The sequence below is a fragment of the Bdellovibrio sp. ArHS genome, assembly GCF_000786105.1.
In the GTDB taxonomy this organism is placed as follows: Bacteria; Bdellovibrionota; Bdellovibrionia; order Bdellovibrionales; family Bdellovibrionaceae; genus Bdellovibrio.
Genome location: NZ_JTEV01000006.1, coordinates 1 through 57,671, shown reverse-complemented (window position 1 = coordinate 57,671; position 57,671 = coordinate 1). Strand labels below are relative to the sequence as shown.

Genomic DNA, 57,671 nt, shown 5'->3' with positions numbered 1-57,671 from the left:
GCTTTGGGACGCAAGGTGTGGTTTGCCGAGCTTGAGTTGGATTTTGCGACAGCTCTGGCGGCCGCAGAACAAATGCAGTTCAGTTCTTTGTCTCAGGAAGAAAAGGTTCTTAAGTTAGCTCTATATTCTGAGCTGGCGGATAAGAGCCCAGCGACTTACTACACTCAATACCTGAAGCAATCTAAAGACGACGAAAAGAAGGCTTTAATTGCAACACAGTTGATTCGTTTGTCGAAAACGCCGGCGAAAGACTTCGACACCTACAAACCTTACTTCAAAAACAATGCGGGCCTTTACGCACGCGCCGCTTTGGAAGTTTATGGTCTGACAAAAGACCGCAAGGTTTTGGAAAAGGCTTTGAAAGACAAAGGCGGCTCAAAACAAGATGCCTTTGTGATGATCGAAAAAATCTTGGTTTTGGCTGATCTTAAAGATTTGGGCAAACAGGCGGCAGCCCACAATATCGATACGAAAAACCAGAACACGATCGCGATGGGACTTAAAGCCCGCGTGAAGCTTCTGGAAAAAATCGACAGCGTGGCCAACCGTGCAATTGCAACCGGTGACTGGTCATCTCAGTTGTTGGCTTTGGATCTAGTGGCCAAGGAAAACTCACGCTTCTATAACGAGGCGTTGGCTTTGCCAATGCCTGCGGGTCTGACGCCGGAACAAGAAAACGAATATCTGACGATTCTTTCTCAGCAAGTGGCGCCGAATCAGAACACGGCGATGATGGCGGAAACAAAAGTAAAAGAATTCTGGAGCCAAAAAACCGCTTTGGATTCTTACAAAACTTTCGCCAACCAAAACTACAATTGGGCCAACTATATTGTTGAAGAAGTTGAGGCCGTAGCGGCGATTGCTCCAGAGGATCAAAAGATCGCTTGGACCGGGACCGTCACCGAGATCAAGGCCTCCGTCACAGCTCAACAAAAGCCTTCTTTGGCAGAGATGGAAAAGGCACGTACGAATTTGAAACAAAATCCATTTGCAGCAAGCGCGATCGAAGAAGCGATTGCTGTGGAAAAGAAAGCCCAACGTAAAAGCATGGTCGAGTATCTGCAGGGACGTTTGGCGACACTGGCTAAAAAAGACGGTGAAGTGAAAGGGGATAAACAATGATGAAATACGCATTGATGATGGTATTAGCTTTAACAGCGACAGTGGCTTTTGCCGCTCCAGAAGCGAAACCGGCAAAAAAAACTGACATGAACTTTGAAGACCTTTTGGTCAGCGGTCAGTATCACTTTTCCGATGAGGCCGTGACGACTGTTGAAGAAGACAAAGTACTAAATAGTTTGATTGGCGTTAGAGCAGACTTCAAAGATCGCATGAAGCAATCAGCGACTTTGGGTGAGGTGAAGGGCAAATGAATCTTAGACTCATTTTAGAAGACAATGCAGGAAATGTGACTCGTCAGATTCCGGTAACGGAAAAGAAGGCGCAGTTGATTCAGCGTTTTGATACAAAACGTCTGGAAGTTGTAACTGACACTGCGGCTTTGACGAAAGATAAAATCAAGTTCTCTAAGCTTGCGGACCTGGATTTCGATGAAATGAAGGATCGAAAATTCCCGCTGGGTAATTTCGGTTCTTTGCGCCTGGTGCAAGCAATTAAAAACGTCCCCGTTGATGGTTCCGTTCGCACGGATTCAAAGAAGGATCTGAAAGCATCCATGCTTTTCGCCTTTGCGGTGTTCCTTCTTTTGCTTTCGATCTATCAGTTTGCTCCTCGTGAAAACGCGAAAGTCACTGAAGAATTGAAGCAACAGGTCGTGAAGATCGTTCAGACTAAAGAGATGAAGCGTAAGACGGTGGAGCCAACGACCAATATGGCGGCAGATCCTACTGCGACAAAAATGCCAACGAAGCGCGCGGAACTGGTTAAACGTTCGGGTGCTCTTTCCGCTTTGGGAAGTCTGCGTTCTGGTAAACAACGCGGGGGCTTGAATCTGGGCGCCGTGAACACCACAGCCGGTATCGGTTTGGGTGGTACGGGTGGCAGTGGCGGTGTGCAAACATCACTTTATGGTAAAGGCATCACTTCGGCTCCTTTGGGAACGGGTGGAAATATTCAGGGTGGCGGTGGCTACGGAACTAAAGGCAAAGGCGGTGGCCAAGCTGGTTACGGAAGTCTTTCTTTAGTGGGTTCTGCCGGTGGAGCACCAGTTCCACTGGGTGCGGAAGCCGAAGTTGCGCAAGGTTTGGATCGTTCCGCTATCGACGAAGTCATTCGTCGTAACTTGGGCCAAGTCCGATTCTGTTACGAGCAGGCATTGCAAGGCACTCCGAACTTAAGCGGACGTGTGGCGATGGGTTTCACCATCGGCGGCAATGGTCTAGTGAAATCAGCTTCAGTTGAAAGTTCTTCGATGGCGAACAAGGGTGTCGAAGATTGTATTACAATGCGTTTGAAAACGTGGAAGTTCCCCGTGCCTCAAGGAGGCGTGGACGTGAAAGTAACTTATCCGTTTGTATTGCGCAGACAAGGGCAGGGGTAGACAATGAAATTAGTATTGGCTTTATTAACAGGCTTGATGTTTTTAACTGCCTGCGAAATGCAGCAGGATCCTTTGAAAGATGCTCCCGAAGCGGTTCGTGAAGGACGTGCTCCCGAAGCGGAAAAACCCGTTCAAGAAAAACCTTTCTCTAAGGATGCGATGTTCATTGACGCTCCGATGGTCGTCAACGGCCGCGTGGGCAGCCCGGTTGAGTTTAAAATCAACGGTCGGGTCATGGTTGAAGGTGTCACTTTCAAACTGAGCATTGATAACATGGCAGATTTCGAAGGAGCCACCTTCGATGAAGCAACGGGTGCTTTTAAATGGATTCCAAAGAAAGCGGTCGTGGCCGGTCTGCCAAGTATCGAACTTCCTTTGCGCATCACATTGGCTACGGATTCTTCACCGAAGTATCCACTCATTTCAGTGGAAAAGAAAACCATCTCGTTGATGGTGGTGAATGTTTATTCCAAGCCGATTGTGCAAACGATCACTGGCAACAGCACTTTGGTCACGGGAACGACTCACACCATGGAATACACATTGGAAGATATCGACGCTTTAAGCGAAGGTGATGTGTCTTTGGATGTTCGTGACTGTGCCATCAACAGTTACCGTGACTCTATTGCTCACCTGGTCAGTGTTCGCAATATCTCTAAATCGGCTTCGACTCCGAACAAGTATGAAGGACGTCTGGAAATCGATCTGAGAAATGCCGACAACCTTTCTGGTTCTTATTACTGCTTTGCTTTGCAGGCTATTTCCAAGCATGGCGTGAAATCTGAGTTGTATAAGCGGGACGTAACGATCCAAGCTCGCCCGAAAACAACCCGCATCACGATGGAGTCCGTTCCGGCTTTGAAGATCGGCGAGACCGCGCAAATCGCGTTCACAATCTATGATTCTTCAGCAAGCGGAGTTCTAAGAATGGTGTCAATGGACAACGTCGGCGCCATTCTTCCCGGAAGTTCTTTGACGTGTAAATCAAACTACACAGCGAAATTCCAATTGGATTGTTCAGGTGTGATCACCACGGCAGGTTTGACGGCACCAACTGCAGATGCAGTTTACGATATTAAAATGGAAGTGGAAAACACCTTGGGCTCTCAGTCCGTTAAAACAACGCACACTCTTCGTATTAATGTAAAGGCGGCGACTCCATGAAATCTTTAAGCTTTATTTTTGCTCTTTTTGTTTCTTCTATGGCTTTCGCTCAATCGGTTGAGCAAGAAGTGGATTCTTTCGGTGGCAACGAAGCTCTATATTTGAAAGCGAAAGCCTTGAATCCGGAAGTGGAAAACGAAGTCGTTCAGAATCGCTTTACGCCAAGAACCAATCGCTTTGAAGTGGCTCCCGAGTTTTCAGGTGTTTTCAATGGCGATTCATACAATCGCACAACCAACGCCGGTTTGAACGTTCACTATCACATCAATCCAAGTTGGAGTGTGGGCGTGAAGTACAACTATTCTTTCAACTCGTTGACGCCAGAAGGTAAGTCCGCAGTTGATAAAGCCAGCCAAAATGCGGCGCAAAATCCCAAAGAGCCGAGTTACCTATTCCCTCAGGTGATTTATCCAAAATCTGAGACTTTAGGTTTGGTGAACTGGTATCCAATCGTGGGCAAGTTGAGCTTCGGTAAATACGGGGTTGCGCACTTCGACACTTATTTGACAGCGGGTTATGGCCAGATGGAACTTTCTAATGGAACCAGCCCTGCGGCGACGTTGGGAATTGGTTTTGGTTTCTGGGTGAATTCAAACCTGACAACTCGCTTGGAATACCGTGCGCAACAATACAAAGCTGAATACTACAACAAAACTGAGAACATGTTGACCAACGTGGCCTCTGTACAAATGGGTTGGATGCTATGATGTTTGTTAAATCCTTAACTGTTGCCTCTTTAGTTCTGGGAGCTCAGACGGTTGCCTTCGCGGAAGACGACTTGATGAGCATCCTTGAAGGGAAGACCAGCCAAGCCGCAGCGCAATTCGTGGAAAGCGAAGAAGTTGCAAAGCTAAAAAAGGCGGTGAACCCTTCTACGGCCGAACAAAATATCTTCTTCCAGTTCCTGGTTGAAAAGAACTACGAAAAAGCATTGTTCCAATGGGCGACCGCTTTCAATGGTTCTTCATTCCAGCAAACCGAGACGGGGAAAGCTTTGGAAGCTTTCTTGAACTATAAAAACGGTTTGAAGCTGACAGGTGTGGAAGCGCTTTTGAATATCGCGCAGCCTGAAAAAATTGATAGCACGGTGATCAGTCTGTGGAAGGAAAACTTAAACGATAAAGATCCTGTCTGGGGCATGGCGCAAGTCACCTGGAATCCTTACTGGACACAAGTGTTCGGTGTCGGGGCCGAGATGGCTGTGCTTCTGCAAAAAAGCTATGTGAATGAAGACATCGCGGCTTTGACAGAACTTATCAAGAAGACACCTGTTGATTCCGTTGAAAGAAATCTTTTGCAATGGCAATTGGTTTTGAATCTCGGTATCCGCGGGGATGCAGGCAAAGCGGCTCAGGTATTAGCGCATTTGATGAAGGCGAAAAACAATCCGATCGATAAAGATCTGATGACGATCACCGCAGGTCGTTTGCTTTATCAAAATGGTTTCCTGGACGCGGCAATTCAGTACTACAAAAAGATCGGCAAAAAATCCGACTACTGGTTCCAGTCACAAGAAGAGATGGCTTGGGCCTATATGAGAAAAGGCGAGCCGCAGAATGCGATCGCGATCACCAAAACTTTGACTTACCCGCACTTTAAGGGCTGGGTGGGTATTGAGTCTTATCTTCTAAGCTCGTTCAGCAGCTTGAAGGTGTGTGATTATCCTCACGTGTTGGAAACGATGAAAGCAATCAAGCCTCAGTTCGGAGAGCACCTGGTCGCTCTGGAAAAATTGACGGTCGATCCAAATCAACCGGCCGTTGCAAATCTGATGAAGACTTTGTCTGTGGGGCCTGTCAGCTTGGAAAAATTGGGCAAAGATGCGCACTTGATTCCAGCCCATGCTTCCAAAGATGAAGTGCTGACGTTATTGGTGAAAAGACATGCTTATCTGATGAAGGAATCTGAATTGGCCGAGCAGCTTTATGCGCGCTCTTTGACATTCGGAAACTTGCAGGGGCAGTTTGAGACTTTGAAAAATCAGGTGCAAACTCGCGCGCAAATGACTCAAGGTGCGGGTCTGCAACGTGTTCAGGAGCTTGCGAAATCTGAACTTGAGGACTCGAAACAAGTGATGCAACGTCTGCGCATCGTCGAAGTAGAAATGATCCAGCAAGTGGATGCCGCTTCCAAATTCATCAAGAACGTTGGAACGACCGAGGCGAAACTGGGCTCTACAGGTTCTACGAATAAATATGCGATGAGCTTTGCAAACGATAAAGAAATCTGGTTCGACGAGCTTTCTAACTTCAAAGTGGACGTTAAGAAAGGCTGCGCGAAAGCCAGCGTGAAGGAGTAAAGACATGAAACTTCTATCTAAAGTTCTTTGTTTTGCAGCGGCCTTCGGAGCTTTGTCAGGTTGCGGAAGTGATTCTCCGGACTTGATCGGCAAGGCGATCTTCAAGAATGAAGAATTTCAGGAAAAGCCTAAAGACTTTACGGTTTTTAATCCCAAAGTGGATATCTTATTTGTGATTGATGACTCGGGAAGTATGGCGGATGCACAGAACAATTTAAGCCGCAATGCTTTCGCCTTTGCAGATGCGATTTCCAAGGTGTCTATCCTGGATTATCACATTGGTGTTGTCACGACGGATATGGATGAATGTCGTAGTCGTTGTGGCAAACTTGTCGGAAGCCCGGTTTACGTTGAAAAGACGACTCCGGACTTGGTTGCGAATCTGGCTCGTCGGATGCTTGTGGGCACAAACGGAAGTCCGACGGAAGAAATGTTCGGTCCCGTCGTGGAAGCGCTTTCCCCTTCATTGGAGCTAGGGGCGAACCTTGGATTCTATCGCCAGGACGCTTTTTTGGCGGTGATTTTTATCACGGATGCCAAGGATCAATCGCAACTGGCGCCCCAAGACTTTCTGAAAGTTTTGGCGACGAAAAAAGGCGATGCCGCACGCGTATTGGGCTATGGAGTTATCCGAACATTGGCCGAGGAAAAATCCTGCGACGGTTCGGAAGACCTGGATAATAAATTGGAAGTGTTCTTGGAGTCTGTCGTGAACGGCGATAAGGCGCAAAAAAACATCTTAAGCCTTTGCTCTCCAGACTACGGTGTGAAACTGGCAGAGTTTGCGAAAGACATTGTGAAAAGAACCGCGGGAACTGTGAAACTCAGCCGTACTCCTGATGTGAAAACTATCAAAGTTTCTTACGGGACGCAGGTGATTCCGAACAGTTTGACCGAGGGTTGGGTTTATGAGCCCTCCACGAACTCTATTCTGCTATCAGAGGGTATTGTGTGGAATGTTCAAGGACCGGGAGTTGGTTTGACGATCGACTTTGAAGCTATTGACATGGAATAGCTGCAACCACAAATGACATAACGAAATGAAAAGGGCTTCTGCGGAAGCCCTTTTTTATTTGCGAACACCGCTCCCAACGGGGGCTTGCCGATAGGTCACAGACAGTTCTATTTACGATCGCGTCACGATGAGAGGGCGCGATAAAACACCTAAGTCCTTTATTTTTAAAGTGAATTTCTAAATCTTTTCTCGGCTTTTGTGATTGAGCACGGGCTCTATAACTCAATGCGAAGACTTATTAATATATTTCATTGATATTAAGCACTTAGAAGTGTTTTATACCTCTATATAGCAAACATCATTTTACTTTTCTGGAGGGAGACTTATGCACCAGAATGTAAACACGGCTGAAAAAGCTTCTTCAACATCTACGATTCCGCAGAAGTTCGTGTACTTCTTTGCTGCCGGCGAAGCCGAAGGCAATGCGGGAATGAAAAACATCCTGGGCGGTAAAGGGGCCAATCTGGCAGAGATGACCTCTCTGGGGATTCCTGTTCCTCCGGGCTTCACAATCTCGACAGAGATCTGTGCACACTTCTATGAAGCCGGTGGCAAGCTTCCCGAGTGGGTTCGTCCCGCTGTGACAGCCGCGATGGCGAAAGTTGAAACCAAGATCGGTAAAAAATTTGGTGATGTGAACAATCCACTTCTTGTCTCTGTACGCTCTGGGGCTCGCGCTTCTATGCCAGGCATGATGGATACGATTTTGAACTTGGGTTTGAATGATCAGACCGTCGAGGGTTTGGCAAAGTCTTCAAATAACGCGCGTTTTGCGTGGGACTCTTATCGTCGCTTCATTCAAATGTACTCTGATGTTGTGATGGGTATGAACTCGTCACTTCTGGAAGTGACGCTGGAAGACCTGAAGGAAGAAAAGCACTACAAGCTGGATACAGAGCTGACAGTGGATGATTGGAAAGTTCTTGTAAAAAAATTCAAAGAGCTTGTTCATCAGATGACTGGACAGTCCTTCCCAACAGATCCTTGGGAGCAGTTGTGGGGCGCGGTTTCCGCGGTTTTCCGTTCTTGGAATACGCCTCGCGCGATCACTTACCGTGAACTGCACAGCATTCCTGCTGCATGGGGAACGGCTGTCAATGTTCAATCCATGGTGTTCGGAAACATGGGCGACGACTCTGCGACGGGTGTGGCGTTTACGCGCAATCCTTCGACAGGTGAAAAAGCTTTCTATGGTGAGTTCCTGATTAATGCTCAGGGTGAGGACGTTGTGGCAGGTATCCGTACGCCACAACCGATTACCAAAATTGCCGCGGAAGGCTCGGGCATGAAGTCTTTGGAAGAAGCTCTGCCAGAGGCTTATAAGCAGCTTGTAGATATTTATAAAAAATTGGAAGCGCACTATCGCGATATGCAGGACATCGAGTTCACAATTGAACGTGGTGTTTTGTGGATGCTGCAAACGCGTAACGGAAAACGTACCGCGGCGGCGGCTTTGAAAATTGCTTGTGACATGATCGACGAAAAGCTGATCACGCAAGATGAAGCCTTGTTGCGCCTCGATCCAGGAGCTTTGGATCAGCTTCTGCATCCTACTTTGGATCCTAAAGCGCAAAAAACTCTTCTTGCGAAAGGTTTGCCGGCGTCACCAGGTGGTGTGAACGGTCAAATCGTATTCACCTCTGAAGAAGCGGTCGAGTGGAAAGAGCAAGGTAAGAAAGTCATCCTAGTTCGCGTCGAAACGTCTCCGGAAGACATCGCGGGCATGGTGGCGGCGCAAGGGATCTTCACAACTCGCGGAGGTATGACGTCCCACGCGGCGGTTGTGGCTCGCGGTATGGGTAAGTGCTGCGTTGCTGGTTGTGGTGAAGTAGAAGTCGACTATCGCACAGAAACCATGAAAGTGAAGGGCTACGTTCTGAAGAAGGGCGATGTGATCACTTTGGATGGTTCAACCGGTGAAGTGTATTTGGGCGAAGTAAAAACGATCGAGCCTAAACTTGATGGCAACTTTGAGCGCATCATGAAGATCGCCGATCAAGTTCGTAAATTAAAAGTTCGCACCAATGCGGACACGCCGAAAGATGCACAAACCGCGCGTAACTTTGGCGCTGAAGGGATCGGTCTTTGCCGTACTGAGCATATGTTCTTCGGCGCAGATCGTATCGATGCGGTTCGCGAAATGATTATTGCTGACAATAAGTCCGATCGCGAAAAAGCCTTGGTGAAATTGTTGCCAATGCAACGTGATGACTTCTATCAATTGTTCAAGATTATGGACGGCTTGCCAGTAACGATTCGTTTGTTGGATCCACCTTTACATGAGTTCGTTCCGCACACAGATGAAGAGACGAAAGATCTGGCCAAGCGTTTGGGCACAGACTATGAGCGTCTGCGCGCGAAAGTGAAGTCCTTGCATGAGTTCAATCCGATGCTGGGTCATCGTGGCTGCCGTTTGGCAATCACTTTCCCAGAGATCTATCAAATGCAAGTGCGCGCGATCGCGGAAGCGGCTTGTATGATGATTGCCGAAGGTAAAAAGCTTGTTCCGGAAATCATGATTCCGCTGGTGGCGACGGATAAGGAATTAGACATCCTTCGCATCTTGGCGATCAATGAAATGAAAAAGGTGCAGCAAGAAAAAGGGGCGAAGTTTGATTATCTTGTAGGAACGATGATTGAGCTTCCGCGCGCGGCGATCACAGCTGACGCCATTGCTGAGCATGCGGACTTCTTCAGCTTCGGGACCAATGACTTAACTCAGACGACGTTGGGTCTTTCTCGTGATGACTCGGGTCGCTTCTTAGGTTCGTATGTGTCTTCGGGCATCTTGCCTAAAGATCCTTTTATGTCCATCGATCAAACTGGTGTTGGTTCGTTGGTGAAAATGGGTACGGAGCTAGGTCGTCGTACTAAGCCTGATCTTAAAGTCGGCGTCTGCGGTGAGCACGGTGGTGATCCTGAATCGATCGAGTTCTTCCATAAGGTCGGACTGGATTATGTGTCTTGTTCTCCTTTCCGTGTACCTATTGCCCGCTTGGCAGCAGCTCGTGCGGCACTTTTAGGTAAGAAGCTTCATTAGAGAGCTCGGCTCGATAGGGTCGGAATAGCAGTTATATCAAATAAGACAAAGCCACTTATAAGAAGTGGCTTTGTCTTTTAAAGCAATGGCCTGTGCCCGGTTACTTCACCTACGTATCTCTATTAATCTTAGATAAAATCCATGTCTCACTTCGACACACCCTTCAGGATAGTGACGCTTTCGGGAATGCCCATTGTCGGCACTGTCGATAGAACAGACAGTTTTGGCGTGTCTCACATTGATTCCACACTTAGATAACATGTCGGAATCATATGGAAAGTTTCCGTGCCAGCGTTCTTGGCAGACCCCTTGCTCTAAGGATTAGTCATCAAGGAAAAAAATATATGAAAACAACAAATATCTTTTCGAAAATTTTTAAAGCCCTGGCTCTTGTTTCTTTGTCAGTATTCCTAGTGAACTGTAGCAAGGACAACAAAAGCTCCACAGTCAATACTGGTTACGTTATGCAAAACGGTCTTTGCTATCAAAACGTGAACGGTCAGTTGATTCAACAGGCGAACACATCGCTTTGTTACAACAACGGCGGTTCTTACGTCATGCAAAACGGTCTGTGTTATCAAAATATCAATGGCCAGTTGATTCAGCAGGCGAATACTTCACTGTGCTCCACAAATACAGGTAGCTATGTGTATCAAAACGGACTTTGTTATCAATACGTGAACGGACAGATGATTCAGCAAGCGAACACTTCGCTTTGTTCAAGCTACAACACGGGCGGTTATACCAGCCAGGTTTGTAGCGGCTACATGACCGACGGCTATCAATGGACTAACTGCGGTGTGCAAATGAACTGTGCAGGTTACACATTGATGAACCAATCAGGCCAAATCATCCGCTGCCAATAAAACCTTGAATTTCCGAAAAGATATGCGGCGCACCACTCATGGTGCGCCATTGTCTATTTTGATATGCGTAAGAGCTGAGCAGATATCTTCCTCGCCAATATTGCGACGCGAAAAATACCCTCCTAACTCTGCCTAAGTTTTCAGCTTCCCTTCCTCTTTTGTAAGCCTGTTGTTGACATAGTTTCTAACTCTCGCGAGATTGAAATGGTCTTTGGTCTAGCTGGGCCAAAGGCGGTATGAGGGGAATGTTTCGTGAGAATCAAAAAAATTGAACTGATTGGTTTTAAGTCCTTTAAAGATCGCACCGTCATTCACTTTGACGCTGGTATCACTGGTATCGTGGGTCCGAATGGTTGCGGTAAATCCAATATCGTCGATGCCCTCATGTGGGTTATGGGTGAAATGTCTGCAAAGGACCTTCGTGGTTCCCAAATGACGGACGTCATCTTTGGCGGCGCAGAAGGCTATGCTCCACTAGGTATGTGTGAAGTGTCTTTGACGCTTGAAAACGACGGTGGCGCTTTCCCAGCAAAATACATCAAACACTCCGAAATCATGGTGACTCGTCGCCTTCACCGTAATGGCGAAGGGGAGTACTTCATCAATAAAGAACCAGCACGTTTGAAAGACGTGCAAGAGATCTTTATGGATACCGGTGCGGGTTCTAAAGGTTTCTCGATCATCGCTCAAGGTATGATCGGTAAGATCATCACGGCGAAACCGGAAGACCGTCGCATGCTGATTGAAGAAGCGGCCGGTATCACGAAGTTCAAAGCTCGTAAGAAAGAATCTCAACGTAAACTGCAGGCCACAGATCAAAACTTGGTTCGTTTGCAGGACATCATCGGCGAGTTGAAACGCCAGATTGATTCCTTGCAAAGACAAGCTCAGCGTGCCGAGCGTTACCGCAATATTAAAAACCAAATCGAAGATTTGGATCTTTGGTTGTCTTCGGCTCAATATATCGAGTTGAAGCGTGCCGCGGATGAAGCACAAGCCATCTTCAATGAGGCCCAAAGCATGGAAGTGGAAGGGGAAACCAACCTTTCGACTTTGCAAGGTCAGTTGGAGGTTCTAAAACTGCAAATTCTTGAAAAAGAAAAAGCGGTGGAAGAACAACAAAATGAATTCTATTTAAAACAATCTTCTGTTCAGAAAAAAGAGATGGAGATCCAAGAGCTTCGTTTCGAAATCGAGCAGGCTCGCCGTAACGAACAAATGACCGGCACGATCTTGCAAGAACAGCAAGCTCGTCAGGAACTTTTGGCTCGTGATAAAGCGCAACTTGAAGCGCAAGTGGCGGAACTTAAAGAAGAGTCCGAGTCTTTGACTGCGGCCTTCACAGAAAAAAACGACATCTATCAGAACTTCAATTCGCGCATTGCGGAAGTGGATGAAGAGTTAACGACGAAACGTCGCGAATTGTTCGCCATGGGACAGTCCGAGTCTTCTTTGGATGCCCGGGTGAATTCTTTGTCTGCGCAAATCGCGGATCTGACCGAGCGTCAAGACAACGAACAGCAAGTCGTTAACGAACTTCGCGAAAAACAAGTCGAGTTCGAAGCGCGTCGTAAGAAGGTCTTCGGTGAGCTTGAAAAAGAACGCCAAATGCAGTTGGACCTGGCTTCGGATGTCGATTCTTTTGAAGCGAATAAAAAAATCCTTACAGAATCTGTCGCCGAGAAAAGAGCTGAAGTTGAATCATTCAAGGATTCTTTGAATGAGGTGGCTTCACGTTTGTACGGTCTTGAGAATCTGCAAAACAACTTCGAAGGTTTCCAAGAGGGTGTGAAGCAGGTCATGCTATGGCAGAAGACCCGCACGCAAGAGTTGATGGCCGATGGTTCGGTGGTGACTCACTTCCAACCGGTTTCAGAGGTTGTTGAAGTTCCGGCAGAATACGAAGTGGCGATGGAAGCGGCTTTGGGCTCACGCCTGCAAATGCTTCTTTCTTCAGATGCGAATATCGCGGTCGATGCGGTCACTCATCTGAAAGAACAAAAATCAGGTCGTTCCAGCTTCCTTTCAGCTAACGACAAAGGTTTGACGTTCCAACGTTCCGAAGCCCCTGTGGGCGAGGACGGTGTTCAGGCGATTCTTAAAGATGTGGTTCAGGCGGCTGATAAGTTTAAAAACACAGTCACTTATATGCTGGATGGAGTGGCGATCGTTGACTCTATCCGTACGGCTTTGAACTTGCGGGCGAAATACGAAGGCTGGACATTCGTGACTCTTGACGGTGACACGTTGACTGCCGACGGAGTTTTGACGGGTGGTTCTTCTGAATCTGCGGATTCAGGGGTTTTGAAGCGTCGTCGTGAAATCAAAGAATTGTCCGAGAAAAAAGACGAATTTGCCGGAAAATTGCAATTGGCACAAATGTCTTTGAAAAAGACGGAAGAGCAATTGGCAAATGTTCTCAATGACTTCGAAGGCGCGCAAAAACGCAAGATCGATCAAGAGATCAAAGTAACGGAACTAAGAAAAGATCTTGAGCGTGCTGAAAACGAATTGGTGAACGCGCAAACGGCGGTAGAACGCCAAGAGCGCGAGTTGAAAAAAATCACTGAGCAAGTGGAACTTCAGGAACAAAAACTTGAAGAGTTGAACGAAGCTTTAGTGGCCGCTCGTGAAAAGAAAGTTCTTCTTGAAGGTGAAGTCGAGTCTTTGAATACCGAGTTGAATTCGACTCGTACGGGCTTCGATGGCTTGCAAGCGGAAGTGACGGATCTTCAGGTGAAATCGGCTTCTAAAACGCAGGAATACACCGGCGTTCTTAGACAGCTTGAAATGGTTTCAAAATCATTGAGCGACTTGGACACCCAACTAGCTCGTATGAGTGAAGAGGCCGAAGGTTACAACTCTCAGATGACTGAGAGCCAAGTGACTTTGGAAGAAAAGAAAATCGAATTTGAACGTCTTTTGACAGAAGTAGAGACTTTGAAACTTCAAGTGGCTCGAACCAAAGACGAATACGAAGTGATGTCTGAATCCGCGCGTACGATTGAAGAAGAAGCGATGTCTTCGCAACGTGCTCGCAATGAACGACAGCACAAAATGAACGACTCTCAATTGAAGCTTGAGCAGGCGAAGATGAAAGAGCAGTACCTCATCGATTCTATTCGTGAGCGTTATATGCTGAATCTTCCAGACGTTGTTGAAAAATACGCAGATCGTGAAGGTGACTTCTCGACGGCGGATTCAGAACTTAAAGAACTTCGTGAAAAACTGGCTAAGATCGGGGAAGTGAATCTTTCCGCGATCGAAGAGTACGAAGAAACGGCGCAACGTTATGAGTTCTTGACGAAACAACACGCCGACCTGACGGAAGCCAAAGAACAGCTTCGTAAGGTGATCGATCGTATCAACAGAATTTGTTCTAAACGTTTCAAAGAGACTTTCGATCTTGTGAACGACAGATTCACGCGCGTATTCCCAGTGCTTTTCGGCGGTGGGGAAGCGAAGTTGGAGTTGATCGAAAACGAAGAAAAAGGCGAAATGGGTATCGAGATCATCGCTCGTCCTCCGGGCAAAAAGATGCAAAACGTGTCTTTGATGTCAGGTGGAGAAAAAGCGTTAACAGCGGTGGCGCTGGTCTTCTCGATCTTCCTGGTAAAACCTTCTCCATACTGTTTGCTGGATGAGGTTGACGCTCCACTTGATGATGCGAACGTCTTCCGTTTCAACGACTTGGTTCGTGAGATGGCAAAACGCTCTCAGATCATCGTAGTAACGCATAATAAACACACGATGGAAGTGGCTAAGAAACTTTACGGTGTGACGATGCAAGAGCGCGGTGTTTCGACGATGGTTTCAGTTTCTCTTCAAGACATCACATAGAAGATGGAATCTTTGAGCAAAAGATAAGCTTTAAAAACCCCAGAGGAAACTTTGGGGTTTTCTTTTTTTGGAGGCATTTTGTTTCGTCAGTATTTTATTCGAGTGTTGATCCTTCTAGTTGTGATGGCGGGCCTTTGGTATTTTAAGAAAAATGAAGGCTTCCCTCTCACCACCAAGCCCTCGGCGACAGAAGAGCAGACTGATAGTCAGCAAGGGAAGGCTCCAGAAGCGACTTCTTCCCCGGGAGAGAACTTTGCCCATCCACAGGATGTGCAAACGGCTTCCGCGGTCAGCGATGAGTTTCTTCGCTGGCTGAGTGCCGGCGCCCAGGACATCGAAAAATCCTCAGTCTCTCCCGATCAACTTGAGGCCAGCCTTCGTCTTAAATCTTCGCAACTCAACCTTGAGGAGTCTCTTTTTCTGGCAACGACAGTCTTGCGTCAGGAGGGTCCCGCTAGGGAAAGTATTTTTGCGGCGTACGTCCTGGGCTTGAGTGTGCCCCACAATTACCAAGCTCTCGAAAAAGTTCTTGAGGCTCCTTTAAGTCATCAGGAAAAACCCCGTATTCATTCGCCAGAAGAAACCTTGAGTATGCAGGAAAAGTCGCTGCGTCGGATGGTTATCGAAGACCTGGTAAAGAGTTATCAACGGGGGGAGGTCACTCAGGAACAGATCGCGGCTTCTTTTGAAAAGATTTCCGACGCGCAGTTGAAAAAGTATGCCCTAAAACGTTTAAAAGAAGTAGCTCGGTAAGTGACGACACATGTTCGATAAAGAATATATGTTTTTTGTAATAGGCCGCATTATTTGGATGTTTTTTAGTGCTATTGTTTGCGAGGAGACTACACTCTGCGCGAAGTTCATCAAATGGAGGGGATTTTATGAACAAATTCATGATAGCGTTGATCTTCACGCTTTTCGGTTCCGTTAGTTTTGCTGCGGATTGTATTTCTAAAAGTGAAATGCAAACGATTGCTTCACACTTTTCTCAGTTCAGACAACTTGCGAATAAGGATTATTGCTTCGACGGTTCGCAGACGGCGAATCTTCTGCAAACTATCATGTTCATGCGTAAGACAGGTTTTGAGCCTAATATGCAGAAGAGCAAGGATGAGTTGTTCTCGGGCCGTTTTGCTTCTAGCTGGTATGACTACTTCATTGGTCGTATCGATGATATCAACGTTCAAGCAAGCTGCCCTAAAGGTGTCGGAGCTTATGTTTACGGTTTCGGCAACACCATGTACGTGTGTCCGATGATGTTGACAGAAAGTTTTTCGGCTTTGGATCGCGCCAGCGTTTTCATGCATGAAGCTCGACATATCGATGGCTATCCTCACACAACTTGTTCTAAAGGTGCCCGTAAAGGCTTAAGCGGTGCATGTGATACAAGAATTTCTGATGGTGGATCTTATGCCGTGACGGTTGAAACTTATGCTCAGCTAGCGAAGTATGCGACTGACATTCATCCCGCTTTAAAGGCTTATGCGATTGCATCTGCCGTGACTTATGCGGACGAGGCTTTCGAAGTTCCGGTGAAAATCGATCGCCAAGAAAAACTTTTGTTGATGGCTGAATCAACACAGCTTTACACGCTGGAACCTTCTGCGAACAACAAGATCACCGCGCAAGGGAACGCGCCATTTGTGGGTAAGATTGTTCCCCGCGCTCAGCACATGATTTTGATTCCTACGGATCGCACACAGACAGCTCGTTATCTATTCGCGAATAATGAAGGCGAAATCGTTCAGTCCGCGGGTGACGCCATTGTTGAATACAACGGTCAAACACCAGGGCAACGTGCTCAGCTTGCCGACTTGCACTTGGGGGCGCAATGGTCTGCAAAGGTTTACTCTCAGTCGATTCAGTTTGCTTGTGATCCTCGTTCTGCTGCCACCAAAGATATGAAGATTCCGCAAGGAGAGGCTGTGAGCATTCTTTATGTGAATGGCTATTCGCGCTCGATTCTTTCAGTTCATCTTTTGACATCCAATGGGAAGATTTATGAAATTGGTTGCACCAGCGGTGCACCTTTTATCACATTGGCGATGTCGCCAATGGCGACGGGTATTGTCAGAGCTTACAAGATCAACGGACAGTTGATTGGTTTAACGGAGGCGGGCTCTTTGGTGTCTATCAACGGCACGCAAACGACGCCTCTGCATACGGGTCTAGAGGGACAGATCTACGAGATGGCTCCTCGACAATCTTTCAGCTTTATGGATGCACAATAATAAATCTCAAAAACCCCGAGAGAAATCTCGGGGTTTTTTCTTTGTCCTGTTTGAATTGTGTAAAGGATCTATTGAATCTGGGGAAGTCCGGCGGAATTAAACTTCTGAATACGCTGGCGGTGGGAATCAACAATATAAAGATCCCCATTGGTGGGATCGACCGTAATATTTCTGGGATATATAAATTGTCCCACCTGATAGCCGTAGTTTCCGAATTTAGATTTAAATGCACCGGTACTATCTAGAACCTGAACCCGAGGCTGGTTATCAAGAGCTATGATGTCTCCGTTCGGAGCGATCGTCACATCCATTAAATTAAAGAATTGCCCGTCGTCTAAGCCTTTGCTGCCGATGGTTCCCAAATAAACATTGGCCGAAGAAAATTTGTGAATAATACTTTTTACTTCCTCAGCGACATAGATATTTCCACTTGTATCAATAGCTATTCCCGAGACGGTTTCGAGGGTGCCAGCTCCATAGGTATCCAGAATGTTTCCGCTGGTATCAAATTTGATGGCGTCCACGGTCGACGATCGTGTGGCGTAAAGTATGTCAGAGGGGCTTATAATCATGTCAGCAATTTGACCAATAGGAAATTGGGACACATAACTGCCACTAGGATCGAATTTTTGCACGCGAAGATTTAAAGAGTCAGCCACGTAAATAGATCCATCCGAGGCGACGACAACGGCCGTAGGTTGCAGGAGCTGTCCGTTGGCGCTTCCGCAACTTCCAAAAGACAGAAGCCAGGTTCCTGCAGAGGAAAACTTCTGAACACGGCAGCTGCCATTGTCGACGACCCAAAGATTTCCCGAGGAATCACGATGGATATTGCGAGGGTAGTAGAAGCTGCCATTGTCTGTCGCCGTACTGCCAAGAGAAAACTGGAAGTTCAAACTGGCGTTAAATTTTGAAACCAGGCTTCGCGCACTTTCAACTGCGTAGATACTGCCATCGGGAGCTATCGACATCCCCCCGGCATACTCGACACTAAAAGTCCCCGAGCTTAGAGTTGAAGAGGATTGAAATACACCAGCACTGTTAAACTGCTGCAGGCGACTTCTGTCCATGACATAGATCGTGCCGGAAGCATCAACATGCAAACCTGCTAAACCATCGAATAAACCATTTGTGGTGCCGGGGCCACCGTACGTGGCGAGCCATGAGCCCGTCGGGTTAAACTTCTGAATTCGCGAATTCCCATAGTCTAAGACATAGATATTTCCCGCGCTGTCCAGGGTGATGTTTTTCGGCGTGGTGAATTGGCCATTGCCGTTACCAGCGCTGCCAAAACTGAAGAGCCAAGTTCCAGTGGCGTCAAATTTCTGTACTCTTTGGGCGTTATCCGAAATGTAGGTGTTGCCGGCGCTGTCGATGTAAACAAACCAAGGATTTTGGAAGTGTCCATCGGTTGCAGAGTTGATCACACCGTCGGAAGGAATCTGACGCAGCCATTGACCACTTGATGAAAACACCTGAACGCGATGATTTCCCTGATCGGCGACATAGAGATTGCCAGCAGCATCAACAGCCGCTGCGATGGGATAGCGGAAGTATCCTGCTGAAGAAGAGGCGGTGTGAGTTCCCAAAGCCATAAGCCAGTTCCCGTTGCTGTCGTATTTATGAACTTTATTTAGAGCGCTATCGGTGACCCAAAACCCGTCGTTCGTCGCGGCAACAGAGGTGGCTTCACCGAAATTATTTTTCGATGATAAGGGAAATACAGAGTCGAAGAACTTGTTGCTGGTGGCGCTAGTGAAGGCGCTGCCACGCGAGACAAAGGCAAAGTAGCTACGACCTTCGCGCAGAAGATGACCCGTATCAAAAGTCGAAGGCAGGGTGCCATTCTGCCACACGCATGCCGAGACGTAATTGATTCCCTCAAGAAGGCACCATTTATCATAGTCCGTGCCTGCTGCGGTCACATTCACCGTGGTTGAAACATACGGTCCGGAAACATTAAACTGAGTGATTGCCGGAAGAGGTGTGATATTGGCTGTGACATTGACGGAGTTTCCTTCCGCATCGGTCACATTTAAGATTGCAGTTCCCAGGGCGTTTGGCGCCGTGTAATTCAAGGCACTGACTGAGCCTCCACCACTGACGACGGTGGCGGTGTAGGGCGGGATGCCGCCCGAAGGAATAAAAGTGATGTCGGAGTTTATGGCGACATTGAATGACGACGCGGTCAGAGGATTATAAGCCGTAACCATGGAAAGGGCAGAGGCTCCACTTGAGTCTGTGACACGAATACGTTTAATTCCGATCGAGGTTGTAGAAAAAGCTCCTGTCGTACTGTCCAGGGTCCCGGCGCCCATGACCAAAGAATAAGTATAAGGAGGAATGCCATCCACACCAGTGAAAGTGATGGGCGTGTTTATATAGAACTTGGTTTTGCTGGCGGAAATTTTGAGGGTCAGCTTGACGGTTACATTCGCCGTCGCGGTATTGCCCAGAGAATCCGTTACAATCACACTCTCGCTGGCGGCCACAGCAGGTGCCTGATAGGCGCCCGTGGTTAAACCCACGGTGCCGGCATTACCTACCCCCATAGAATAGGAATACGGCGGAAGTCCTCCGGCGGCCACGAAGGTTGTGGTTCCGTTGATCACCAACGTTTTGCTTGCCGGAGAGATCGTCAATAAGGTCGTGACGGTGACTGTCTGATCAGACGTTTTTCCCGCGGCATCCGTCACTCTTAGAACAGCTGTGCCAGAGCTTCCTCCGGGCGAATAAACTCCCGTGACGGCGTTGATAGAGCCCGGCCCCGATACCAAAGAGTAGCCGTATCCTCCAGCCCCATCGACACCAGTCATCGTCACGGTGTTCAAAGGGCCGATTGTGGCAGCACTGATGGAGGAAGAAAGAGGAGATCTGATGGTTAAATTCAGAGTAAACGTATTTCCCAGACTGTCAGTCACGGTGACGGTTGCGGGGCCTGTGGAACTGTCGGCGGTGAAGAGACCCGTTGAAGTGATTGTGCCTCCGGTGGCCGAGTAGGTATAAGGTGGTACACCATCAACACCGGAAAAATCAAAGGTGTCCGAGGTGCCAAGATAGATTTGCGCCGGAGATATCGTCGGCGCTTTGGCAACGGGGATTTTGATATGACTGACCTGGCCGCTGCCATCGGTGATTTTGATGATCACATCACCGGCTGTGGCACCTGGAGTATAGGTGGTTCCGGAAATGCTGCCACCCCCTTCAACAATTTCATAGGTGAAGGGCGCAGTTCCCGGTGCCGTGATCGTCGACAAATCCAGGGGATTGTTTACCGTGATGGGTGGTACGTCTGTCAGGTCTTCATAGACGGGCGACGAAGGCTCAGTCTTACTGGTGAGTTGACTGATCTGCGCAGTGACTCCGCAGCCAGCAGTACAAAAGAGAAGCCCCATGATTGTAAATACCGAATACACCAGTCTAATCATTTTTAGTCCCTGTTCGAACGACGTTCCCGTATGATACTTATCGACAAGCTCGGTAAATACCGAGAGGGATTTCTTTTGGGGATTCTTATTTTGAGACGTTGGCGCACATCAAAGTGTAGACAAATTTATTTGGGGACAATAAAAAGCCCCAGTGTCGGAGGGATGAACACTGGGGCTTTTGCGGCGGGATCTACTTCACGTACTGAATAATCGAGTCTTCTGCGAAGCGGACTTTTTTGAGATTTTGAAATGAGTCTTCGGGGTGTCGGTATCCTAAAGCAACAGTGGCAACGGATTTCCAGCCAGTCCCTTCCAGACCCAAGATCTGGTCATAGGCGGTGGGATCAAAGCCCTCCATCGGAGTCGCATCGATTTTTAGCATGGCGGCGGTTTCCAAGAGGAAGCCCATCGCGATGTAAGCCTGGCGTTGCGACCACACCCGAATTTTTTCATCGGGGGCTTTGGCTAAATTTTCAATCATCATATTTTTATAGCCATCCAAAGATGCCGAAGGCACCGCGCGGACCTCCGCGATACGATCGATGTACTTTTGAATATAAGCTTCATCGACTTCCTCTTTATAGAGAAACACGACATAGTGACTCGCCTCGGTCACCTGCGTCTGATTCCAAGAAACGGCCTTTAACTTTTCACGCAGATCCGGATTTTCAATGACCAGGAATTTCCAGGGTTGAATACCGTACGAAGAAGGCGCCAGTTGCAAAGAGTCCTTTAAAATGTCCCAATCCTTTGCCGAGATTTTTTTCGTGGGATCATATCGTTTTGTGGCATAACGCCAATCCAGGGCCTCTTTAATGGTTGTATGAGTCATATTTTCTCCTGCTCTGCTTAAATGTAACAGATATGAGCACAATATAGCGGGGGATGAGGTTAATTGCAACAATTAAACGCACATTTAGGGTGGCTGAAAACAGCTTTAAATGCTTTAAACATCTAAGTCCTTAAGATTGTTTATTTTTAGGGAATGGGTTAAGATCTCAACATGGTCGATCAAAGATTCTCTGTCTCAGTTCATATCATGACAGTCCTGGCTTATCATAAGGGCGAGCTGATGACGTCTGATCAATTAGCAAGTAGCATTCGCACGAATCCAACGGTGGTTCGCCGCTTGGTCTCCCGTCTGGTCGAAGCGGGACTTTTGGAATCCTTTAAAGGTAAATCCGGGGGGGTGAAGATCCTAAAATCTCCGAAAGAGATTTCATTGAAAGAGATCTACACTGCTGTTTGCGATAAAAAGCTGATCGCCACGCCTGACAAAGAACCGCTGAAACAATGCCTGGTTAGCTGCAACATGGGAAAACTCATGGATGAAGTGGCCAACGGCATAGAAAAAAACTCCATGGAGTATTTGTCAGGCATCCGTCTTTCCGATCTTTGCGGAAAAATCAAATAAGAGTTCAAGAGGTTCCTGTGACCCCTCATCATCTTCCTGAAACTATCACTGCGGACCGTGTAACTTTAAAGAAGCACAAAATGGAGCTGGCGGCGATGATGTTCCGTCACGTTGATGCCGATCGCGAGCGTCTGGGAAAATTTCTTCCTTGGGTCGCTTGGACGAAAGGCATCCACGACGAACGTGAATATATCGAGATGACTCATAAACAATGGACCGATTTCAAAATGTTCGACTATGGTATCTTCCTGAACGACGGGGATGTCTATGTGGGTAATGTCGGTGTGCATACCATCGCCTGGGAACACAATCGCTGTGAGCTTGGCTACTGGATTGTCGGTGGTCACGAGGGACAGGGCTATGTCAGCGAAGCGGTCAAAGCATTGGAAAAGGTTCTTTTTGAGGAAGGTTTTTTCCGCATCGAGATTCGCTGTTCAGGAGGAAACGAACGTTCGGCTTCAGTCGCTCTTCGCTGTGGCTATCTATTGGAAGGCCGTTTGCGTAAACACTGTATTGAAAACGGTCAAAGACGCGACACTCTTATTTATGCCAAATTAAAAAATGGGAATTGATCATATTGATGAACTTCATCGCAAAGCTTGCGAGGAAGGAAAAGACACTTATAAAGATCCGGAAACTGGTTATCTCGTATTCACGGAAATCTATCACCAACGTCGCGGTTCTTGTTGCAATTCAGGCTGCCGTCATTGTCCTTATAAAAGCGACGAACAAACAAAAAATAAGACAGCACATCTGAAGCCTGCTCATTAGCGAACGCATTTTTCAGCGATATAAATTTCCCGCCATATTCTTTGACAGAATCACAACAGACACTGACGAAAAAGTTTTCATAATCCGCGGGAATGTTGTTCTGGATTTGCGAACGTCGAAGAGTTCGACAATCCTGAATAAACAAAAACACAAGATTCTGTTTTTGAGGCATAGGACTTCCGTGAACCCCTGCTATTCTTGGTTGCAGGTGGGGTGCGTCTGTATGTCTTTTAATTACAACAAGAGTAAAGACCATAATTCGCAAGACAGTTTTTGGACGTCGTATTCGGACTTGTTCTTGGGTTTAAGCACGATCTTCCTGTTGCTTTATGTGACTGCGAGTTTACGTACGGGAACTGAAGGGTTGCGAAGTCAGATTGAGAATCAAAAGCTATCCATCAAAGTCGAAGAGCTGGAGCATCAATTGAAGATGTATGAATCAGTCAAGAACGATTATCTGGCTAATCAGGCCACGAAGGACGAAGCGCAAGAGTATCAGGAGCTTATGGATAAGCTCACTCTCTTGCAAGAAGACGCCAAGTCCGAAAAGGATCGCTTGGTGCAAGAGGCTTTGGAAAACGAAAAGAAAGTCAAAGCACTTAATAAGTACCAACAGATGGTGCGCAATGTTCTTAACGCCAATAAGATGGCGAAGTCTAAAATAGTCAATCGGGATGACTTGATTAAAGAACAAGACGTTGAAATTGAAACACAAGAAACGCAGATTGCCGATCTGAATAAGGATATTCAGGACAAAAAACAACTTATCGCTCAGGGCGAGCTTAAAATTCGTCAGACGCAGGCTGTGTTGCAGAAACGGGTGAACGATCTTCGCGCCGCTTACAAAATGAACAAGATCACGAAGAACTTGTTCGAACAAAAGATGGCGCAGGCGCGAGCTGAAAGTCAGCAAAAGGTGCAACAGCTGGCGCAAGTGAACGCTCAATATCAGTCCCAGCTGCAAGAGGCGACAACGCAGTTAGGCCAAGCTCAAGGGGAACTGACGAAAACCCAAGGACTTTTAGCTAAGAAAGAAGGAGAAGTGGCCGGTCTTAGTGGGCAATTGGCAGAAACCAAAGCCCAAGCGCAGGCACGCCTGGCCGCCGCCGAAGCCCGGGCCCAGGCCGAGCGTATGGCCGGAGCCCAAAGAGCCGCGGCCCTGCAAGGGGCTTTGCAGGAAACCCAAGGACAGCTGGCCAAGGCCAAGGCTGAAATTGAAGCGCGCAAAATGGTGGCCGGAGAAATTCAACGGGGTTTCGCCAAAGCGGGTGTGAAAGCCGACATTGATATGCAAACGGGGGATGTGGTTCTGGATTTCGGTCAAGCCTACTTCGATAGTGACTCGGACCGCCTGAAAGCGGAAATGAAGGGCGTGCTTGAAAAGGCCATGCCGATTTATTCGAAGTCTCTTTTTGGCAATCCCAAGGTCTCTGACAAGATTTCGGCGGTGGAAGTGATTGGCTTTGCCTCACCCACGTATCAGGGGCGTTTTATCGACCCGCAAAGTAGCAAACCCGAAGATAAAGCCGCAATCAAATACAACATGGATCTTAGCTATCGTCGCGCTAATTCCATTTTCAGCTATATGCTGGATCAACAGAATGTCTCGTTTGCACACCAAAAGGAACTTTTGGGTTTGATGAAGGTTTCGGGACGCAGCTTTCTTGAAGTGATGAAGGTGCAAAACAGAAATGTCGCGTCGGCGGCAGAGTTTTGTAAACAGAACGACTGCAAAAAAGCGCAGCGAGTGATCATTCGTTTTAGTATGGATCAAAAGAAATAGGGGTGGGTTGTGACGTCAAAAGCTTTAGCAGAGTATTTTATTATATTTCTACCATATGCGATGGGCGCCGTGTTCATGATCGGCTTTTTTTTCCGGGCCATGATTTATTACACCGTCCGTCGGCATGAGTGGTTTGCCAAAGAATTTGAAAAACGCGTGAATCATTTCATCGAAGGTGAAATTCCGGGAAAAGCCCAGAACGTTTCTTTTTATGTTCTTGCCAAGAAGCTTTTGGAAAGAACGTATTACGAGGTTTTTGAAATTCGTGATCGTATGAAGCGCCGTAAGCCAGACTCAATTATGGCGACAAGTGACCGTGTCTTTTTGGTCCGCCAAGGGTGTGCCTGGCTGGTGAAAGACATTTTAAAACAATTGAAGTTTTTAAAATGGAGCGAAGGCAATCCCAAACTCCTCAATATCACCAAAGCAACTTTGCAACATAATCCTTGTTTCAATCGTGTTTTTGGCGTGATCCCCATGGTCGGGTTGAATGATTTGATTTCTATTTTGCCGGGGCTTTTTGTGGTCGGCGGTATCTTAGGAACCTTTATCGGTATTGCGGGCGGTCTGCAAGAATTGGGAACCATGAATCTTCAGGATTTGGAGAGCACCAAAAATATCATGGACCGCTTCCTTCATGAGATCTCATTTGCAATGAAAACCTCGATCGTGGGTATTATTTTTTCTTTAATGTCCCATGTGACGAATGTGATTTTGTCACCGGAACGGGCGTACGTTTCCATGGTCGATCGTTTTGAAAGTGCATTGGATTTGTTGTGGTATCGCAGCGACAACAATAACTTTCCGGCACATGAAAAACCCTTTGACGAACATCGCGACGCCGTCGAAGCCTTAGCGGAAGACGCCCTGAATAAGGAAATTGGAAAGGCCGCGATCGCCCGGGGTGCTTAATTGAATAAGTTTATTGTCACAATCCAAAGGAAGGATCAGGTGCTCAGCCGAGAGGTGAACAAAGACTCGTTCACCATCGGCCGTTCTGTCGACTGTGATATCGCCCTCAACGATAATCATATCAGTCGAGTGCATCTGGTGGTCAGTCGTCGTTGGAACCAGATTTGGATTGAAGATAAAAATTCTTCCAATGGAACCTTTATTAATGGGACAAAGATTGTCCAGGGGACCCCGGTCAATGTGGTCCTTGCCGATAAAATCCAATTGGGGCGTTCCGAATATCTTCTGACCTTCGATCTGAATACCACTGAAATGGAAGAGCCTTTATCTTCGGAAGAAGTGGCTGTCAGCGAAGAACCGGTTCTTCCGGATACGGTGGCCATGCCGCCGCCCAATACTCCACAGTTTCAGGCTGAAAAGGTTTTGCACGAGGCCAAGCGCAAGGCCGCGCAAATTATTCTGGAAGGTGAAACGCAGGCAGAAAAGCGCGTTCAGGCAATCTATCAAAAAGCCCGAGAGGCCCAATCTCAGGCGGAATATTTTTATCAGACGCGAATGGCAGAAGCCCACAAAGAAGCCGATGCCATTTTGTCCGACTTTCAAAATCAGGGACGCCAATTATTGACCGAAGCCCGCAAGATGGCGCAAGAGCTGCGTGAAGAAGTCGACATGTATGTGCAGTCCTTGAAGGACAAGGCCAAGACAGATACTGAGGATCTTATTTCGGAAGCCACCTTGGCCGCAGAAAAGATGAAGAGTGAGGCTTTGGAAAGCGGTCGCCTGGCCGCGCAAAGTGAGGCCGATGGCTTGTTGCGGGGAGCCCGTGAAGAAGCCCAGCGTATTCTGGAATTTTCGCAGCTGCAGACTTCAGAAGTACAAGAAAAACTAAAGCTGAATCAAGAAGCGGTGCAGGTCTTGGCCAAGGAATTGATCGAAGTGGAGGACAAACTTCGCAATGCTCAGTCGGCTCTTGCAGACGCTGAACAAAAGAACTTTGAACTTGCAGAAAAGAGCTTCCTGGAAGAACAAAGAGCGGAAGCCGTGCTAAAAAGTGAAGCCCAGCGCTTGCAAGAGCTGCACGCCAGTGAAGAAGCCCGTATCCGAGAGCTTCTTCAACTTGAAGAGGCTAAAATGAATGAACTGAAAGCGGCCCAGCAGCAGTTTGCGCAAGATAAAAAAAAGCTGGAAGAAGCCAATCAAGCGCTTCAGGAAAAACAAGCGCATTTAAGTATGGATGTGCGTGACCTAGAAGCAAAGAAGTCACACTTGTTCAAAGAGTATGATGCGCAAAAAATATTTTTGAATGAAAAACTGGAAAAAGAAAAGTCCCAGATGGCTAAAAGCGAAGAAGAACGTCTGGAGGAAATGCGTCTTGAAATGTCCAAGCGTCTGCTTAAAATGGAACAGGATCTTCTTCATGATGTCATTCAAAAGAAGACCTCTTTGATAAAAGAGATTCATGCGGCAGTTGAAAAAGAGATTGTCTTGCTGATGGAGCCGACTCAGTGGCGCAATATTTCTGCAACAGTGGAAAATCATATTAAAGAGGCCATCGAAGAAAAAGTCGCCTCCTTGGCGCAGTCTTCCACGGTCCTGCAGGCAAAGCCGGTGGATTTGCTGAAGAAGCGCCAGTCCGAAAAGCTGCGTTGGGCCTCTGTGGGGCTTGCGATGGGGGCTTTGGTGTATTTCTTCAGTCAGGTGGTCATTGAAAAAATGTCCTCGGATCAGGCTCCGATGCAAAGTCTGGTTGCACAAGAAGCCAAAAAACGACAAGAGGATTTGGAAAAGCGTAAGTTCAATCCTCCACAGGCCGAAGAGATCAAAGACTCCTATACGGATGCCGTCATTTATACCCGAAACTATCCCGCAATTTATACGGATGAGCAGTTTCAGCAGAAACTCTATCGCGCAGCCTCGCAGTATCTTTTAAAAACTTGGCGTGTCGACGAGGATAAGTCGATTCAGGTGATTTCTACGGCCAACGCTTTAGTGAAAGAGCTGCACGAAAAACGCAGCAAAATCCATCCAGATTTTATCAAAGAGGGCATAGAAAAAATGCGGGTCTTGGAAAAAGAAAGCCTGGCGCGCATGAAAGAGGTTCTGGGATCTGAGGTTCGCGTAGAGTCTTTCAGACGCTTTGAACGAAACTTTTATAAAGAAGAAGTGCAGCGTCGTCGTATGGCGCAGCATTAATTTCTGCCGTGCCGCACCCGTTGGGGGCCTCGACAATATGTGTTTTCACAAATCATGATCTCGACCAATGACGGTATAAGAACACCACTGGTACAATTGTACCGTATATATAAACTTGATTAGGTGGCGTCTATTGAATCAAAATATCAGAAGCTGATGTTGAGAATCGCGGAAAACATAAAAAGAATCCGCAAGGCGAAAGGTCTATCTCAGCGTAAAATGGAAGATTTTGGCTTTGATCTCCGCAACTACCAGCGGTTAGAAGCGGGGGATCACTCGCCCAGTCTCTACACCCTTCACAAACTCGCCGTGGCTTTCCGGGTCGAGATATCTGAATTTTTTAAATAATATTTTTCAACCTGCTTAAGAATTTGAGGATCGCTCCGATAACCTCTGCGCATTACGGTATAAATACACCACTGGTGGAATTTGACCGTCTTCAAAAAATCTAAACTCAAGTAGGGGAAGAAAGTATGTTTGCGCGCTTCAGCTTAAAAGCTAAGATGATTTGGGCTTTTGTGGGAATATCCATGTTGCTATTGGTGGTCGGGGGTATTGGTTGGCAATCCAATCGGTCGGTGGTCGGTGTCTATAGTATTATCGCCAACCAGAACTTGCCAAATGTAAATAGCATTGGTCGAATTCGCTATCGTGCCCAAGAGCTGAATCGAACAATTCTTCGCGCAAGCTTGGCAAAAACTCCTCAGGAAGCGACAAAGTGGTACGACGAGTTTAAAGACTCTGTCGTCATTAATGACACCCTTACTAAAAAATATTTGGAAGTTCCGTTTCTTCCCAATGAAGAAGCGCTTTTTTCTAAAGTGGACGCCGCTTGGAAAAAGTTTGTCGAAGGTGGCGAGAAGCTGATGGCCGCGGCTCTTAAAGGAGACCAGGCTTCTGTCGACAAAATCTTGGATGGTGAAATTCCTCTGCTTCGTCGCAATCATGATGAGGCTCTTTCAGACCTTTTAGTTTTTCATGAAGAGGCCGTAAAGAATGCCAAGGTCCAGGCAGCGGAAACCACCGCGCGTGGTGAAACGATGGTAATAATTATGATTGCCGTTGGTTTTTTGGCGGCCACATCTGTGGGCTATATCTTTGCAACGTCTTTGGCCAAATCTTTGACTCGAATCAGTGGAGAAATTTCGAACTCTGCGGATCAGACATCGGCCTCGGGCACCCAGCTATCAGCGGCCAGCCAACAGTTGTCTTCAGGGTCCTCCGAGGCCGCGGCGTCTTTAGAAGAAACCGTGGCATCGATCGAGGAGCTTTCAAGTATGGTGAAGTTGAATGCGGATCATGCCAAAGAGGCCAATGCTTTATCACAGAAGTCCAGAGATTCTGCAGAGCATGGTGAAAGTGAGATCACCAAATTGATCGGCGCGATGGAAGAGATTGCCAAAGGTTCCAAACAAATCGAAGAAATCATCACCGTGATTGATGATATCGCTTTCCAGACAAATCTTTTGGCCCTCAATGCAGCGGTGGAAGCGGCTCGTGCGGGGGAACAAGGAAAAGGTTTTGCAGTGGTTGCCGAGGCAGTCAGAAATTTGGCGCAAAGAAGTGCCGCTGCCGCAAAAGACATCACATCTCTGATTCACGATAACGTGGCGAAGAGTGAAAACGGTGCTCGGGTTGCCAGCCAAAGTGGTACTGTTTTGAATGACATCGTTAATTCTGTGAAAAAAGTGGCAGATCTGAATAACGAAATTTCCGTGGCCAGCCAAGAGCAGGCCAGCGGTCTGGAGCAGATTTCCAAAGCCATGAATCAGTTGGACCAGGCGACCCAGGGCAACGCAGCTTCTTCAGAAGAGGTGGCGGCTTCTTCCGAGGAAATGTCAGCTCAGGCTGTGGCCTTGGCCGATTTGGTGATTGATTTACGCACGCTGGTTCAAGGTGTCGGAGCGGTAAATCGATCTTTATCTGCGTCCCATGCAAAAGCCTTTAAAACCTTCAAAGCTCCCGTAAAAATGGCAGCGGCTAAACGCAAAACTGAAATGGAAAATGTCCTTCCGTTGGAAGAACCCGCAGACCGCAAAGTCGGGAATGTTTCAGGATTCTAAGTTCTCTCCTGTTTTTAATGCTAGGCCGCAGCCAAAAGACGCGGCCTAGCTTTTAGATTCATCTAGTCTCCAAGATGAAAATGCGATAGAAAAGATGGTTTCATGAACCATCATAACGCAGACCGTTGGAGGATTTTATGATGTCAGCCGGACATGCACAACAAATCGAAATTCTATTTTACGTTGTAGGTCTTCTTCTTTTCGTTATTTTTGGCGTCATCATTCTAAATTTTTGGCGACGTTCGCGCGGCCCGTCCCAAGCACTTCCCCATGAAGCCAAAAAAGAAATGCCCCTTCCGACAGAGCCGACCGTGGAAGAGGAAAGAGAAGCCGTCTTGGCGCATGTGGATTCCACAGGCCAGATTGTCTCTGATCTCGAAGCTCCGTCCGTCGATTTAAAAGAAGCCTTAAGAAAAACGGAAGAGAATTTATTCGGTCGTATCCGCAGTCTTTTTAAAACCGACTCTGGTAAAGCCCATCTGGAAGAAATTGAAGAGATTCTTTACACCAGCGATTTAGGTCCAACAACGGTGCAAAGATTGATGGCGGCGTTAGAGGACAAACTTTCTAAAAAAGAGCGCGCCGATTACGACACGGTTCGCGCCGCTTTAAAAGAAGAAATCAAAAATATTTTCGCGGGTTCTCATTCGGGTTCACCAGATCAGGGTATTCTTGCAAAAATCAAACTTGCCGACAGTGGACCGACGGTTTTGATGATTGTCGGAGTGAATGGTGCAGGAAAAACCACTTCGATCGGGAAAATATCTTCTCAGTTGGCCAGTCAGGGTAAAAAAGTTTTAGTCGCGGCGGGTGACACATTCCGGGCGGCCGCTGGCGGTCAATTGAAGGTCTGGACGGACCGCGCCCAAGTCGAAATCTTTTCTCCAGAGGGAGTGACCGATCCCAGCGCCGTGGCCTTTGATGCCGTCGCGAAGGGAAAAGCACAAAACTATGATGTGGTGATTGTGGATACGGCGGGACGCCTGCACACGCAAGCCAACCTGATGGAAGAGATCAAAAAAATGAAGCGTGTGATGGCGAAGGTCATCCCCGAAGCTCCGCACGAAACTTTAATCGTTCTTGATGCCAACTCGGGTCAGAACGCCCTAATGCAAGCCAAAGAATTTCACAATGCGCTGACCTTGACGGGTGCGGTTCTGACTAAAATGGATGGAACGGCAAAGGGTGGCGTGGCCGTGGGTCTTGCGCAAGAACTGCAAATTCCAATCAAGCTGATCGGTGTTGGCGAAAGAATCCAGGATCTGCGCACCTTCTCGTCGCAAGAGTTTGTGGATTCTTTATTTCAGTAAACTGTGAAAAACGCCGCTCACTGAATTTGATCGGCGATCTCTTGAATTTTGTTCGAAGGATAAACATGAAAGCCCGGGTGAAAGTTTAGAATCGCGATGGCCATGGCTTTGGCGATATCCCGGGCCGTGATCGGCCGATATTTTTTCAGCGGTCCCACCAGAAGTGGTTTTAGAAGAGGACTGATTTTCTGTGCGATCTCTTCGCCGCGACGGTGTTCTTTGCGATCTCCTAAAATCAAAGAAGGTCTGAAGACTTCAATCTGAGGGATCTTTAACTGCCGCAATTCGTTTTCCATTTCACCTTTGACACGATTATAGAAAATGGCAGAGTTTGCATCGGCGCCCATCGCCGAAATGACCAGAAGCTTTTGTGCTCCGACTTTTTCAGCGATTTTAGCGAATTCAACCACATAGTCGTAATCGACCTGGCGGAACATTTCAGGACTGCCAGCTTTTTTGATCGTGCTGCCCAGGCAGCAGACGAAAATATCAGCTTTCAAAACTTCCGAATAGCTTGATAGTTTGTTGAAATCCAGAAGAATATTTTCAATTCCGACAGGCAGTCGTCCCAGCGGGGACCGGGTTATGGCCTTCACGGTGGAGATTTCATCCAGAATCCCTAAAAGCAAAAGGAGCTCGTGTCCCACGAGCCCCGATGCGCCAACCATACATACACTGGCAGGATAATTCATTTAGCGTCCTCCGACTCCATTTTCCTGTTCAGCTTGGTACTGAATCTCTGGAGGATTGTGCGCGCCCGTCGTTGCCAAGAACTCGGGGACTGAGTTTCTAAAGTCAGCAAGGCCACTTACTTTGATCACGCCTTTTGTACTTTGTGAATCTGGGTGAGAGTAATCAAGAAGGCGACCTTCGTCCACTAAGAAGTAGCCGCGGAAATTGGTTTTGCCAGCGTCTTCTTTTTTACCAGAATCAATTCTATAACGGTCACCACTTCTTCCAGACGCGGCTGTACGGGTATAGTTCAACGCCGTTGCGTTTGGATACTGATCATATTGATAGTTACCGGCTTCAATCAAATTGTAGTTTGTCACAACTGGAATGGCCTTGTCGATAATGGTTTTTGCGTCCGCAGTCAAACCGCCGCTTTGTTGCGCTCCATCTGTTAACAAGATGTAGTTCCAGTTTCCTGGGTTTTCATATTTATCCGCGTAACGTGGAAGTGGAGTGACTTTCTTTTTAAAGAAACCCGAAATAACTTCTTTTTCACGTGTCGATTCACGGGCGTAGATACGATAAATATCCGTACCCACAGGCAAGAAACTGCGCAAATACGCGATGGCGCGGTTTTCAAGGCGTGTACAGCCGGCAGAACCTGGGTTCGAGAAAAGATTCATCAGGAATCCACGAGTCAACTCGATGGACTCAGAGCCGTCTCGGCCCCAACCGATAGTTCCATGCAGCCACTGATAGTTCATTCCATTGATTTCGTCTGCAGGCGAAACTTTTGCGGCATACCAGCCGAAAGCTCCATAGATAGTTGTTCCGCCGCGACCGTCGTCGACCATCCATTTGCGGGAATTAACCAGCTTGGACACACCATCGGTTATGGCTTTAGGAATTGTTTTTAGATCCTGACCGGCGCGATACCAGTGAGGATAGTGAGCTTGGCCATCCTGATAGAATTTGATCCATTCAGAAATTTTCGCATGTCCCAGCCAGGTTTTAAATGCGTGAGGATCTTGTTTGGTTCCCTCTTCAGGGCGACCTACGACCATTTCCGTTTCGAGCACCAGTTTGTGAGGGCAGCTAGGCGTCTCAGTGCAGCGCTCGTAAACGCGGGTGATTTCCGTCGCCACGTTCTGAACGACGAAGTATTTGGATGCTGCTGTTAACAATTGTTTTTCAGAAAGATAGTCTTTCGAAACAAAAAGTTCAGGGGCCACATCGGCTTTGACGGTGGCGGATTTGATGATTTTAACCTGTACTAAAGGTGTTGCTTCATTCAGCAGATCATAGATTTCCACTTCGTCGTTGGTATTTAATTTACCCACGATGTTGTTGCCAGAAGTGGCGTTGCTGCTGCGCACGTTCAAATTGTCAGCCGAAATGAAGTAGCGCTGTCCCACTTTCAACTGCGACTTTTCTGTTCCCACTGCTGCCGCGTTGGCCGATTGGGTTTGCACACTCTGGGCTTGGGCTTGGCTGATCACCGGTGAGGTGGCGATTAAAACGCTTAAAACGGCCGAGCAGAGTCTGCGGCTTTTGAACTTTGTCATGAACGTCCTCCGTACAATTTCAATTAAACCTTAGTTGTCGAAACAAACCCTTAAGCAAGAAGCGTGACATCGTCTGGGACGCGGATATTTTTAATTACGCACAAAAGCAGCGTCGATTTTTTTTGCGAGGTGACCAAATGTGGCCGTCGCCGAGGTTGAAAGCGCTTCTTCTGTGTCTATTTAAAAGAGAGAAGAAACGAACGATTTGGGTTGTCTCATTTCGAGATTTTTGGTGACGCTTTAGGCGCACTGTCAATTCTTTGCGCGTCCTTCCTGCCGTCAAAAGCCTCATCGCTTGGCATCCTACTTGATAGTAAGGATGTAGCGAAGAGGGTTTATATGAAGATGATGAGAATACTTCCGAAGTCATTTGTATTGGGCATGAGTTTAATCGCCATGGCTCCACAATTGACATGGGCGCAAAGCCAGCCGGCTTATATCCAGGATCAAGTGACTCGAGCTCGCACGAATCCGATTATTAACCCCAAGTGGGGAAGCTTTCTACTTCGCACAGACAGATTGGATAAACTGTATTCCGTAAGAGGCTACCAGGCTATTTGGGTGGATTCGTCAGGTCGTCCTAATAATATGGCCCTGGCTCTGAAAGAGCTTTTGTTAAACGCCGATAAGCATGGTTTAAATCCTTCTGACTATTGGGATGCGCAGATCGAAAAGGGCTTCCAGGCCACAACGAAGAACCCCGCAGTTCAGTGGATTACGTTTGAACTTTTGGTGTCAGAAGCTCTTGTTCGCTATGTTACACATCTGTCTACGGGGCGCTTTGACCCCGAATTAATTGATACTGACATTAAGTTTAAGAAAAAAGAGTTCACAGAATTTGCCGAGTTGAATGCGGCGGTCTCTTACGGTCCGGGTTCTTTGGTTGCGAATCTGGATGCGTTCGCACCTTCGCATCCTCGCTATAAAGATTTACTTTCGATTTTGGCGACTTTGAAGGCGCAAAAAAGCAGCGGTGGTTGGGCGACAATCAACTCTCCAGGATTTGCCTTGAAATTAGGTGTTACGGATCCGGTCATCAGTCAACTGCGCGCGCGCTTTAATCAGTTGGGATACGCCATTTCGAATAATGGTGGGAACACCTTTGACAGCGAATTTGACAGCGTCCTAAGAAAATTTCAGTCGGCCAATGGTTTGACTTCGGATGGTATTATTGGCACGCGTTCCGAGGTTTTAAGAGCTTTGAATTTTACACCGGGGCAAAGAATCGCACAGGTCGAAGCGAATATGGAAAAGCTGCGTTGGTTGCCAAAAAATTTGGAAACCCGTCATATTTTCGTGAATCTGGCGACGACAGAATTCCGTCTGTTTGACGATTCCGGAAAAGTTTTTCACTTCAATACCGTCAATGGTCAGGCTTTCCGTCGTACACCTTCGATGCGGGATCAAATCACCTTCGTGAATCTGAATCCTTATTGGACTGTGCCTCGCAGTATTGCGATCAGGGATAAGCTGCCGTTGTTGAAACAGGATCCGAACTATTTGCGCAAGCATAATATGATCTTGATCGAAGAGGCCACGGACGAGCAGGTGGACCCTTCCACTATTGATTGGCGAAGCATGACAGCGCGCAATTTCGTGTATTACATCCGCCAGTTGCCGGGGCCTGAAAATGCGTTGGGTGTCGTAAAGTTTCCTCTGCAAAATCCTTGGGCGATTTACATGCATGATACGAACGAAAAAAATCTTTTCGGCGAAAGCAAACGTCATCGCAGTTCGGGCTGCGTTCGTTTGGAACAGCCATTAGAGTTGGCTGCGTATCTGTTGCAGGATCAGCCGGGCTGGAGTCTTTATGATATCCAGAACTATGTTCCTTTGAACGACAATTATATTCCGGGCGAGATCGATAAAAAGGTGACGCTGAAAAAACCTATGCCGGTGTACTTCCTGTATTTGACAGTGGAAAAGGGCGAGGATGGTTCCATGCGCTTTATCGATGATGTCTATGGGCAGGATACCCGAGTCAGCAAAGCAATTTCCAATAAGCGTCCTGGCGACGAGTGGTTCTAAAGGAGAGAGTTATGAAAAAGTGGTGGATGGCCATTTCGACATTGTTATTCGCGGGACTGGCGCAGGCGCAATCTTTAGGTGCGATGCAGGTTAACGGGCAGGCGGGCAGTCAGCAGCTCTTTCAAAAGGTGAAAGCCGTGCGCTGCCAAACTGAACAACGTGGCGCCTGTGATGCTGCCGTTTATTTTGATTTGAATAAGCAGCAAGCATTGACCCCGGGCACGTACATCGTTGGCTTTGAAAACAGTATTTATCCGGACCTGGTGACGGTCACGGCAGGGCAAGTGACGAATCTTTATTTGGAGCGCGTGACCGTTCCGGCACAAGTGAAGGGCCAGAGGATTCGTGTGTATCGCGACTTCACTTCTTTGGTTGAGCAAAAGAAAATTTATCTGACGATGTTTACGATGAACCGTCATTTTTTCCGCTTGGATAAAGATAATTTCGGAGATCTTTATATAGCAGGACTTTGGGAACGCGACTTCGTTCAACGCTTCACTTATGAAGTCTGCCCGCGAATTGACGCTTATGGCGACGTGGCCAGCAGTGCGCGCACGATTTGCAAGGCTTGGAATTCAGCCAAGTCCGCCAATGATTTGCGCGACCTTTTCAATTTCGCCAATGACGGGACTTTTCAAGAAATGTGGGTCACCTTCCCTGGCGACGTGATCGCTTCAAAGCATCCTCGCTACCTGGTCTCTGCGCCGATGACCGCGGGTGATTTTGTCGCGGTTTTCCCTGGAGTGTATAAAGTCCAGGCCGAGGGAAAAAACCAGGCGGCGGTGACCGTGAAAACTGGTCAACTGTCCCAGAATGCTTCAACCTTTGGATTTTCATTGAATGCGGTTCGTTCTTTCATTAGCCTGGACGGAGAAGACTGTTCGACGGCACGTACATGGAAGACAGAATCACGTTCGTATTGCACGAGCGATGCGGCGGAAGGCTGTAATCGTTCTTCTGCGGAAAGCTGTGAACCTATGTAATTAACGGAAAAGGTTTCATGCGACTTGTAGTAAGTTTTATTATAGCTCTTGGGCCTCAGATGCTGTGGGCCCAGGGAATCAAACCAGTCTCTGTTTCTTATGAAAATCTGATGCGTTGTTTTCCCGAATTTCAGGATGAACAACTGTCTTTTAAGGTCGATCTGAACCGTCTCAAAGATATCGCTGATGAAAAGTTCGTGACCTCGCAATCGCAACTGCGTCAAAGAAAGATTCACTATTTGGATGCTGAAAAGCAGGCGATGAACCTGATTTTGCGAACGAAGTTTTCTGGTGGGAAAAAGGTTGAAACCGAGCTCACTTTGCAGCAAGTCGACGAAAAGGGAGTTGTGACCAACGTCGGTCTGACGGCAAATCAGCGAATTAATCCCAAACAAGATATTATTAATAGTTTTTTGCTCAACGCGACGATCAAATCTGATGAGTATTCGTACAATGACACGAAGCTTAACGGCGTTGTTGCCACGTACAAGCGCAACTTCAAGGAAGTTGACGACTATGAGCTTGACGACAAGCCAAATAAGCGCTCGATAAGTTGTGAGAAGAAGAAGGATTTAGGCATTATTTGCACCTGTTCCAAAAAATAATCTGTTGAATATCGGGCCGTTAGGGATATACTTTTTCTAGTGTTGATCTAGGATTTTTCTAGAAATTTAAAAGGTTTAGAACATCGGTACTAACAAGATTCTGCAGCTATTGAGGTGCTAGTGACATCTGATAAAAAAACCTACAATTTTCTAATTGCGGGTGTCCCTTACAAATTAAAAACCTCTCATGACGATGCCACAGTCGAAGAGCTCGTCACATTTGTAAATAATAAGATGAATCAGGCCATGTCAGTTACTAAAAACGGTTCTTTCCAAAATGCCGCTGTTTTGACAGCGATGAACTTGGCGGAAGAACTGATCCTTTTGAAAAGAAAAGCGCATCGTGAACTGGAAAAGCTGGAAGAAAAAGCGATGCAACTTTCCGTCGAACTAGAAAATTCCAAGAACAACAAGGTTTTGAACAACTAACTTTGTTTTGATCTCTTGGAGTGTCCATGTCGTTTCCTTGGAGCTCTAAAAAGGAATGTCGTTCCTTCTTTAAATCTCTTTGCGCTCAAGAGTTCGCGCAAGGTCTTGTTCAAAATCAGCAGCAGCTTAATTCTGTTTTGCAGGATTTTTTAAATTCGCAAAATGGAGTTTGGGGAGCTTACAGAGCTCTGCCCGAAGAAGCACAGGTGGAAGAGGTCTTTCAGATCTCTCACCTGAAGTGGGTTTTTCCGCGCATGCGGGAAGGCCATCTGGAATTCTTTGATGCCCGCACATTTATGGTGGGCCCTTACGGAGTCCTGGAGCCCTCTCCAGATTCGACGGCACAAGACCTCAAAGATATTCAGGGACTGCTGATTCCCGGTTTGGTTTTTAATAAGAATGGCAATCGCCTGGGAAAGGGAAAAGGGTTTTACGATAAGACCCTGTCCTGGTACCGCGGGATGAAAGTGGGCGTCTGTTTTGACTTTCAAGTGACAGTGGACCCCATCCCGACCGAAACCCACGATGTGATCATGGACTACCTGATCACGGAAACTGGTGTGGTCGATTGCAGGAAGTATCAGGAGTAAAGGATCATGGAGTTAGTAATCACCGCCATAGTTGCGTTGTTGTTGGGTGGAGCCATTGTTTTCATCATCAAACGTGTTCAGGATGAAAATAAGAAAAAGTCTGCGCGGGTTGAGGCTGAAAGAATCGTGAACAAGGCGAAGTCTGAAGCCGCGAAAATCAAAAAGGATTCAGAGACCAAAGCCAAAGACTTTGAAGGCCGGGCTCGCAAGAATGTCGAAGCTGACATTCACAAACAAAAGTCCACTTTGAAAAATAAAGAATCGCAATTGGACCGTCGCTTGAAAGAAATCGAAGATCAGTTCAAGCAAAAGATGGAAGAAAACGAGCGTTATCTAAACACATTGAAAGATCGCGAAGAAAAGATCGCGATCTCTGAAAATCGTATTAAGGATCTTGAGAAAAAAGGCGAAGCCCATATCGGCGAACTTAAGCAAAAGCTAGAGTCGGTCGCAGCCATGAGCCAGGACGAAGCCCGTCGCCAGCTTCTGGGCGCTTTGGAAGATGAAGCCAAACAAGAAGCTTCGAAAAAAATCGCGCAGATCGAAGAAGAGGCCAACAAAGAAGCTGATAAAAAAGCAAAACGGATCTTGGCGACGGCCCTGTCTCGTTTTGCCTCTGAATACACCTCTGAGCGTACCGTGAGTGTGCTGGCTTTGCCAAACGATGAAATGAAGGGGAAAATCATCGGTCGTGAAGGCCGTAACATCCGTACACTGGAAGCTTTGTGTGGCGTGGACTTGATCGTCGATGACACTCCGGAAGCCGTGGTTATTTCTGGTTTCGATCCGGTTCGCCGCGAATTGGCTCGCCGAACAATTGAAAAACTGATGGAAGACGGTCGTGTTCATCCGGCCCGTATCGAAGAGGTTGTGGAAAAGCAGCGCTCGGAATTAATGAAATCAATCAAAGAAGAAGGCGAACGTCATGTGATGGAGTTGGGGATCGCCAACATGCATCCTGAACTGGTGAAAATCATCGGCGGTTTGAAATACCGTTCCTACCAAGGACAAAATGCCCTGAATCAAGCTTTGGAAGTGGCCAACATCGCCGGTCTTCTTGCTGGCGAAATGGGTGTGAATGTGAAGATCGCTCGCCGCGCGGGCCTATTGCACAATATCGGTAAAGCGATTGATCACACAGCCGAAGGCAGTTACGCGTTCGTCGGTGCTGAATTTGCGAAGAAGTACAACGAGTCGGAAGACGTCTGTCATGCGATTCGTGCCCATGATGAAGAAGAAAAACCGCACTCTATTCTGGCGTGGATCGTCCATGCGGCGTTTATTCTTTCCAGCTCTCGTCCAGGGGCACGTCGTCCACAAATGGATTCCTTCATTCATCGTTTGGAAGACCTTGAAAGCATCGGCAACAGCTTTGACGGCGTTCTAAAAACTCTGGCTCTACAGGCGGGTAAAGACGTGCGGGTCTTGGTTGAAAGCAGCAAGGTTACGGACGATCAGGCGGTGATGTTGTCACGTGATATCGCTCGTAAGATTGAGCGCGAAATGCCTCAAGCGGGGGCCGTGAAGGTGACCGTTGTTCGTGAAACGCGAAGTGTTGAGCACGCCCGCTAGAAAAAGGATTTTGAGTCTATGAGTTTTTTAGATCCTCGTGAGCAGCTTGAAAGAATCAAATTCGGTGTCGCTGAGTTCATCAACGACGAAGATATGTTGAAGAAGCTGAAAAAAGGAAAGCCGCTGAACATTAAGTTGGGAGCGGACCCCACGCGTCCGGATATTCATATCGGTCACACGGTGGTCATCAATAAGCTAAGGACATTCCAGGAATTAGGACACAAAGTTTATTTTCTGATCGGTGATTTCACGGCGATGATCGGGGACCCTTCCGGCAAGAACACCACTCGACCGATGTTAACGCGTGAAGAGATCGAAGAAAATGGTCGCACTTACGCGAAACAGATTTTTAAAATTTTAGATCCTGAAAAGACAGAGATTGTTTACAACTCGTCATGGATCGGCAAGATGACTCCGCAGGATTTCATCAAAATGTCAGCCCAGTACACCGTGGCGCGCATGTTGGAGCGTGAGGATTTTACCAAACGTTATCGTTCAGGCACGCCGATCGGTATTCATGAATTCCTGTACCCTTTGACACAAGGGTATGACTCGGTGGCCTTGAAGGCTGACGTGGAATTGGGCGGGACGGATCAGAAGTTCAATCTTTTGGTCGGTCGTGACATGCAGGGATCTTACGGCCAGGAAGCGCAATGTATTCTTACGATGCCAATTCTGGAAGGTATCGACGGCGTTCATAAAATGTCGAAGTCGTTGGATAACTATATTTCCGTTATCGATACGCCCAAAGACATGTTCGGAAAGACGATGCGAATTTCCGACGATTTGATGTATCGCTGGTACGAGCTTTTAACAGATATTACCGCCAACCAATTGGCGCAGTTAAAGACGGATGTTGCGGAAAAACGCAAACATCCGCGCGATGTGAAAGTGAATTTGGCGAAGTTTCTTATCAAACGTTTCCACTCGGAAGCGGCGGCCCATGCGGCGGAAGAAGAGTTTCATCGCATCTTTGTTGATAAAGGACTTCCAGATGATGTTCCTGAATTTGCTACCGAAGCGGGCGAGATCGGTCTTCCCGCATTGATGGCGAAAGCAGGTCTTGTCGCTTCCAACGGTGAAGGTTCGCGCCTGATCCAAGGTGGAGGCGTGCAAATTGACAGCGAGAAGATTTCCGATCCTAAGCTTAAAATGAATTTGAAAACGGGTGAAAGCTTCGTAATCAAAGCAGGTAAGAAGAAGTTCGCGAAAATCGTGGTTCGCTAAGCAGGTAAATTATGAAGATTAAGTTTCTACCGCAAAATATTGAAGTCGAGGGAACTCCGGATAAGAGTCTCTTGCAAATTGCGACTGAAAATCACCTGGAAATTCGTTCGATCTGTAAAGGTGTTCCGTCCTGTGCGGAATGCCGCGTACGTATTCAGGAAGGTGAAGCCAATATTTTGCCTCCCAATAAAGCAGAGCTCAGTCTTATCGGCACCAGCCACTTCATTGATGGTCGCCGTTTAAGCTGTCAAGTTCGCTGCTTTGGTGATGTCACCGTGGACTTGACAGAACAAGTGGAGCGCGCCGAAAACCAGACGAAAAAAATTCGGGGTTTCCGTACCAACAAGCAGATCGAATCCAAAGCCGTCAACGACACGATGCTTTTGAACGAGAAAGCTGAAGAAAAAGACAAGAGTAAGTCCTAAGTCCAGTCACCTTATCGGTTTCTTAACCGATAAGTAATCTAGGATGTCTCATAAAATTACTTTCCGACAACGCGGACAGGGGCCTGTTTTACTTCTTCTTCATGGTTATGGAGGAAGTGTTCATCATTGGGAATCCGTGGCGGAAACTCTCTCGACCTCCTATACCGTCGTAGTTCCCAACCTGAGCCATGTCTATTTAAGTTCGGATAAGCTTTTTTTCACCGTTCAAGTCGAAGTCCTGGCGAAATTCATCAAAGAACATTTTCCCGAACAGAAAGTGTCGGTGGCGGGCTTAAGTTATGGGGGGGCCTTGGCGTGGGGACTTTCCGCGCAGCATCCGGGGCTGATTCAGAAAACCATCTTGATCAATCCCATGGTCACAGATCCAGTGAAGCATTTTCTTCCGAAAGAGCTGCGATTTTTTTTCGCTGTGCCGTTAAATCTAAAAAGCATTTACGTGATGCTTTCAACGCCGATGGGCCGCTTGTTTTTAAAAAGAGCTGCGCAGATTTTCCGTGATGAGCGCACAGAAGGTGTGACCGCCATTGAACACTTAAAAGGGCGGAAGTTGCAGTTCGTAGCTCACATGATTCATCATTTCTCTTGGATCTTACGTTCTGAAGACTGGAACTTTTGGCATCAGCGCTTGTACACCTATCGGGGGGAATGCCGCTTGATTTTCGATACGGAAGATCTTCTATTCAATAAGGATGCCTATCAGAAGTTTGCCAAGCACATTGGCTGCGATGATGTGGTCTCATTGACCGGGGCGGGGCACTTGGCCATCAAAACTCGTCCGGACGTGGTCGCTCAATTGATGCAGGAATTTTTAAAAGACATTTTGGCGGCTTAATCTCAGACCTTTTACCTTAATCATTGCAAATTATAAGTAAAGAACCTTACTTTCGCTGGGTAGGGCTGCGTGGTTTGGGCTGGTATTCTAAATGAAACACAGGAGGTCCGCGATGTCTCATCGTCATCTTAAAGGTAAAGGTTTCAGCCAAACCACGAAAAAGTTTGAGGGAGAATTGAAAGCGCAAAGACAGGCCAGTCGCAATGCGCCGACCAGCCACGCTCGTCACGAAGAAGAGACAGAATCTCAACAAGAGCGAGTTCCTGCTGGCGCGGCTTCGCGGAAGTGAAAATAAAAAAGGCGCAGAGAACTTCTGCGCCTTTTATTTTTTAATTTAAACAAGGACTAGACGTTAAAGCTGGAACCGCAACCACAATGTTTAGAGGCATTGGGATTATTGAAAACAAAACCTTTGCCGTTCAAGCCGCCAGAATATTCCAACGTCATTCCCAGAATGTACAACATGCTTTGCGGATCGACGGCTACTTTCTGACCGTGAGATTCAAACATTTTGTCGCCGTCACGGGGATCTGTTTCAAAATGCATTTTATAAGAAAGACCTGAGCAGCCGCCTTTTTTCACCTCAACGCGCAAAAAAGCGGAATCATCTTTTCCTTCTTCTTTTTTTAGGGAAGCCAATTTATGAGCGGCTTCTGGCGAAATTCGGATCATGGGGAACTCCTTCTACCTCAAAAATACTACCCTGGAAGTATAACATAAGTGTCAAGCCCTGAGGAGGTCTGAAAATGGCCTTCAGGGCGGCACCTTAAGTTATTGTTTTTACTTGATTTTATCTTTGTAGGGAGTTTTTAAGAATCGCCACGGCCCGAAGAACCTCGTCTTCGGTACTCCATCGTCCTAAGCTCAGACGAAGCGAGCATTGAACGTCATCCACGGAAAGACCTATTGCTCGCAAAACATGGCTCACCACCGTGGCGCCTGTACCGCAAGCGGAGCCGGTGCTCACGCCCAGTTTCTGCAAGCGTGGCAACAAAGCTTCCGTTTTGTAGTTAGGCAGAGTGATGTTGAGAAGATTCGAAGCGCGCTCCGTGGGAGAGCCGTTGAGACGGACACCCGGAATTTTTTCCTGAAGCTTTTCCCAGAAAAGATCACGAAGCCCTTGCAAGCGATGACATTCTTCCGTCATCGTCTTTTGACAGATTTCCGCGGCCATTCCCATGCCGACAATACCGGGAACATTGAGAGACCCCGAGCGCAAGCCGCGCTCTTGGCCACCGCCATGAAGTAAAGGATTTATCTGCACCTTGGGGTCTTTGCTGCGGATGTAAAGAGCGCCCACACCTTTAGGACCATAAATTTTATGCCCCGAAAAAGACATCAGGTCGATGCCCAGTTCCGTCACATTCATAGGAATTTTTCCGGCCGCTTGGGTGGCATCAGTGTGCAGGTAAATTTTATTTTCCTTCGCTATTTTTGCGATCTCGCCCATCGGGTTGATCGATCCGATTTCGTTATTCACCCAAATAAAGCTCATAAGCTTTGTGTGGGGCTTGATCGCTTTGCGAAGGGTTTCAATTTCGACTAAACCGAACGAGTTCACTGGCAGGAAGTCCACTTCCACGCCCATTTTTTCCACGGCAGCCATCGCCTTCATGATCGAGCTGTGTTCGACATTGCTCGTGATAAAATGGATCGGCTCTGTCGGGTTTTCTTCGCGGATTTTAGAAAGAAGCCCAAAGATCGCCCAGTTGTTGGCCTCGGTCGCACCACTTGTGAAAAAGATTTCCATGGGTTTTGCGCCGATCAGCGCAGCCACTTGTCCTCGCGCTTTTGTCACGGCGTTTTCCGCGATCCAACCCCATTGATGGGCGGCGCTGGCGGGATTACCGAAGAACTCTTTAAAGTAAGGTTCCATCGCGTGAAAGACCTGCGGGTCCACGGGAGTTGTGGCATTGTAATCAAGATAGATGGGCTTATCGTTTTGCAAACTGGTTCCCATAGGGCGTTCTGAGCTTAATTCCATGGAAAAGAGCTAATCCTGCCCAAAGGGGGGCGTCAAGCCGTTTCTTTGGCGTATTGAGGCACTTTGTACGCATTGAGTTCGAGGGTGTCACTGCGGCCACTTTAACCCCGACTGGTCGAATGTCCCAGTTCACTTTCGTCATTTCGATGGCTTGGCGTAAGAAACAAGAAGCGTTACGATATTGGAATGAAAAAAGCCCCTTTACATAGTCCCGCGTATTTTGTGGCGCCCGGAAAAAATCCCGAATCAATGTTTCGATGGAAGAAAGTCGATTCGCAAATTCGCAATCGTCAGGGCGATGTCTTCTTTCAGATGAAAAATGTTGAAGCTCCCGAAGCCTGGTCGCAACTGGCGATTGATATCGGGGCCAGTAAATATTTTCGTAAAGTCGGCGTTCCCAAAACCAAGCACGAAAACTCTGTTCGTCAGCTGGTCAACCGTGTCACCAAAGCCGTTGCCGCTTCGGCGTTAAAGCAGGGCGGTTATTTCCGTCATAAAAAAGACGCCGATATCTTCGCTAAGGAACTGAAGTACATTCTTCTTTCGCAAAGAGGTGCTTTTAATAGCCCCGTGTGGTTCAACGCCGGTCTTTGGGAGTCCTACAAAATCAATTCTCCCAGTGAGCACTTCGCGTGGGACGAAAAGAAAAAAAGAATTCAAGCCACGCATAACGCCTACGAGCGCCCGCAGTGTTCTGCTTGTTTTATTCAAAGCGTGGATGATTCGATCGAAGGGATTTTTGATTTGGCCAAGACCGAAGCCAAGCTGTTTAAGTACGGCTCGGGGACTGGCAGTAATTTTTCAAAAATTCGCAGTCGTTATGAGCTGACTAGCGCTGGTGGGATGAGTTCGGGACTCTTGTCTTTCCTGGAAGTTCTGGATAAGGGTGCTGGTGCAATCAAGTCGGGGGGCACCACTCGACGGGCTGCTAAAATGGTGGTTGTTGATATTGATCATCCTGAGGTTTTGGATTTTATCGACTGGAAAATGCGCGAAGAAAGAAAAGCCCATATGTTGATTGCGGCGGGCTTAAGTGCGGAATTTGAAGGGGAAGCTTATCGCACGGTCTCGGGACAAAACGCCAACAATTCGGTGCGTGTCACCGACGCCTTTATGAAAGCGGTAGAGAAGCAAACACCTTGGAAGCTCAAAGCTCGCGTGACTGGCAAAGCGCTGCGGGAAATGCCAGCGCCGGAGGTGTGGAACAAGATCACGCACGCGACGTGGGTTTGTGCAGATCCGGGAATTCAGTTTCATGACACCATTAACAAGTGGCATACGTGCCCCAAGACAGATAACATTTATTCCAGCAACCCCTGTTCGGAGTACATGTTTCTCGATGACTCCGCTTGCAATCTGTCCTCGATCAATCTGGTGAAGTTTTTGGATGAACAGGGACAGTTTGATTTTGAATCCTTTATTCACACCGCGCGGACTTTGTTTGTCGCTCAGGAAATTCTTGTCGACTATTCCAGCTATCCGACGCAAAAGATCGCTCAGAATTCACATGACTATCGCCCGTTGGGTTTAGGCTTTGCCAATCTCGGCAGTCTTTTGATGAGAAAAGGCATTCCCTATGACAGTGACGAGGGGCGGGCCTGGGCCGGGGCGATCACCGCGCTGATGAGTGGGGTCGCTTATTTGACCAGTGCTGAAATGGCGCGCGCCAAAGGACCTTTTGCCGGTTTTAAGAAAAATCGGGCGCCCATGCTTAAAGTCATGAAGATGCACGAAGCGGCCTTAAAAAATATTTCCTGGTCCTTCTTGCCAGAGGGGCTGGATAAGGCCGTTAAAAATCTTTGGAAGAGTGTCGTCTATAACGGCACCAAGCATGGTTTTAGAAATGCCCAGGCCACTGTCATTGCGCCAACCGGGACGATCGGTCTTTTGATGGATTGTGATACCACGGGCATCGAGCCAGATTTTTCACTGATTAAGTTTAAAAAACTTTCCGGCGGTGGCGAAGTGCAGATCGTCAATCAGTCCGTCGAGCCGGCGCTGCAATCCTTGGCGTACTCTAAAGAGGCCATTTCAGCGATTCTGCAATATGTGCAGGATCACAATACCGTTGTAGGTTGTCCCGAGATTCGCATCGAAGACATCCCGGTCTTTGATTGTGCGACGGGGGTTGTGGGACAGCGAGTGCTTTCTCCGGAAAGTCATGTGCAAATGATGGCCGCAGTTCAGCCTTTTATCAGTGGCGCCATTTCCAAAACGGTGAATCTTCCCAATAATGCCTCGGAAGGGGATATCAGTCGCATCTATTTCCTTGCCTGGAAGCTGGGGGTGAAGGCTGTGGCTATTTATCGAGATGGTAGCAAACAAAGCCAGCCTTTGAACGTCCATAAGGTGAAGAAGAAAGAGAGCGACGAGGTGCGCCCAGACTTCACAATGAAGTGTCCTGAGTGTGGCAGTGACACAGTGCTGACGAGTGGGTGCTATCGATGCCCCAATTGCGGCACCACCGTGGGCTGCTCTTGATGGAGGCACGCCTTCGCTGTGGGAAAGCCCTCCGCCTTGCGCTCAAGGCATTTTGAACGACCTCAGGTCTTTAGGGTAGGGGCTTTGGGGCTTCGCTTCAAGCTTTTGGCCGTTGGTTTTTTTTGAGTTCGGGGGTAAGCTTTCGGACTCTCGAAGAAGAGCGATAAAGGACGATTTTATGTCTAATAAAAAAGATATTTTTGGTGATGATATTGAAGAGTCGAAAGACTTTGCAAGCTTTGAAGAATTGTTTGCACAATCGGAAAAAGGTTTGGACCGTAAGCTTCGTGTGGGTGATGAAGTGCGCGGGGAAATTCTTTCCATCGGTAAAGAGGAGGCCTTCGTATCTACCGGCACTCCCGTTGATGGTTTGATTTTGACCAAAGATCTTTTGGATGAAAATAAAGAAGTAAAATACAAAGTCGGTGACGTGATTGACTGCGTGGTGACGGCTTTTAAAAATGGCGAGATCCGTCTTTCTAAGCGCGGTTCCAAAAATGCCACGACGGACTCTTTGGAAGATGCCTTTGATATGGAACTTCCTATCGAAGGCCGCGTGACCGAAACTTGCAACGGAGGCTTCCGCGTCAGTGTGCAGGGTAAAACGGCCTTCTGCCCCATCAGTCAGATTGATTTGAAGTTTGCATCAGATGCTAACGAATACGTCGGCAAGAAATTTGAGTTTTTAATCACGCAAATGGACAAGCGCAACATGGTGGTGTCTCGCCGTCGCTTGCTAGAACTTCAGCGTGCTGAAAACGAAGGCACGTTCATGCTTAAACATCAACCGGGCGCCATCCTGGATGGAAAAGTGGTTCGCATTGAACGCTTCGGCGCCTTCGTTGAGCTTGAGCCGGGTATTGAAGGTTTGATCCATGTCTCTGAACTGGGTTGGTCTCGGATCAATGATCCGCATGAAGTGGTTTCGATTGCGCAACCCGTGACCGTCAAACTTTTGAAAACGGAAGAGCTGGATGGCAAACTGAAAATTTCTTTGTCCTTGAAACAGGCGGATGGCGAAGGCAATCCGTGGTTGCAAGTGCCGCAAAAGTTCCCGGTGGGAACTGTGGTTAAGGGGAAAGTCGAAAAGAAAGAAACTTACGGTCTTTTCGTGAATATCGCACCGGGCGTGACGGGTCTTTTGCCGAAGTCGAAATGGCGTGACTCGGTCGACGCCAGCCAGTTTGAAAATAAAAAACGCGGCGACGAAGTGACGGTTCAGGTGGATCAAATTCTTTTCGATGAAAAGAAGATTTCTTTAGGTTTGCCTCGAGAAATGGAAGATACAAGTTGGCAACAACACACGGCTGCAACTTCGGGCTTCGGTTCCCTGGGTGATGCGTTTAAGAATTTAAACATCAAGCCAAAATAAACGTGAAACGTTGACGAAAAAAAGCGAAGTCATTATAAATAGTGCACTTACAACAGGGGACCGCATGGTCCCCTGTTTATTTTGTATTTTGCAACTTTGGTTATGACAGAAGAAAATAATTCGAATTTTGAAATGCGTTGTGGTGTTGTGATCGCGATCTTTGCAGCGGTCATGGCGGTGAGTGATCTGGTCGCGGGTAAGTACGGTGATGATGAAATCATCGGCACCAACGAAAAGGCCGCCGCGTATATGTGGTATCAATCGAAAAGCATCAAAGAAACTTTGGTGGAAGGCGAAAGGTCGCTGCTCCTTAGTTTGAAAAATGCCGGAGCTATTCAGGCCCGGGCTGCGGCCGGAATAGATCAGCACATCACGGACCTCAATAGAAAAATCCTGCGCTATAAAAAAGAAAAAAATGAAATTCTGAAGGGATCTGAGTCCGTAGGTAAAGACAATTGGGTTCAGGACGTCAATGGCGAGCTAGGAAAGATCATTGGCGCCCAAGAAATGGAAGTGCATTTGGCGGCCCTGGGGCAAGCCGGTGATCGCTTCGATATGGCCAGCTTGTTTTTTCAGATCTGTCTGGTTCTGGGCGCTCTGAGCCTGGTTTTAAAGAAAGAAAAACTGCAAATGCTTTTCTTTACTGGCATGTGCACCTTGGGGCTTGTCGGAACCAGCATTTCTCTTTGGGCGTATCTTTCTTTATCTTAGCTTAAATTCTTCATCCAGAAAATCAGCGCCATCTCTGCAAAATATTGATGGCGTCGTTCTCTCATATTGGCCGTTGTGTAAGGACTCGTAATGAAGTCCTTTGTTTTTCTGCCGCGATATTCCAGACTGACTTCGCAACTGTGTTCATCTTTGGGAATGATATGCAGGTGTAGATCCGCCGGGCTTTTGACGTCTTTTGATTTGGAAAAACTCCAGAATTTATCCGTCATGTAGGTGCGTAAAACGGGCATCAAACGATTCATCAGAAATTGCCCGGTGACCTCGTCGATCAAACACAAAGAGTTCACCTCTTTCAACTTTTGGGCAAAGACTTCGGCGACGTCTTCGGCGTCCCGGGTGATGGTGCAAAAGTGCAAGGCCTCTGTCAGTGTATCGACGGCGGCGGCCATGTCTTGTTCCTGGGATTTGAAGTAAGAGAGCTTCACTTCCACGTAAGGCAGATGGACGCGATAGCCTTTTTCGACAGAGACATTTTTTAAAACGTCTTCAACAATGACCGCGACGTCGGATTCACCCACACCAAGAGTATCCCACATGCGCGTGACAAAAGGATCCAGGTGCTGTGTGTGTTGCTTCAACCATTCCGCAACATAATCATTCCAAACGGATTCGATTTCTCGTGGAGGTCCTGGCAAGACGAAAACTTTTTTGCCGTGGGCTTCCAGATAAAAAGCATTGGCTGTGCCTTGGGCATTTTTTAGAACTTTACTGCCTTCTGGGAAATAACATTGCTGTTTCTGAATTTCTTTGACCACATACCCACGTGACGTCAGTCGTTCAGTCACATGTTGCCACGAGGCCTCGTCAAATTTCAGCGGCACACCAGCCCATTCCGTGACAATCTCACGAGTGAAATCGTCCGAGGTCGGTCCCAGGCCCCCGGTCAGAAAAAGCAGATCGGCTTTAGTCGCGCAAAACTCTAAACCTTCACGCATCAACTTGCGATCATCAGGCACCACAAGATGGGCCTGAGTCATCAAACCCAGATGTTTTAATTGCTTGGAAATCCAAGCGGCGTTTTTATTGACGATCTGACCATCAGTAAGTTCTGTGCCGATACCGAAGATGGCTGCTTTCATTTGACGGACTCCCTAGGGACTGAATACCAAAGTGATGTAGACGAAGAATACCGTGAGATGCACGGCGCCCTCAAGCAACGTCGTTCGTTTATTCGAAAATGTGAGAGTGCTTAGTAACAAAGTGATCGCAAGAAGCGTCATTTCGGTCGGTTTGAGACCCAAGACAACGGGTTGTCCCGTGATCAAACCGATGATTAAAACGGCGGGAACCGTAAGGCCGACGGTGGAAGCGGCAGATCCCAGACACAGATTGATCGCACGTTGTAAATCATTGCGAGCGACTGCCTTCAGTGAACTGATGGCCTCTGATGTAAAGACGATAGCCGCAACAACCACACCTCCAAGAGCGGCCGGCAGTTCCAGATAATTGATGCCGTGATCCAGGATTTTCGCAAGACTTTTGGAAAGAAGAACGATCGGTAAAATATTAAGCAGCAATAAAATGGTGTGTTTAAAGACGGTGTGTTTTGCGATTTCTACGGCATCTTCGTCACTGTGGTCGGCTTTCGTAGCCTCCAAAGCGTCGGGATGGACATAGAAGGCGCGATGACGCCCGGTTTGGGTGATCAGAAAGATCGCATACAAAACGACTGTGAAAAGTGCGACAGCCACAGACTGCAAAGTCGTTAATGTTCCGCCGTCTGTGGAAGTTGTAAAGTTAGGCAGAATCAGCGGCACAGTCGTGAGTGGAATGAGAACAGAAAGATAAGAGGCCGACCCCTGAAGGTTGTAAGACTGCTCGCGAAACTTATATCCGCCGATCAAAAGCCCCAGACCAACAACACCGTTTAAGATAATCATCAAGACCGCGAACATGGTGTCGCGACCCAAGGTTGGCGCCGCTTTAGCTCCCAGCATAACGGCCGCTACCAAGGCCACTTCAATAATGACGATGGAAAGTGTTAGAATAAGGGTTCCGTGCGGCTCGCCTAATAAAGCGGCCAATTCCTCAGCCTCATGAACCACCCCGAAGGCGGACCACAGAATGACAATGAACAGCCACAAAAACAAACCCGTCAGAATCACCGGAGAACCGAGATTGCTCAACCAAGCTGAACCAAAGATATAAAAACACAAAACGGTCAGCCAGGAGACAATAAGACGGGTGTAGGTGACTTTCTGCATGGCGACCTCCTAGGCTGAAAATGATTTAAGTTATTTACTTATGTCTTCTCTGGCGTTATCGGTCCAGACACAATGCATTAACAGGGTCAAAACCTTGCCCATCGAAGCGTCTCTCAATAGATTCCTGCGTTGAATAAACGTTCTTCCTGAAGTCCAAGGAGTTGCCATGTCTTTCAATTGGAAAGAGTTTGATCTTTACAATCCGACACCAGAACACGCGATGTTGCGCGAAACCGTGAAAGCTTTCACCGAAGCGGAAGTTGAGCCACAGGCGCACGAGTTCGATCGCAGTGAAAAATTCAATCTGCCTCTTTTCAAAAAAGTCGGTGAGCTGGGACTTTTGGGTATTACGGTCCCTGAGCAATTTGGTGGAGCCGGAATGGATGCGACAGCCGCGGTGATCGTTCATGAGGAATTGTCGGCCTCCGATCCAGGTTTTTGTTTGGCTTATTTGGCGCACTCAATGCTTTGTGTGAATAACATTGCGGTGAACGGCAGCGATGAACAGCGCGCTCGTGTTCTGCCGAAGCTGTGCTCGGGTGAATGGGTGGGTTCAATGTCGATGTCAGAACCTGCTGTCGGCACGGATGTTTTGGGCATGCAAACCCGCGCGGAAAAAAACGCCAATGGCTATGTTTTAAATGGTCGTAAAATGTGGATCACGAATGGCACGATCGATGAAAACAACACGCCTTGTGATTTGACTCTGGTCTATGCTAAGACCGGCGAAAAAAATGGACGGGCACAAATATCCACTTTCCTGGTTGAAAAAGATCATACAGGTTTTCAGGTAGGACAAAAAATCAAAGACAAATTGGGCATGCGCGGATCTAACACTGCTGAGCTTGTGTTCCAAGACTGTCAGGTTCCTGCTTCGGCTCTTATCGGACACGAAGGGGACTCGATGTTGCACATGATGCGTAACCTAGAGCTGGAACGTCTGACTTTGGCCGCGATGAGCCTAGGCATTGCTCGTCGCTCTATTGAAATCATGAATCGTTATGCCCAAGAGCGCGAAGCTTTCGGAAAATCCTTGAATTTCTTTGGACAGATTCAGCGCTACGTTGCTGACAGTTATGCCGAGTACAAAGCGGCCCGTGCTTATGTTTATGAAACCGCTCGCCGCATGGATTTGAATAAAGAAGGCAATCGTCTGGACTCAGACGGTGTGAAGCTGGTGGCGACAACCATGGGTAAGAATGTGGCGGATCGCGCGATCCAGGTTCTAGGTGGTTACGGCTACGTCGGTGAATACGTCGTGGAAAGACTTTGGAGAGACGCCAAACTTCTGGAAATCGGCGGCGGAACTATTGAGGCGCACCAAAAAAATATCACTCGTGATTTGGCTAAAAATCCTGAGTTCTTGCACAAGTAGGTTTCATGTTTCCATACGGGCCCGAGCTGGATATCAATGCTCATTTGAAAGTTCATTATCAATTGGTGCTTGAGAAAATCGGGCCTTTGCTGACCGACGAACGTCGCCAGAAAATTGAGCGCGTGGTCTCTTTAAGAAACTTCGATACCGCTGTGGTTTTGGAAGGCATTTACGACCGCGGCAATATTTCGGCGGTGATGCGAAGTGCGGAAGGCTTGGGCTTTGGCAACTTCCACGTCATTGAAACTCAGGAAAAGTTCAAAGAAGCCAATCGGGTCACGCAAGGTGCAGACAAGTGGGTTGAGGTGCAGAAATGGAAAAAAACCTCCGACTGCGTGAAGACCTTGAAAGAACAAGGCTATAAAATCTGTGTGACTCATTTGGATGCGAAAGCAAAGCCTCTGCATGAAATTGATTTTTCCGGCAAGGTGGCTGTGGTTCTCGGCAATGAAAAAGACGGCGTCTCGCCAGAGATGATCGCGGCGGCCGATGAGACCATTATCATTCCGATGACGGGCTTTGTGCAGAGTTTTAATATCTCGGTGGCCGGCGCCTTAAGTCTTTACCACATCAGTCAGGATCGTTTGAAAAAGCTGGGAACAAATGCATCGTTAACGTCAGAAGAACAGGGGATTTTGCGTGCGCACTATTATATGCGCACGCAGGATTCAGCGGTGCAATACCTGCAGGAACTTTTTGATCGCGGGACTTTGCAGGCCTAATTTCTTTGCGTTACTTTTTTCCAGAAGAGTCTTTTTGATATTTATTTTTACCCGCTTTTTTTAACAGCTTCTCATAAAAGGGAAGTTGTTTGTCTAAACTTTTTTGAAGTTCCGGATCGTTGACTTTACGACATTCAGACAGGGCATCGATGGTGCCTTGAGGGTCGTATTTATTCTGATATTCCCCCGTGACACTGTTCATTCTGCGCACAAGTTCTTTCTTGAAGACATGCAAAGTCGCCTGATCCAGCTTCGCTTTGGGGGCAATCGCCTTTCCTTTTTCTTCTTTGCTTAACTCGGCATAGGATATTCCGCCCAGACTGCCATCTTTCTGAAAACCCATTTTCACATAAGGCGTTTTGTTATCCTCTAAATGGAAAACCACATCTTGACCGGCAAATTTGTGCTCGATCGAGTAGATCGATGAGTCGGTGATAAAATAAATAGTCTTCCCCCAGGGAAGCGCGATGGGAGTGGGGGATTCCAGTCCCAACTTCTGACTTTGCCCCTCTGATTTGTCATTTAAGGATTCGTGACAGCGCACGATATTTGTAAGCTCTTGTGAAGTCTGGGCGTAAGAAGAGGCGCAAAGAACGAAGGCGAAAGGAAGAAAAAGGTATTTCATACCTTCAGATTAAAGAAGCTTTGAGGTGGACGCGAGTCCAGAATACCCTTACTCTAAACAGAGAGTGAGGTAGAACAACTATGAAAATAACATCCTTGATGCTTTCTTTATTGTTATTGTCCTCCTGCGCGGAAAAGAGTCTGCAAAGCGGTGGGGGCGACTCCGAGATCACGCCGGCGCCAAAGTCCTCATTTTTTATGACCAAACCGCAGCCGACCGAGCCGGTGGAGCTGGTTTTTGATAAAAAGTATGCCGGCGGCAGTGCCGTGAACTATCGAAAGAACGAGGACCTGAGAATTTCCGGAAGCGCGACTTTGGACCCGAAGGCTTTGCGGCAGGTAGGCAAACCCGTTAAAAAGAACAAGTCATCATTATACGTCTTTGATTTGCGGCAAGAGTCACACGGCCTGATCAATGATACGCCAGTGACGTGGCAGGCGGATCGTGACTGGGCCAATGCGGATTTAAATCATGATGAGGCCGTTCGGCGGGAACGTCGCCTATTGGGCGATCTGCGAGTCGGAGAAAAGGTGGCCGGCACTTTGATTAAGAGTATTGAAACCGAAGAGAGCATGGTTCGCAGCGCAGGTCATCAGTACGTGCGCCTTACGGTGACGGATCATGTGCGCCCGGTCGATTCTGAGGTGGATCGGTTCATCGAAGCCTTTCGTGTGCTGCCGGAAAATTCGTGGGTGCATTTTCATTGTCGAGCAGGGAAGGGGCGAACCACGACCTTCATGGTTTTGTACGACATGCTGATCAATGCTCGTTACGTTTCTTTCGATGACATTGTCGAAAGAAACAAAAAGCTTAGTAACGACTATGATGTCTTGGCGGTCGGTGATCCGAAGGATTGGAAGTATCCTTATCAAAAAGAACGTGCGGAATTTGTTCGTCAGTTTTACGAGTACGCAAAAGCCAATCCGCGCGGCGAAAAACAGCTTTGGTCTGAATGGGTGAAGTGATGAAAAAATTTTTTGTCTTAGCAGCTCTGCTTGTAATTTGTGGTTGTGCCACGCAAAAAAAAGAAACAGCGAATTGGGATGAGTTCCATGATCTAAAGTCCTCGTCCGCGGACAAGACGAAAAAGGCGGAAAAAAAGACTTCTGAAACGACCTCAAAGCCGGGCGGAATTGTTGTCGATGGACAGGATGTGCAGACCTTGGAAAAGATGACCAAGGCAGTTGAATTGTTCGTGTTGAAAAATCAGAAAGCCGACTTTGCAAGGATGTGTAAGGACAAACGCTTTGACTGCTTCGTTGACGAGAAGCCTTTCCCTAAAGCGAAAAAGATTGTGAAACGCACGGTCCCACCTTATGCCAGCGGCTCGAAGATGGGTCTGCAAGGTGAAAAGCGGGTGCAGGTGAAATACGACTTTTATCCCTAAGATCGTATTTTAGTTTTTTCTAAGAATAAGAGACTTCATCAAGGGCTCCTGATCGGGGAGCTCAAAGTCCACGCCCTGCGCTGGTGCTGGCAAAATTTTAAACGAAAAATCTTTTTTCAGTTTGTTCAACTTCAGATGCAGGTCTCCCGTTGTCCATTTTTCGTAGTTCGTGCAGAACAACAGCAGACCATTTTTTTCCAGGCAGTACAGAGCATTAATCAAAAGTTCGTCGAAGTTTTTGCTGATTGAAAATACGCCGTTTTTAGAGCGACCAAAGGACGGCGGATCACAGATAATCAAATTGAATTTTCTTTTACGGCGAATCGTACCCTTTAAGAAAAGGATGCAGTCTTGAACCCAGAACTCGTACTTGTCGTCTTCGGGATTCAAACCGTTGATCTCGAAATTCTTTTTGCTCCAGTCGATAAAGTTTTGCGAAACATCGACGGTGCAAACTTCCTGGGCTCCCGCTAAGGCAGCAACTAGGCTGAACCCGCTGGTATAAGAAAACAGATTCAGAACACGACGGTCTTGCGCATGTTTTTGCACCCACAGGCGATTTTCACGTTGATCCAAGAAAAGCCCGGGGGATAAGCCTGTGTTATTGCGCAGCTCATACTTCACGCCATTTTCTTTGGCGATCCAAACGGCAGACGTATTGCCAATATTCCAAAGAATTTCCGCGTTAGGATCTTCTCCTCTATTTAACATCTTGCGAATGTAGATTTTCTTATGCAGTTTTTTGGCCAGTTTTTCAAAGCGCAAAAGATCCTGAACGCTGGGATCGGATTCTTTGTACCAATAAACCCAAAGATGATCTCCGTACTGGTCGATGCGGTAAGAATCGATTTCACGGTGGCTAAGGCGCAGACACTCGTCTTGAAGTTCTGAAAACTTGTACATGCGCTCGCGACGTTGCAGAGCTTCGGCGACGGTCAAAGCTTCAATATCCGTTAAAATATCACTCTGCGTGGCCCAGACGGGAAGTTCTGTTTCGTAGTGAACTTTCTGGCCTCGCAGTTCAAAGCTTAATGAATGGGAGTGCAAACATAGGCGAACGAAGCGACTGCCCCCATGTTCCTCATCACCCAGAATGGCAAGGCCATTGGCTTCGGCGTGCAGCCGGATTTGGTGAGGCTTACCGGTATGAGGAATGGCTTCCCAAAGCTCATAGGGGCCTAAGGATTCAAGCCACTTAAAGGTTGTTTTTGAGTTGGGCTCTTTTGCCAGCGAGCTGACGAAAGAATTTTTCTCTTTTGTAATTAAGGATTCGTAAGTGAATTCCTTTTTTTCCGACTTCTTGTCGGTCAGGAACAGATATCTTTTCGCGACCTTGTGTTGTTCAAAAAGTTGTGTCAGTTCGGCGGCCACTTCCGACGAAGTTGGGAAAACCAAGGCCCCCGAAGTGGCTTTGTCCAGGCGGTGAACAGGATATAATTTTCGATCAAGCTCTTCTTCGTATATTTCGACGCAACCGCGCTGCCCATATTCGGGAGTATGCGTGTTAAGGCCTGCAATCTTGTCAACGAAAATGCAGCCAGCAAATTCGGTGTATTTGAGCTTAATTACTCGTGTCATCAGTCTACTATAGTTCGGTTTTCATTGAGGGTCACTGCCATATTCGCTACAAATAGAGCCTGGACCTTGCCCTGCGAACAGTCCTCGCTCTTGCGAAACTCGGGTCAAGATCCAGGCGCTATTTGCAGCGAAAACGGAGGAACTGAATGAAAAACCTAACTCTACTTGTCCTATTTGTGCTGCCTTTTTTGGTGGGATGCGGAATTCAATCTTTACCACAAGGTAAAAATGCGACTGAGGCCGCTTTGGCAGAGGTCAATAACCAATACAAACGTCGGGCAGATTTGATTCCCAACTTAGTGAATGTCGTTAAAGGTTATGCGAAGCATGAACAAGAGACTTTGACTCAAGTGACTGAAGCTCGGGCTAAGGCGACTTCAAATCAGATTGATCCTTCCAAGGTGACGCCGGAGCAGTTGGCGAAGTTCCAACAAGCGCAACAAGGTTTGTCGCAAGCTTTGGGTCGTTTGATGGTGGTTGTTGAAAAATACCCGGACTTGAAAGCAGACCAAAATTTCCGTGATCTTCAAGCTCAGTTGGAAGGCACTGAAAATCGCATCACGATCGCGCGTCAGCGTTACATTGAGTCCATCAATGCGTTCAACAATCTTGTTACAGTCCCGCCAACTAGTTGGACGAACTCGATCATGTACCATTTCGAAAAAATGCCTCAGTGGGATATGACAGCGGAAGAAAAAGCGACTGCTGAAAAAGCACCTGAAGTGAAATTCTAATAAATGCGTTTTCTTCTTGTTCCTTTTTTTCTTTTCTTTCTTGGTCTGGGGGTCGCTCAGGCCAAGTTCAATCCACCTCCTTTAACGGGGCCGGTGATTGACGAAGTCGGCTTTTTGACTCGCGGAGATCGTCAAGAGCTCATGCAGCTTCTTTATGATTTCAATCGTCGGGGCGTAGCGCAGGTTCAGGTTCTTATTGTTCCGGATCTTCAGGGGCTTCCGATTGAACAGGCTTCTATCGAAATCACAGATCAATGGAAGCTGGGTGACGCCAAAAAAGACAACGGCGTGTTGTTTCTGATTTCGGCCCAAGAACGGGCCCTGCGCATTGAAGTGGGGCAGGGTTTGGAAGGGGCGATCCCGGATATTTATGCGAAAAGAATTATTGCCGATCAGGTGGTTCCTCTTTTCCGCTCCAAACGATATTCCGCGGGAATTGTTTTGGGCGTTCACGAAATTTTACGTTTAGCAGATAAAGAATTTGCCGAACAAAACGGAATTACCGAAGCAACCACACAGGAAAATGGCAAGGGCGGGGATATTCCTCTTTTTGTTATTATCATCGTGCTTGTTATCATCTCGATCCTTGGCCGCTTCGGAGGCGGTCGCGGTCGTTACTATCGCGGCGGCGGTGGTTTTGGCGGATTTGGTGGCGGTGGCTTCGGTGGGGGCGGAGGCGGCGGCGGCGGCTGGTCCGGT

50 protein-coding genes (1 of these 50 running past the window's edge) are annotated in these 57,671 nt (G+C 47.5%); 40 read left to right on the top strand and 10 right to left on the bottom strand.

All coding sequences use genetic code 11. The annotated features are described in order from the left end of the window. The 12 genes from OM95_RS03280 to OM95_RS03225 form a co-directional block, all read left to right on the top strand. A protein-coding gene (locus tag OM95_RS03280) for a hypothetical protein (protein WP_291515500.1) crosses the window boundary here: on the top strand, positions 1–1,122 show its 3' end. It extends 1,872 nt beyond the left edge of the window; the window shows 1,122 of its 2,994 coding nt (coding positions 1,873–2,994); the start codon falls outside the window, past its left edge; its stop codon occupies positions 1,120–1,122. Beyond that, positions 1,119–1,373 carry a hypothetical protein gene (locus OM95_RS03275; RefSeq protein ID WP_041870252.1) on the top strand — a complete coding sequence of 85 codons (255 nt, stop codon included), beginning with the start codon at positions 1,119–1,121 and terminating at the stop codon, positions 1,371–1,373. Before OM95_RS03280 ends, OM95_RS03275 begins: the two co-directional genes overlap by 4 nt. Further along, positions 1,370–2,500: an AgmX/PglI C-terminal domain-containing protein gene (locus tag OM95_RS03270; protein WP_041870251.1), complete on the top strand. Its 1,131-nt coding sequence runs from the start codon at positions 1,370–1,372 to the stop codon at positions 2,498–2,500. The genes OM95_RS03275 and OM95_RS03270 overlap by 4 nt, the downstream gene beginning before the upstream one ends. 3 nt (positions 2,501–2,503) lie before the next feature. After that, on the top strand, positions 2,504–3,664 hold the full coding sequence (locus OM95_RS03265; RefSeq protein WP_041870250.1) for a hypothetical protein: 1,161 nt from the start codon (positions 2,504–2,506) through the stop codon (positions 3,662–3,664). Further along, positions 3,661–4,371, top strand: coding sequence for an outer membrane beta-barrel domain-containing protein (locus OM95_RS03260; RefSeq protein WP_041870249.1), 711 nt, complete (start codon positions 3,661–3,663; stop codon positions 4,369–4,371). The genes OM95_RS03265 and OM95_RS03260 overlap by 4 nt, the downstream gene beginning before the upstream one ends. Then, positions 4,368–5,963 (top strand): hypothetical protein, encoded by a 1,596-nt coding sequence (locus OM95_RS03255; RefSeq protein WP_041870248.1) that lies wholly within the window; start codon positions 4,368–4,370, stop codon positions 5,961–5,963. Before OM95_RS03260 ends, OM95_RS03255 begins: the two co-directional genes overlap by 4 nt. A gap of 4 nt (positions 5,964–5,967) precedes the next feature. Continuing rightward, on the top strand, positions 5,968–6,978 hold the full coding sequence (locus OM95_RS03250) for a VWA domain-containing protein (protein WP_041870246.1): 1,011 nt from the start codon (positions 5,968–5,970) through the stop codon (positions 6,976–6,978). A gap of 325 nt (positions 6,979–7,303) precedes the next feature. Beyond that, entirely contained in the window at positions 7,304–10,018 is a 2,715-nt protein-coding gene (gene ppdK, locus OM95_RS03245; protein WP_291515499.1) for a pyruvate, phosphate dikinase, read from the top strand. Between the two features lie 344 nt (positions 10,019–10,362). Further along, positions 10,363–10,884 (top strand): hypothetical protein, encoded by a 522-nt coding sequence (locus tag OM95_RS03240; protein WP_041870244.1) that lies wholly within the window; start codon positions 10,363–10,365, stop codon positions 10,882–10,884. 252 nt (positions 10,885–11,136) lie between these two features. Continuing rightward, positions 11,137–14,724, top strand: a complete 3,588-nt coding sequence (smc, locus tag OM95_RS03235; protein ID WP_041870242.1) for a chromosome segregation protein SMC — start codon at positions 11,137–11,139, stop codon at positions 14,722–14,724. Positions 14,725–14,802: 78 nt separating this feature from the next. After that, positions 14,803–15,477, top strand: a complete 675-nt coding sequence (locus OM95_RS03230; protein ID WP_041870240.1) for a hypothetical protein — start codon at positions 14,803–14,805, stop codon at positions 15,475–15,477. 128 nt (positions 15,478–15,605) lie between these two features. After that, positions 15,606–16,955 carry a hypothetical protein gene (locus tag OM95_RS03225; protein ID WP_041870238.1) on the top strand — a complete coding sequence of 450 codons (1,350 nt, stop codon included), beginning with the start codon at positions 15,606–15,608 and terminating at the stop codon, positions 16,953–16,955. A 68-nt stretch (positions 16,956–17,023) separates the two neighbouring features. On the opposite strand, the gene OM95_RS03220 is transcribed toward OM95_RS03225, so the two are convergent. Both OM95_RS03220 and OM95_RS03215 read right to left on the bottom strand, forming a co-directional pair. After that, complete coding sequence (locus tag OM95_RS03220) at positions 17,024–20,383, bottom strand: hypothetical protein (RefSeq protein WP_041870235.1); 3,360 nt, start codon at positions 20,381–20,383, stop codon at positions 17,024–17,026. A 190-nt stretch (positions 20,384–20,573) separates the two neighbouring features. After that, positions 20,574–21,215 carry an NAD(P)H-dependent oxidoreductase gene (locus OM95_RS03215; protein WP_041870233.1) on the bottom strand — a complete coding sequence of 214 codons (642 nt, stop codon included), beginning with the start codon at positions 21,213–21,215 and terminating at the stop codon, positions 20,574–20,576. 171 nt (positions 21,216–21,386) lie between these two features. Between OM95_RS03215 and OM95_RS03210 the strand changes: the two genes are divergently transcribed. From OM95_RS03210 to ftsY, 9 genes are all read left to right on the top strand, one after another. Beyond that, entirely contained in the window at positions 21,387–21,797 is a 411-nt protein-coding gene (locus OM95_RS03210) for an Rrf2 family transcriptional regulator (protein WP_041870231.1), read from the top strand. Between the two features lie 17 nt (positions 21,798–21,814). Beyond that, entirely contained in the window at positions 21,815–22,369 is a 555-nt protein-coding gene (locus OM95_RS03205; RefSeq protein WP_041870230.1) for a GNAT family protein, read from the top strand. Next, positions 22,359–22,568, top strand: a complete 210-nt coding sequence (locus OM95_RS17510) for a DUF5522 domain-containing protein (RefSeq protein WP_363228082.1) — start codon at positions 22,359–22,361, stop codon at positions 22,566–22,568. Before OM95_RS03205 ends, OM95_RS17510 begins: the two co-directional genes overlap by 11 nt. 223 nt (positions 22,569–22,791) lie before the next feature. Further along, entirely contained in the window at positions 22,792–24,351 is a 1,560-nt protein-coding gene (locus OM95_RS03195; RefSeq protein ID WP_041870226.1) for a microtubule-binding protein, read from the top strand. A 9-nt stretch (positions 24,352–24,360) separates the two neighbouring features. Beyond that, positions 24,361–25,263 carry a hypothetical protein gene (locus OM95_RS03190; protein WP_291515498.1) on the top strand — a complete coding sequence of 301 codons (903 nt, stop codon included), beginning with the start codon at positions 24,361–24,363 and terminating at the stop codon, positions 25,261–25,263. Further along, positions 25,264–27,456: an FHA domain-containing protein gene (locus tag OM95_RS03185; protein WP_041870222.1), complete on the top strand. Its 2,193-nt coding sequence runs from the start codon at positions 25,264–25,266 to the stop codon at positions 27,454–27,456. Between the two features lie 123 nt (positions 27,457–27,579). Further along, positions 27,580–27,804, top strand: coding sequence for a helix-turn-helix transcriptional regulator (locus OM95_RS03180; RefSeq protein ID WP_291515497.1), 225 nt, complete (start codon positions 27,580–27,582; stop codon positions 27,802–27,804). 125 nt (positions 27,805–27,929) lie between these two features. Continuing rightward, positions 27,930–29,519: a methyl-accepting chemotaxis protein gene (locus OM95_RS03175; RefSeq protein WP_041870218.1), complete on the top strand. Its 1,590-nt coding sequence runs from the start codon at positions 27,930–27,932 to the stop codon at positions 29,517–29,519. 137 nt (positions 29,520–29,656) lie between these two features. Then, positions 29,657–30,829 (top strand): signal recognition particle-docking protein FtsY, encoded by a 1,173-nt coding sequence (gene ftsY, locus OM95_RS03170; RefSeq protein WP_041870216.1) that lies wholly within the window; start codon positions 29,657–29,659, stop codon positions 30,827–30,829. 17 nt (positions 30,830–30,846) lie between these two features. Here the strand turns inward: ftsY and OM95_RS03165 are convergent, their stop codons facing one another. After that, positions 30,847–31,521, bottom strand: coding sequence for a nucleoside-diphosphate sugar epimerase (locus tag OM95_RS03165; protein ID WP_041870214.1), 675 nt, complete (start codon positions 31,519–31,521; stop codon positions 30,847–30,849). Next, positions 31,522–33,066, bottom strand: coding sequence for a L,D-transpeptidase (locus OM95_RS03160; protein ID WP_041870212.1), 1,545 nt, complete (start codon positions 33,064–33,066; stop codon positions 31,522–31,524). It abuts the gene before it with no gap. A 339-nt stretch (positions 33,067–33,405) separates the two neighbouring features. Here OM95_RS03160 and OM95_RS03155 point away from each other — a divergent pair, with 339 nt between their 5' ends. From OM95_RS03155 to OM95_RS17055, 10 genes are all read left to right on the top strand, one after another. Further along, the gene (locus tag OM95_RS03155) at positions 33,406–35,094 is read left to right on the top strand and encodes a L,D-transpeptidase family protein (protein ID WP_041870211.1); all 1,689 of its coding nucleotides are present in this window, start codon (positions 33,406–33,408) and stop codon (positions 35,092–35,094) included. A gap of 11 nt (positions 35,095–35,105) precedes the next feature. After that, positions 35,106–36,077 (top strand): hypothetical protein, encoded by a 972-nt coding sequence (locus OM95_RS03150; protein WP_041870210.1) that lies wholly within the window; start codon positions 35,106–35,108, stop codon positions 36,075–36,077. 17 nt (positions 36,078–36,094) lie between these two features. Next, entirely contained in the window at positions 36,095–36,682 is a 588-nt protein-coding gene (locus OM95_RS03145; protein ID WP_291515496.1) for a hypothetical protein, read from the top strand. 120 nt (positions 36,683–36,802) lie between these two features. Next, positions 36,803–37,111, top strand: a complete 309-nt coding sequence (locus OM95_RS03140; RefSeq protein WP_041870208.1) for a cell division protein ZapA — start codon at positions 36,803–36,805, stop codon at positions 37,109–37,111. Between the two features lie 26 nt (positions 37,112–37,137). After that, complete coding sequence (locus tag OM95_RS03135; RefSeq protein ID WP_291515495.1) at positions 37,138–37,701, top strand: 5-formyltetrahydrofolate cyclo-ligase; 564 nt, start codon at positions 37,138–37,140, stop codon at positions 37,699–37,701. Between the two features lie 6 nt (positions 37,702–37,707). Next, on the top strand, positions 37,708–39,273 hold the full coding sequence (rny, locus tag OM95_RS03130) for a ribonuclease Y (protein WP_041870203.1): 1,566 nt from the start codon (positions 37,708–37,710) through the stop codon (positions 39,271–39,273). Between the two features lie 18 nt (positions 39,274–39,291). Next, on the top strand, positions 39,292–40,500 hold the full coding sequence (gene tyrS, locus OM95_RS03125; protein ID WP_291515494.1) for a tyrosine--tRNA ligase: 1,209 nt from the start codon (positions 39,292–39,294) through the stop codon (positions 40,498–40,500). A gap of 11 nt (positions 40,501–40,511) precedes the next feature. Then, positions 40,512–40,925, top strand: coding sequence for a 2Fe-2S iron-sulfur cluster-binding protein (locus OM95_RS03120; RefSeq protein ID WP_291515493.1), 414 nt, complete (start codon positions 40,512–40,514; stop codon positions 40,923–40,925). Positions 40,926–40,968: 43 nt separating this feature from the next. Then, entirely contained in the window at positions 40,969–41,778 is an 810-nt protein-coding gene (locus tag OM95_RS03115) for an alpha/beta hydrolase (protein ID WP_041870201.1), read from the top strand. Between the two features lie 112 nt (positions 41,779–41,890). After that, positions 41,891–42,067, top strand: a complete 177-nt coding sequence (locus OM95_RS17055) for a hypothetical protein (protein ID WP_291515492.1) — start codon at positions 41,891–41,893, stop codon at positions 42,065–42,067. A 56-nt stretch (positions 42,068–42,123) separates the two neighbouring features. Here the strand turns inward: OM95_RS17055 and OM95_RS03110 are convergent, their stop codons facing one another. After that, entirely contained in the window at positions 42,124–42,450 is a 327-nt protein-coding gene (locus OM95_RS03110; protein WP_041870199.1) for an iron-sulfur cluster assembly accessory protein, read from the bottom strand. 118 nt (positions 42,451–42,568) lie between these two features. Then, complete coding sequence (locus OM95_RS03105; protein WP_291515491.1) at positions 42,569–43,762, bottom strand: cysteine desulfurase family protein; 1,194 nt, start codon at positions 43,760–43,762, stop codon at positions 42,569–42,571. Between the two features lie 186 nt (positions 43,763–43,948). On the opposite strand from OM95_RS03105, the gene OM95_RS03100 reads away from it, so the two are divergent. The 3 genes from OM95_RS03100 to OM95_RS03090 all read left to right on the top strand — a co-directional run bounded on the left by OM95_RS03100 (position 43,949) and on the right by OM95_RS03090 (position 48,326). Further along, entirely contained in the window at positions 43,949–46,243 is a 2,295-nt protein-coding gene (locus tag OM95_RS03100; protein WP_041870197.1) for a vitamin B12-dependent ribonucleotide reductase, read from the top strand. Between the two features lie 178 nt (positions 46,244–46,421). Then, the gene (locus OM95_RS03095) at positions 46,422–47,615 is read left to right on the top strand and encodes a S1 RNA-binding domain-containing protein (RefSeq protein WP_041870195.1); all 1,194 of its coding nucleotides are present in this window, start codon (positions 46,422–46,424) and stop codon (positions 47,613–47,615) included. Positions 47,616–47,717: 102 nt separating this feature from the next. After that, positions 47,718–48,326: a DUF4337 domain-containing protein gene (locus OM95_RS03090; RefSeq protein ID WP_041870457.1), complete on the top strand. Its 609-nt coding sequence runs from the start codon at positions 47,718–47,720 to the stop codon at positions 48,324–48,326. Here the strand turns inward: OM95_RS03090 and OM95_RS17050 are convergent. Continuing rightward, on the bottom strand, positions 48,323–49,426 hold the full coding sequence (locus OM95_RS17050) for a competence/damage-inducible protein A (RefSeq protein ID WP_291515490.1): 1,104 nt from the start codon (positions 49,424–49,426) through the stop codon (positions 48,323–48,325). The genes OM95_RS03090 and OM95_RS17050 overlap by 4 nt on opposite strands. Before the next feature lie 12 nt (positions 49,427–49,438). Next, positions 49,439–50,551 (bottom strand): calcium:proton antiporter, encoded by a 1,113-nt coding sequence (locus OM95_RS03080; RefSeq protein ID WP_041870193.1) that lies wholly within the window; start codon positions 50,549–50,551, stop codon positions 49,439–49,441. A 166-nt stretch (positions 50,552–50,717) separates the two neighbouring features. Here OM95_RS03080 and OM95_RS03075 point away from each other — a divergent pair, with 166 nt between their 5' ends. Both OM95_RS03075 and OM95_RS03070 read left to right on the top strand, forming a co-directional pair. Then, a complete protein-coding gene (locus tag OM95_RS03075) occupies positions 50,718–51,926 on the top strand; it encodes an acyl-CoA dehydrogenase family protein (protein ID WP_041870191.1) in 1,209 nt (402 codons plus the stop codon). Between the two features lie 5 nt (positions 51,927–51,931). Further along, positions 51,932–52,648, top strand: a complete 717-nt coding sequence (locus OM95_RS03070) for an RNA methyltransferase (protein ID WP_041870189.1) — start codon at positions 51,932–51,934, stop codon at positions 52,646–52,648. 10 nt (positions 52,649–52,658) lie between these two features. On the opposite strand, the gene OM95_RS03065 is transcribed toward OM95_RS03070, so the two are convergent. Further along, a complete protein-coding gene (locus OM95_RS03065) occupies positions 52,659–53,273 on the bottom strand; it encodes a hypothetical protein (RefSeq protein WP_041870187.1) in 615 nt (204 codons plus the stop codon). Positions 53,274–53,353: 80 nt separating this feature from the next. Here OM95_RS03065 and OM95_RS03060 point away from each other — a divergent pair, with 80 nt between their 5' ends. Beyond that, complete coding sequence (locus OM95_RS03060) at positions 53,354–54,238, top strand: tyrosine-protein phosphatase (protein ID WP_041870185.1); 885 nt, start codon at positions 53,354–53,356, stop codon at positions 54,236–54,238. After that, positions 54,238–54,660 (top strand): hypothetical protein, encoded by a 423-nt coding sequence (locus tag OM95_RS03055; RefSeq protein WP_041870453.1) that lies wholly within the window; start codon positions 54,238–54,240, stop codon positions 54,658–54,660. Before OM95_RS03060 ends, OM95_RS03055 begins: the two co-directional genes overlap by 1 nt. A gap of 9 nt (positions 54,661–54,669) precedes the next feature. On the opposite strand, the gene OM95_RS03050 is transcribed toward OM95_RS03055, so the two are convergent. Next, positions 54,670–56,238 carry a class I SAM-dependent methyltransferase gene (locus tag OM95_RS03050; RefSeq protein WP_041870184.1) on the bottom strand — a complete coding sequence of 523 codons (1,569 nt, stop codon included), beginning with the start codon at positions 56,236–56,238 and terminating at the stop codon, positions 54,670–54,672. 146 nt (positions 56,239–56,384) lie between these two features. On the opposite strand from OM95_RS03050, the gene OM95_RS03045 reads away from it, so the two are divergent. After that, positions 56,385–56,972: a LemA family protein gene (locus OM95_RS03045; protein WP_041870183.1), complete on the top strand. Its 588-nt coding sequence runs from the start codon at positions 56,385–56,387 to the stop codon at positions 56,970–56,972. A gap of 3 nt (positions 56,973–56,975) precedes the next feature. After that, the coding region (locus OM95_RS03040; protein ID WP_041870181.1) for a TPM domain-containing protein at positions 56,976–57,671 on the top strand (696 nt) is incomplete at its 3' end.

Coding starts and splice junctions, on each gene's coding strand:
- OM95_RS03275 (WP_041870252.1), top strand. CDS start 1,119: ATGATGAAATACGCATTGATGATGGTATTAGCTTTAACAGCGACAGTG.
- OM95_RS03270 (WP_041870251.1), top strand. CDS start 1,370: ATGAATCTTAGACTCATTTTAGAAGACAATGCAGGAAATGTGACTCGT.
- OM95_RS03265 (WP_041870250.1), top strand. CDS start 2,504: ATGAAATTAGTATTGGCTTTATTAACAGGCTTGATGTTTTTAACTGCC.
- OM95_RS03260 (WP_041870249.1), top strand. CDS start 3,661: ATGAAATCTTTAAGCTTTATTTTTGCTCTTTTTGTTTCTTCTATGGCT.
- OM95_RS03255 (WP_041870248.1), top strand. CDS start 4,368: ATGATGTTTGTTAAATCCTTAACTGTTGCCTCTTTAGTTCTGGGAGCT.
- OM95_RS03250 (WP_041870246.1), top strand. CDS start 5,968: ATGAAACTTCTATCTAAAGTTCTTTGTTTTGCAGCGGCCTTCGGAGCT.
- ppdK (WP_291515499.1), top strand. CDS start 7,304: ATGCACCAGAATGTAAACACGGCTGAAAAAGCTTCTTCAACATCTACG.
- OM95_RS03240 (WP_041870244.1), top strand. CDS start 10,363: ATGAAAACAACAAATATCTTTTCGAAAATTTTTAAAGCCCTGGCTCTT.
- OM95_RS03225 (WP_041870238.1), top strand. CDS start 15,606: ATGAACAAATTCATGATAGCGTTGATCTTCACGCTTTTCGGTTCCGTT.
- OM95_RS03220 (WP_041870235.1), bottom strand. CDS start 20,383: ATGATTAGACTGGTGTATTCGGTATTTACAATCATGGGGCTTCTCTTT.
- OM95_RS03215 (WP_041870233.1), bottom strand. CDS start 21,215: ATGACTCATACAACCATTAAAGAGGCCCTGGATTGGCGTTATGCCACA.
- OM95_RS03210 (WP_041870231.1), top strand. CDS start 21,387: ATGGTCGATCAAAGATTCTCTGTCTCAGTTCATATCATGACAGTCCTG.
- OM95_RS17510 (WP_363228082.1), top strand. CDS start 22,359: ATGGGAATTGATCATATTGATGAACTTCATCGCAAAGCTTGCGAGGAA.
- OM95_RS03195 (WP_041870226.1), top strand. CDS start 22,792: ATGTCTTTTAATTACAACAAGAGTAAAGACCATAATTCGCAAGACAGT.
- OM95_RS03175 (WP_041870218.1), top strand. CDS start 27,930: ATGTTTGCGCGCTTCAGCTTAAAAGCTAAGATGATTTGGGCTTTTGTG.
- ftsY (WP_041870216.1), top strand. CDS start 29,657: ATGATGTCAGCCGGACATGCACAACAAATCGAAATTCTATTTTACGTT.
- OM95_RS03165 (WP_041870214.1), bottom strand. CDS start 31,521: ATGAATTATCCTGCCAGTGTATGTATGGTTGGCGCATCGGGGCTCGTG.
- OM95_RS03160 (WP_041870212.1), bottom strand. CDS start 33,066: ATGACAAAGTTCAAAAGCCGCAGACTCTGCTCGGCCGTTTTAAGCGTT.
- OM95_RS03155 (WP_041870211.1), top strand. CDS start 33,406: ATGAAGATGATGAGAATACTTCCGAAGTCATTTGTATTGGGCATGAGT.
- OM95_RS03150 (WP_041870210.1), top strand. CDS start 35,106: ATGAAAAAGTGGTGGATGGCCATTTCGACATTGTTATTCGCGGGACTG.
- OM95_RS03145 (WP_291515496.1), top strand. CDS start 36,095: ATGCGACTTGTAGTAAGTTTTATTATAGCTCTTGGGCCTCAGATGCTG.
- OM95_RS03135 (WP_291515495.1), top strand. CDS start 37,138: ATGTCGTTTCCTTGGAGCTCTAAAAAGGAATGTCGTTCCTTCTTTAAA.
- rny (WP_041870203.1), top strand. CDS start 37,708: ATGGAGTTAGTAATCACCGCCATAGTTGCGTTGTTGTTGGGTGGAGCC.
- tyrS (WP_291515494.1), top strand. CDS start 39,292: ATGAGTTTTTTAGATCCTCGTGAGCAGCTTGAAAGAATCAAATTCGGT.
- OM95_RS03120 (WP_291515493.1), top strand. CDS start 40,512: ATGAAGATTAAGTTTCTACCGCAAAATATTGAAGTCGAGGGAACTCCG.
- OM95_RS03115 (WP_041870201.1), top strand. CDS start 40,969: ATGTCTCATAAAATTACTTTCCGACAACGCGGACAGGGGCCTGTTTTA.
- OM95_RS17055 (WP_291515492.1), top strand. CDS start 41,891: ATGTCTCATCGTCATCTTAAAGGTAAAGGTTTCAGCCAAACCACGAAA.
- OM95_RS03110 (WP_041870199.1), bottom strand. CDS start 42,450: ATGATCCGAATTTCGCCAGAAGCCGCTCATAAATTGGCTTCCCTAAAA.
- OM95_RS03105 (WP_291515491.1), bottom strand. CDS start 43,762: ATGGAATTAAGCTCAGAACGCCCTATGGGAACCAGTTTGCAAAACGAT.
- OM95_RS03100 (WP_041870197.1), top strand. CDS start 43,949: ATGAAAAAAGCCCCTTTACATAGTCCCGCGTATTTTGTGGCGCCCGGA.
- OM95_RS03095 (WP_041870195.1), top strand. CDS start 46,422: ATGTCTAATAAAAAAGATATTTTTGGTGATGATATTGAAGAGTCGAAA.
- OM95_RS03090 (WP_041870457.1), top strand. CDS start 47,718: ATGACAGAAGAAAATAATTCGAATTTTGAAATGCGTTGTGGTGTTGTG.
- OM95_RS17050 (WP_291515490.1), bottom strand. CDS start 49,426: ATGAAAGCAGCCATCTTCGGTATCGGCACAGAACTTACTGATGGTCAG.
- OM95_RS03080 (WP_041870193.1), bottom strand. CDS start 50,551: ATGCAGAAAGTCACCTACACCCGTCTTATTGTCTCCTGGCTGACCGTT.
- OM95_RS03075 (WP_041870191.1), top strand. CDS start 50,718: ATGTCTTTCAATTGGAAAGAGTTTGATCTTTACAATCCGACACCAGAA.
- OM95_RS03070 (WP_041870189.1), top strand. CDS start 51,932: ATGTTTCCATACGGGCCCGAGCTGGATATCAATGCTCATTTGAAAGTT.
- OM95_RS03065 (WP_041870187.1), bottom strand. CDS start 53,273: ATGAAATACCTTTTTCTTCCTTTCGCCTTCGTTCTTTGCGCCTCTTCT.
- OM95_RS03060 (WP_041870185.1), top strand. CDS start 53,354: ATGAAAATAACATCCTTGATGCTTTCTTTATTGTTATTGTCCTCCTGC.
- OM95_RS03055 (WP_041870453.1), top strand. CDS start 54,238: ATGAAAAAATTTTTTGTCTTAGCAGCTCTGCTTGTAATTTGTGGTTGT.
- OM95_RS03050 (WP_041870184.1), bottom strand. CDS start 56,238: ATGACACGAGTAATTAAGCTCAAATACACCGAATTTGCTGGCTGCATT.
- OM95_RS03045 (WP_041870183.1), top strand. CDS start 56,385: ATGAAAAACCTAACTCTACTTGTCCTATTTGTGCTGCCTTTTTTGGTG.